Origin of the sequence: Pseudomonas sp. St386, assembly GCF_018325865.1 — a bacterium.
Lineage (GTDB): Bacteria > Pseudomonadota > Gammaproteobacteria > Pseudomonadales > Pseudomonadaceae > Aquipseudomonas > Aquipseudomonas brassicacearum.
In genome coordinates, this window is record NZ_AP021900.1 from 3,208,030 (window position 1) to 3,265,700 (window position 57,671).

The following is a 57,671-nucleotide window of genomic DNA, read 5'->3' on the forward strand; positions in this document are numbered from 1 at the left end:
TGGTCTGGGACCCGGTCACGAAGGCGATCTCGCACTCGCTGGCGCCTCAATCGCTGCTTGCCGAGGTCGAGGCAAGCTTGCGCCGGCTGCAAGTCGAAACCATCGATCTTTATCAGATCCACTGGCCGGCCTTTCCTGCCGACGGCAGCAGTGAAGGAATCGAAAGTGCGCTTTCGGCGTTGGCCACCGCCCGCGAACAGGGAAAAGTTCGCGCTATCGGTGTCTCCAATTTCGATGTCGCGCAACTCAAGCGGGCCCAGGCGGTAACCGAGATCGTCTCACTCCAGCCACCTTATTCCGCCCTGATGCGAGATATCGAGGAAGACGTCCTGCCATTCTGCGAGAAGGCGGGGATGGGTGTCCTGGCCTATTCCACCCTTCAATCGGGCCTGCTTTCGGGGAGCATGACGCGCGAGCGCATCGCCCAATTGCCCGATGACGATTGGCGCAAGGCCCGCAGCGCGGACTTCCAGGAGCCGCGCTTGAGTGCGAACCTGGCGCTGGTCGAGGTTTTGGCCGGTATCGGTGAACGGCACGGGGTGAGCGCGGCGGCAGTCGCCATCGCCTGGGTACTGCGCAAGCCGGTGGTGACCGGCGCCATCGTCGGTGCCCGCCGTTCCGCGCAGGTCGATGGGCTGATTGCCGGCGCACAGCTGCGCCTCAGTGCCGAGGAAATCGATGAGATTCAACCTTTCCTGCCCTTGGGTATGGGCACGAATGTCCCTGGGGCCGCTTGATCTTTAACGTTTGACAGCCCGCTTGACGAGCGGGTTTGACGCCTCGCTGCATAAGCGGCACTATTTGCTCGTTTGTGATCATTAGTGCTCGTTTATGCAGGTTGTACTGTCATGACTTCTCCTCACGAAGCGTTCCCCGGCGAACGCCAGCAATTGATCAGCCAGCGTCTTGCCCGGTATGGCCGGGTGATCGCGGCCGACTTGGCCAGCGAATTCAATGTGTCCGAGCATTCGATACGGCGTGACCTGGGCGCGTTGGCAGCGGCGGGAGTGTGCAAGCGCGTTTATGGCGGCGCGATACTCTTGCCCGCTCCCGAAGGGCCGATGGAGGTACGCGTGCGCAAAGACCCGGCGCGCAAGGGCAGTCTCGGCCAAGCGGCCGCTGCACTGCTGCGCGCGGGCCAGCACGTCTTCATCGACGCCGGGTCGACCAATCTGGCCGTGGCCTGCGCCATCGATCCGCAACTGCAGCTGACCCTCACCACCAATTCGCCGCTGATTGCGGTTCAGTTGATGAAGCTGCCCCGCGCTGAGGTCATCCTGCTGGGTGGCCGCTTGAGTCCTAACGCGGGTGGTGTGATCGGGCTGACGGCTGTCCAGCAATTGCGTCAGTTCAGTTTTGACGTGTGCTTCCTCGGTGCCTGCGCCATCGATCCGGACAATGGCGTCACGGCGTTCGGCCTGGATGACGCGGAGTTCAAGCGCGCGGTGGTCGCGGCAAGCGGGCAGGTGATCGCGGCGGTGACCAATGAGAAACTCTCCAGCGTTGCCCACTATCAGGTGGCCGCCTGCGAAGAGGTCGCCACCCTGGTGGTGGAGCACGATGCGCCGCGTGAGCGACTCGAACCCTTCTTCGGCCGGGTGACCAACGTCGTGACTGCAGCCAGTGAGCTACGGCACAGCTGAGGTCTTTGCGGCACTGCTGTTACCCAATTGCGCAGGACCATCGTATAGATACTGCACGGCCCCCATTGTCCGCCGGGCGATTTGCGTCTAGTTTGCTGGCCGATCACAAGTACAAAAATCAGGAGTCATCGATGCAACCGATTCGTCTCGGGCTGGTGGGCTACGGCAAGATTGCCCAGGATCAACACGTTCCAGCCATCCACGCCAATCCCGCGTTTCAACTGGTGGCTGTCGCCACGCAAGGGCAGCCTTGCGCCGGGGTGGATAACTTCCGGTCCCTGGGCGAACTGCTCGAAAACGGTCCGCAGGTCGATGCCATTGCGTTTTGCACACCGCCACAAGGTCGATTTGCCCTGGTGCAACAGGCGCTGGCGGCTGGCAAACACGTGCTGGTGGAAAAACCGCCGTGCGCCACGCTGGGAGAAGCCATGGCGTTGGTGGAGCAGGTCCGCGAGCAAGGCGTCAGCGGCCTGTTCGCCTGGCATTCGCGTTACGCGCCGGGCATCGCAGCCGCCCGTGACTGGCTGGCGAGTCGCACCTTGCAGAGCGTGCAGATCGACTGGAAGGAAGACGTGCGCAAGTGGCACCCCGGCCAGGCGTGGATCTGGCAACCCGGTGGCCTGGGCGTCTTCGATCCGGGTATCAATGCCTTGTCGATTGTGACCCATCTGCTGGCGTTGCCGCTGTTCGTGGAGTCCGCCGAGTTGCGCGTGCCGGACAACTGCCAGTCGCCGATTGCCGCCAGCATCAAGATGGCCGACGCGCGCCACCTCGATGTTCGTGCGGAGTTCGATTTTGACCATGGGCATGACGAGCTCTGGAGCATCGAGATTCGCTGCGCCGAAGGCGTCCTGCGCCTGGACAATGGCGGTGCGCTGTTGAGCATCGACGGCGTGGGCCAGGCTGTTTCCGAGGAAGGCGAGTACGCGGCGGTGTATCGACATTTTCAACAACTGATTGCCGACAAAACCAGCGACATGGACCTGCAGCCGCTGCGGTTGGTCGCGGACAGCTTTTTTGTCGGCAGTCGGACGGCGGTTGAGCCGTTCTACGATTAATCCAGGGAACTGCAGTTGAACGAACAGACCTTGTCCATGCGCCTGGAGCGCGTGGCGGCGCATATGCCGGCAGGTGCGCGCCTGGCCGACATCGGCTCGGATCACGCTTACCTGCCGGTGGCCTTGCTGCGCCGTGGCGCCATCGCGATGGCGGTGGCTGGCGAGGTGGCGCTGACGCCGTTTCGCGCCGCCGAACGCACCGTTGGGGAGAATGGCCTGGAACAGCAGATCAGCGTGCGCCTGGCCAATGGCCTGGCGGCGATCGAGCCGGAAGACGGGATCACGGCGATCAGCCTCTGTGGCATGGGCGGCGAGACGATCCGCGACATCCTGGACAGCGGCAAAGCGCGGTTGAGCGGCCAGGAGCGCTTGATCCTGCAACCCAACGGCGGCGAGCAACCGCTACGTCAATGGCTGATGGAGAACGACTACCGCATCCTCTGCGAGGAAGTGCTGCGGGAAAACCGTTTCTACTACGAGATCATCGTCGCCGAGCGCGCCGGGCCGGTGACGTACACCGCCGAGGAGCTGTACTTCGGCCCGCTGCAGCTGCAGGCCCGCACCCCGATCTTCCTGGCCAAGTGGCAGCGCCTGCTGCGCCAGAAGCAAAAGACCCTCACCAGCTTCGCCAAGGCGCGGCAAGCCGTGCCGGAAGAGAAGCTGCAAGACATAACCCGGCAGGCCCGTTGGATCACTGAGCTGTTGGCTTGAGTTGCATTGAGGTCATCAGCTAAATGCCACGGTCCCCAGGTGACTGATTATCGACCCACCACCGGGTAGTGCTTGATACGACACGCATAGGAGTTGCCGTCGCCTTTACAAACGCCATCGAGGTAGCGGTAGTCCACCCGTACCGACTGCCCTTTGCCGGGCCATTGTCGGCGGGGCAGCGTGGCTTGGTAGTCTGGGGTTTCCGGGGTGAAGGTGAGCGATGAGCCTTGCGCGGGGCACTCCACCGAGGCGGATTTCGGCCTGGCTTTCACGATCTGCGCCTGAAGCTGTGGGTAGGGTTGTTTCAAGACCTCGACGATACGCAGCTCCAGGTGGCAGATCTGCCACGTCGAGGCCTGGACGGGCCCACTCAGGAAGGCGAGCGTCAAGGCAGACAGTCCGAGGCACGCTGCGTGAGAGTTCATGGTTGCCCTTGTTTGAGGTACTGACGTTTGCGAAATCATAGCGTGGCATTGTAGCCAGCAGGAGGGTGATGGCACTATGCCAAAAATCTTCAGGCCGATACAAGGAAGTGACCCATGCCCGGAATCCCTGACGTCGCATCCGCGTTTCGCGACTTCATGCAATCGTGGAAGGAGGACCGCAAATACCTGCCGTCATCCATCAGTGCCCTGGCCAACGGTTTCGAGGGCTGGCTGAAATTCGAGTTCTATTTCTGGTTGATCCACGCCCGTGGGCTTCGTGGCCCCGACCGCGAGCTGGCCGATGTGGGTGTCGAGTACAAGGTGGCGCTTGATCAGCGTTGGTCGCAGATGGATATCGTCTCCAAGCAATGCGACCTGTGGATCCGCGACCAGGATGAAAAGCGCTTTCACTTCATTGAACTCAAGACCCCCTTCGCCAATGCCAATCAGGGCAAGATGTTCGACAGTGCGGCCAGAGACTATTGGTACATGACCCGCTTGAAAGCCCAGGCGGAAAAGGTGGCCACGGGCAGCGTCATTATCTTTGGCGTGAACTTTGATCAGGCGCGCTGGGAAAAGCATCTCCAGTACGTCGAGGAATATGCCGGCTACGTCGAGCATTCATCCAAGGCCTCCGACACCGTGCCAGGCGTGGAGGGGCTGAGGTGGGCGGTCCTGACCATGCATTACTCACCGCTGGGCGAGCTTCCTCTGCCGCAAGTCGAGGTTCAGGCGCCATAAAGGGCTCTGGCCTGGCACCGCTGGCTTAACCGTAAAGCCCCATCAGCGAGAAAGACTTATCAGTGGTCAGTGCAACCATTTCGGCCAGCGAATGCAGGAGCACCGGAACCAGCAGGCCACCGCTGACCACTCTTGCGATAGCGAATATGCCCCCACAGGCGAAGATCAGCACGACGGTGATCCAGTTCCCGTATTGGATGTGCATGGCGGCGAAGATGGCCGACGTAACGATGACCGTGATCCATGTCCAGGCACGGCTGTTCTCGTAGGGGAACAGTCGGAGCATGTAATGGCGGAAAAACAACTCTTCGGCGATGGGGGGCAGCACGATCAGCGAGGCGATCTTGATCGTGGCCTGCCAGCTGTTGAGCCCGTCCAGAAGCTCGGCCATGAACACTTCTCGTGGCAACCCCAGCACGAGGGTGGCAACCCCGAAAAACAGGTAGGCGCCAACGATGCCAAGCGCACCCCACCGCAGGGGGGTGCCTATGTAATGACCACGCCATTGAGTGCGCGCATCGGCGCGGTACTGCAGGGCGAAGAGAGCGAGGAGAACGAGCGCGGTGATACCCGAGGTGGTCGTGAACGTCAGGTAGGCCTGCATGTCTGCGGGTATGAACAGGACTTCGGGCACTGCTGCCAGGAAGACTACCAGGGTCGCAAGTACAAACATCCCGAGCCGGGGAAAGAGGCGGTAGGGCGGTAAAGTGGCGGCGGGAGCAAACTCAGGGGCGGCACAAAGATTCGTCACAGTCACTCCATGAGTGCAAGGAAAAAGGCATGATGCCAGTGTTTTGGGGGCGTCAGGTACGAGTTCCTGCCGGGTTGATGGCGTCGTGATTCAATCCAGGCGGCGACATGAATAAGCGTGGGTCTGATAAGGGAACTCAATGTGCTTGCGCCCGCGCAGCGCCGGATGGGTCTGAATCAAGGCCCGTAGTTGATCCGCTACCTGTTTTTTCTCTGCCTCAGGCAGCGCTGCGATGAAGCTCACGGACAGAAAGCGATCCAGGATGACCGTCTCGGGGCTGCCTGCGTGGCTGTAACTAAAACAGGTCAGTTCGGGCTCCGAGAAGTAACGTCCGTTGAAGGGGCGTCGCCAGTTTCCGGTATGAAAGCGTGGGGTATCGCCTTCGAAGGGGGTGATGATTTTGGTGATGTCGGCCACCCAGTCCACTGACTCATCACGCACGTTCCAGATCAGACCGAGCCGGCCGCCCGGTTTGAGTACTCGGTGAATCTCTTGGAGCGCGGTTTCATTCGCGAACCAGTGGAAGGCTTGAGCACATACGAGCGCCTGCGCCGCCCCTGCCTCGAGGGGAATGGATTCGGCCGTTCCCTCCAGAATCCTGGTGTTCGGCAGATGCTTGGCAAACTCGATTCGCATCGCCTCGACCGGTTCGATGGCGATGGTATTGATCGTCATTGAGTCCAGCAGGCGAGTGAACTTACCGGTACCGGCTCCTAATTCAATGACTGTCGATCCTGGGCTGATTTCCAGTGCACTGCTGAGCCAGGCCTGTATTTCGCTTGGGTAGTCTGGGCGCCCTTGGGTATAGGTGCGGGCTTCTGCTGAGTATCCTATCTGAGCGGCCTTATGGATAACTGTCATCTTCAGCGACCCTTCGGGTGGATGGGGGTAGATCGATTATGCGGTGTGTTTGGGTCGTCAGCTAGTTGATCCTTTTTGTGCTTGGTCTTGTCTGTTTGTATTGGGGTAAGTCGCTTGTTGGGTTTTTTTGGGGGGAGGGGGTGTATATCCGTTCCTGCGGTAACGGATATACACACCAACCCACCTACTCAAAGCTGCTTGGACCCCCCGCCAATCTGCCAGACATACGGCGGTTCCGTACCATTGATTTCCCAATCACCAATAATGCGCTCCTTGTAGATCAACGGATTGTGCGAAGCGGCGGTGCGGGCATTGCGCCAGTGACGGTCGAGGGCCTTGCTGGTGCTGGTGGCCGAGGCACCAAGGGCATTGAACAGGTCGTTGGTGGCGCGTAGCACCAGGTCGGAGATGACCACCTGGGCCTGGGCCGATTCCAGTTCAGCGGCGATGTTGGCGGTGTGTTCGGTCTCGGTGTTCTGACTGAAGCGGCTTTCGTAGGCGCGTTGGGAGGCGCTCGCGGCTCGCAGGGCAGTGGCTTCGGCGGCATAGACCTGGGCCGAGGCCCTGCCGACCACTTGCTGCACCTGCACGTCCTGGCTCACTTCGCTGGCATTGCCGGTGCTGAAGACCCGCGTGCGTTTGCGCACTTGCTCGGTAATGTCATGAACCGCAGCGCGGCCGGCACCGGTCAGCACGGCCAGCAAGACCAGTTGATAAAACGCGGTCTGGTATTTGAAGCGGGTGGAGAAGTCGATGAGGTTCTGCGCCTCGACCAACGCATTCTCGAACAGCGACGTGCCGCTGCCGGTAGTGCGTTGGCCAAAACCGTCCCAGTCATCGCTTTGCTTGACGCCCGACTGGTGCACGCGCACGGCGGCAATCACGTCGGCGCCGTTGTCGTCGCGTTGGGCATACACGTCGATCCAGTCGGCGAAGATACTGCCGGTGCTGTAGTACTTGGTGCCGTTGACGACCCATTGATCACCCAGGCGGGAAACCCGGGTGCCGACGTCGCCGATTTTCACGGCGCCGACTTCCGTCCAGGCATTGCCCACCAGTTCACCCTCGACGAAGCGCTTGAACCAGATGTCTTGTGGGCTGCTGGCGTGGGCGTTGAGGCGGTCCTCGACAAATGCAAAGTGCCCGCGAAGCGCCTGGGGCAGGTTGGAATCGGCTTCAGCCAGTTCGATCAGCAGTTGCAACAGTTGCGGCAACGACGCCCCGGCGCCGCCATATTCGACCGGTACGCGAATGGCACCAAAGCCTGCTTCCTTCAGCCATTTCACCTGTTCAAAGGGCAAGCTGCGCGTCTGCTCACGCTCCAGGGCGCCGGCCTGGATGCGTGTAAAGATCGGCCGAAAACGTTCGGCCAAGGGCTCATAGTCGGTGCCGGTGGAAAGGATCGGCGGCAGGTGTTGTTGCTGTGCGGTCATGGTGATGTTCCTTCTTATGACGAATAGGTGGGCAGGGGGAGAAACCTGCCGGTGCCAGTGGCTATTGCACAGTCCATGCCCGAGGCCCAACGCCTGTAAATACGGGGCTTGTACAGCGTTCATCAGGGAAAGGGCTGCCCTCGCTGCGAACAATCTGTTGCGCAAGTGTGTGCCCGGCAACAGTTGCTGCCACAAACATCGACGCAGCGAATGTTCGTCAGGCAACAGTGGATCAACAGCTTGTCCGTCAAGCGACAGTGACATGATCCGGCTAAGATCCTAAGTATTTGATTAATAAATGAATATTTAACTGGCACGGTTGCTGCTCTACACCTTGTGCAGACGCTGAGGTGGCGTCTCCAGGCATGGGGTAAGCGATGAGCAAGCAATTCAAAGTGGTGGCGGTGTCAGGCAGCGTGCAGCACCCGTCACGCACGCTGGTCCTGCTCCAGGCATTGGTGGACAGGCTCGGGCAGCAACTGCCGATCGAGCTGCGTTTGATCGAACTGGCCAAGGTCGGTCCACAGTTCGCCGGGGTCTTGCGTCGCGAGGCGTTGCCGGCTGCCGTGCAGGATGACCTGCTGGCCATTGAGTCGGCTGATCTGTTGATCGCCGCCAGCCCGGTGTATCGGGCCTCGTACACCGGTCTGTTCAAGCATCTGTTCGATTTCGTTCATCACGAAGCCCTCAAGAATGTACCGGTACTGCTGGCCGCGACGGGGGGCTCGGATCGCCATGCCTTGATCATCGATCACCAACTGCGACCCCTGTTCGGCTTCTTCCAGGCCCTGAGCCTGCCGGTGGGGGTCTATGCCAGCGAAACCGATTTCACCCAATACCGGATCTCCAGCGCACAGGTATTGGAGCGTATCGAACGCGCCGTCGAGTCGGCGTTGCTGAGCCTGGTACCGAGCGTTCGACGCGACGCCAGTGCCGCTTGATCAATTTCTTCCTTTCAAAACGAGCCGTGGAGTACATGCAATGAGCCAGGACACGATCAAATTTGCCTACTGGGTGCCCAACGTCAGTGGCGGGCTGGTGGTCAGCAAAATCGAGCAACGCACCGACTGGGGCATCGACTACAACCGCAAGCTGGCCCAGATCGCTGAAGCGGCCGGCTTCGACTACGCCCTGTCCCAAGTGCGCTTTACCGCCGGTTACGGCGCCGAATACCAGCATGAGTCCGTGGCGTTCAGTCATGCCTTGCTGGCCGCCACCACGCGCCTGAAAGTCATTGCAGCGGTTCTGCCGGGGCCGTGGACGCCGTCGGTGTTGGCCAAGCAGATCGCAACCATCGATCACCTGACAGGCGGCCGGGTGGCGGTCAACATCGTGTCGGGCTGGTTCAAGGGCGAGTTCACCGCCATTGGCGAGCCATGGTTGGAGCACGATGAGCGCTATCGCCGTTCCGAAGAATTTATCACCGCGCTGAAGGGCATCTGGACCACCGACAGCTTCACCTTGCGCGGTGACTTCTACCGCTTCCACGACTACACCCTCAAGCCAAAACCACTGCAGCAGCACCCGGAGATTTTCCAGGGCGGCAGCTCGCGGGCGGCACGGGACATGGCCGCCCGGGTATCGGACTGGTACTTCACCAATGGCAATACCGTGGAAGGCGTCAAGGCGCAGATCGATGACCTCCAGGCAAAAGCCGCGGCCAACAATCACAAGGTCAAGGTCGGTGTAAACGCCTTCGTCATTGCTCGCGACACCGAAGAAGAGGCGCGGGCGGTCCTTGCCCAGATCATCGACCAGGCCGACCCCGAGGCCGTCAATGCCTTCGGCGATGCGGCGAAACAGGCCGGCAAATCAAGCCCGGAAGGCGAGGGCAACTGGGCCAAGTCCAGCTTCGAGGACCTGGTGCAGTACAACGATGGCTTCAAGACCAACCTGATCGGCACACCGCAGCAGATCGCCGAACGCATCGTCGCGCTCAAGGCCGTGGGTGTGGATCTGGTGCTCGCCGGCTTTCTGCACTTCCAGGAAGAAGTCGAGTATTTCGGCCGCAAGGTGCTGCCGCTGGTGCGTGAGCTGGAGCAACGCAAAGTGGCAGCCAAAACGGCGGCAGTCGCTTAGGCGCGGGAGGCAGTATGGGCACGTTCACCGACACTCTCGACGCGGCACCGGCCAGCTTGCCCCAGTGGTTGCGGCAACAGGCGCATTGGCATGGCGCGGATGTCGCGTTGCGCCATAAGCACCTGGGTGTCTGGCAAGAGCGGAGCTGGGCGCAAGTGGCCGATGAGGTGCGCCGTTTGGCGAGTGCCCTGCAAGCCCGCGGTTTTTCAGCGGGCGCGACCCTGACGATCATCAGCCGACCCAGACCACAGGTGCTGCTTGCAGCCTTGGCCGCGCAGTGGCTGGGGGGCGTGGCGAGTCTGTTCGATCCACTGGAGGTGGCGGCCGAACAGGTGCAACTGCTCGGCACGCTGCAGCCGGATTTCGTCCTGGTGGAAGGGTTGGAAGAGATGCTGCGTCTGCGTGCGGCGCAGGTGGCTGCGCGTGTGCTGGTTTATCTCGACAAGCGTGGCCTGGCGGATTCGACGCCATTTGTTCAAGCGCTGGATTACGCCGCGCTGGTTGCCGAGCAGCCAATCAATGAACGGGCACCGCAAGGGCGAGTGCTGCAAACGGCCTTTGTGTTTTATCGCGGGGCTGGGCAGGCGATTGAAGAGCAACGCGTCAGCCACGCCGAGCTGCTGCAGGAGGGCCAGCGGTTGGTGACGCGCGAAGGTCTGGGACGGCAGGAAGAGGCATTGGCCGCGCGGGCGTTCGCCTCGGGCGGACAAGCCCGCTATCTGCTGGCGCCCTGGTTGATAGCCGGTTTTCGCCTGAATTTTCCGGAGAATCTGGCGACCCGTGATCGCGACCGCCGCGAGCTGGGCCCGACGCTGGTGGCCGGGACGCGGGAAACTTATGAGCGTTTGTACCGTTATGCGCTGGAGCGTTTGCCGGCGCCGGGCAGTTGGTCGCGTGGGCTGGTGGACTGGGCGTTGGCGGCCCATCCCGACGTCCTGCAACGGCATCTGGGGGATTGGCTGGTGCGCCGGCCTTTGCGCGATGTGCTGGGGTTTTCCCGGACCCGCGCACCGCTGCTGGTGGGCGATGCGTTACCGCCCGAAACCCAGGCATTTTTCCAGGCATTGGGTATCCGGGTTCGCCAGTGGAGCGATGCGGCCCACTGGGAAGCGTCGACGCATCTTGTGCAGCAAACCACCGATGACTGGAGCGGGCTCCAGTCGCAACTGGCCTGAGAGGAGACGCCTCATGACCCAGACGGCCGCCACGCATTTGCTGGAGCTGGACCATATTTCACTGTCATTCAAAGGCGTCAAAGCGGTCACGGACATCAGCTTTCGCGTCGCCACCGGAGAGATCTGCGCCTTGATCGGCCCCAACGGCGCCGGCAAGAGTTCGCTGCTGAATGTCATCAGCGGCGTGTATCAGGCCCAGGAGGGGCGTATCCGTTTTGATCGACAGGAGCGGCGCCGGATGCGCCCCCACGACGTGGCGGTACGCGGCATCGCCCGCACGTTCCAGAACATCGCGCTGTTCAAGGGCATGAGCGTGCTCGACAACGTGCTCACCGGACGCAACCTCAAGCGGCGCAGCACTTGGATCGAGCAGGCGCTGCGCATCGGTCGCGCCCGGGCCGAGGATGACCGCCAGCGCGAATCGGCCGAGCGCGTTATCGCGTTCCTGCATTTGCAGCCCTGGCGCGACACCCTGGTGGGCACGTTGCCCTATGGCTTGCAGAAGCGGGTGGAGCTGGCCCGGGCGCTGGCGGCGGAGCCTCGGCTATTGCTGCTGGACGAACCCATGGCCGGGATGAACGCCGACGAGAAGCAGCAGATGAGTCGCTTCATCGTCGACATCAATCGTGAGCTGGGCACCACCGTGGTGTTGATCGAGCACGATATCGGCGTGGTCATGGACATCAGTGATCACGTGGTGGTGCTCGATTACGGTCGCAAGATCGGCGATGGCTCGCCCGAGGAAGTACGGCTAAACCCCGAGGTCATTTCGGCCTACCTGGGCGCTCGCCACTGACACTGGATATTCGACGCCTTCCCACCAGGGAGGGCAAGCAAGTTGCGCCCGCAGAACAGGAACAGCGATGGAATTTTTCTTTGAAGTATTGATTGGCGGGTTGTTGGCGGGGGTGATGTACGCCTTGGTGGCCATCGGTTTTGTGCTGATCTACAAGGCCTCCGGGGTATTCAATTTCGCCCAGGGCGCGATGGTGCTGTTCTCGGCGCTGACCTTCGTCAGCCTGCTGGAACGCGGTGTGCCGTTCTGGCTGGCGTTCCTCATCAGCCTGGCGGCGATGCTGCTGATCGCCGTGGCCGTGGAGCGTGTGGTACTGCGCCCTTTGGTCAACCGTTCGCCGATCACGTTGTTCATGGCCACCCTTGGCCTGTCCTACGTCATCGAAGGCTTCGCCCAGGCGCTGTGGGGCGCCCAGGTGCATGGCCTGGAGCTGGGCATCAGTGACGAACCGCTGGAGCTGGGCGGGATGTTGTTGTCGCAGTTCGACATTTTTGCCGCGTTGACGGCAGCGCTCCTGGTGCTGCTGCTGTCCTGGCTGTTCAACAAGACCCGGCTCGGATTGTCGTTGCGGGCGGTGGCCGATGACCCGCTGGCGGCACTGGCCGTGGGCATCCGCTTGCAGCGAGTGTGGGTGGTGGTGTGGGCGGTGGCGGGGTTTGTCGGGTTGGTCGCCGGGCTGCTCTGGGGCGCTCGCCTCGGTGTGCAGTTCTCGCTCTCGCTGGTGGTACTCAAGGCCTTGCCGGTGCTGATCATCGGCGGCTTCACCTCCATCAGCGGCGCGATTGTCGGCGGCTTGATCATCGGCGCCTCGGAGAAGCTGGCGGAGGTTTACCTCGGGCCCTTCATCGGCAGCGGCATCGAGAACTGGTTTCCCTACGTGCTGGCGCTGCTGTTTCTGCTGGTGCGTCCGGCGGGGTTGTTTGGCGAACGGGCCATTGAACGGGTTTAGGGGAACGCATGATGTTTTATCGAGAAGCAGGCCAGTTCAACACCCACTATGCCCAGGACCGCCGGGTCTTCGCGCTGCGCCAGGACCGTCACGGACTCGTCGCGTTGCTGCTGTTTGCCTTTGTCGTGGTGCCCTGGTTGGGCAATGACTATTGGTTCAGCGCGATCCTGATACCGTTCCTGGTGCTGTCCCTGGCCGGGTTGGGGCTCAATTTGCTCACCGGCTATGCCGGGCAACTGTCCCTTGGTTCAGCGGCGTTCATGGCGGTGGGCGCCTTTGCCACTTACAACCTCGAAGTACGGGTCGCCGGTTTGCCGTTGCTGGTCAGTATCGCCTTGGGCGGATTGGCGGCGGCGTTGGTGGCGGTGCTGTTCGGCCTGCCGAGTTTGCGCATCAAGGGCTTCTATCTGCTGGTCTCGACCCTGGCGGCGCAGTTCTTCGTGACCTGGGCGCTGACCCGGTTCAGTTGGTTTTCCAATAACAGCGCCTCGGGCGTGATCAGCGCGCCGCGCCTGGATGTATTGGGGGTGAACCTCGACGCGCCGGCCGGCCGCTATCTGCTGACCCTGAGCGTGGTGGTAGCGCTGTTCTGGCTGGGCAAGAACCTGGTGCGCAGCGAGTTGGGGCGCAATTGGATGGCGGTGCGCGACATGGACACCGCCGCCGCGGTCATCGGCATTGCGTTGGCAAAAACCAAGTTGCTGGCGTTCGCCATCAGCGGTTTTTTCCTCGGGGTGGCCGGCGCGCTCTGGGCTTTCGCTTACCTGGGCACGGTGGAGCCCCACGGTTTCGACCTCAATCGGTCGTTCCAGATCCTGTTCATCATCATTATCGGCGGCCTCGGCAGCCTGCTGGGCAACTTCCTCGGCGCGGCCTTCATCGTGCTGTTTCCGGTGTTGCTCTCGAACCTGGTGTCGCTGCTGCCCGGCGGGCTGGTTGACGCCGGCCAGGTGGAGAACCTGCAGAAGATGATATTCGGCGCCCTGATCATTCTGTTCCTGATCAAGGAGCCAGAGGGCCTTGCGCGCCTCTGGCAGAGATTTCGCCAGCGCGCACGGCTGTGGCCATTGCGCTACTGAGCGATGCGCACGGCGCGGGTTTGCAGTTCCATTTTGTTGGCTTACCTATGGCTTCATAACAAGGAAAATCCGATGTTCAAACGATCACTCGCCAGCAGCCTGGCACTGTCCCTGAGCCTCACCGCCGCGGCCTTCACCGTCCAGGCGGACAACGAACAATATTTCCCGCTGCAAAGCTATCGCGTCGGCCCTTATGCGGCCGGCGGCACCGGTTTTTTCGGCGGCTTCATCGACTACCTCAAGTACGTCAACGCCAACGGCGGCGTGAACGGCGTCAAGTTGACCTGGAGCGAGTGCGAGACCGAATACGTGGTCGAAAAGGGCGTCGAGTGCTACGAGCGCCTGAAGAAAGGTTTGAATGGCGCGCCGGCGGCGGCCACCAACCCGCTGTCGGTGGGCATCGCCTACGCCACGCTGGAGCGTTCGACGGCCGACAAACTGCCGCTGATCACCATCAACCACGGTCGCACGGACTCCACCGATGGCAGCGTGTTTCCCTACGTCTTCCCGTTGCAGTTGAACCCGTATTCCGAAGTGTCGGCGATCATCAACTACATCGGCCAAAGGGCCGGGGGGCTGGACAAACTCAAGGGCCTGAAGATCGTCACCCTGTATCACGGCTCGCCCTATGGCAAGGAAACCAACGAGGTGCTGCAGACCCTGGCCGACAAGTACGGTTTTGCGCTGACCTTGCTGGAGGTGCCGCACCCGGGCAACGAACAACAATCGCAATGGCTGAATATCCGTCGGGAAAAACCCGACTGGGTGATCCTGCGCGGATGGGGCGTGATGAACCCGGTGGCATTGAAAACCGCGCAGAAAGTCGGTTTCCCGGCCGACCACATCATCGGCAACATCTGGAGCAATTCCGAGGATGACGCCGCGCCGGCCGGTGCCGCGGCCAAGGGCTTCATCGCTATCACCACGCACCCTTCGGGCACCGATTTCCCGGTGTTGCAGGGCATCAAGAAACAAGTGGTCGACGCCGGTCATGGCGACCTGGCCGACCCCAAGCGTTTCGGTACGGTGTATTACAACCTCGGTGTGGTCAACGGCATTCTCAACGTAGAAGCGCTGCGCATTGCCCAGCAGAAATTCGGCAAGCAACCCCTGACGGGTGAGCAGGTGCGTTGGGGCTTTGAGAACCTCAAGCTCGACGACGCCCGGCTCAAGGAACTGGGGGCGTTGGGCCTGGTGCAGCCGTTGCAGTTGTCGTGCTCGGACCATGAAGGCGGTGGTGCGGTGCGCTTCCAGCAATGGGACGGTACGCAGTGGAAGCTGATCAGTGACTGGGTACAGGCCGACCGCGCCCTGCTACGGCCGATCATCGAAGCGTCTTCGCATCAGTACGCCCGGGAAAAAGGCATTACCCCGCGTGATTGCAGCAAGGAATCCTGAGGCATCGCGGCGGCCGGGCGCATGCGTCCGGCCGCTGCCTGAAAAGGCGAAACTAGCATGACGACGAACGTGCCGATCCTGCAGGTCGACGATATTGAAGTCCTCTACGAACAGACCATCCTGGCCGTGCGCAGCGTGTCGCTGGAGGTCGCAAAAGGGCAGGTCGTGGTGCTGCTGGGCGCCAACGGCGCGGGTAAAAGCACCACGTTGAAAGCGGCCTCCAACCTGGTGCGCGCAGAACGGGGCGAAGTGGTGCGGGGGCGGATCGTCTACCAGGGACGGGAGGTGACCCACTGCGCGCCTCACACCTTGGCTGCGACCGGTTTGGTGCAAGTACTCGAAGGTCGGCATTGTTTCGCCCAGTTGACCGTGGAGGAAAATCTTCTGGCCGGCGCCCTGGCGCGCCAGGTGCCGCGGCGCCAGTTGCTGGCTGACCTGGAGTTGGTCTATGGCCATTTTCCGCGGCTGAAACTGCGGCGCAAAAGCCTGGCCGGCTACACCTCGGGCGGTGAGCAACAGATGATCGCGATAGGCCGTGCGCTGATGGCCAAGCCGCAACTGGTCTTGCTTGACGAACCGTCGATGGGCCTGGCGCCGCAAATCGTCGAGGAAATCTTCGAGATCGTGCGCCAACTCAATCAGCGCGATGGCGTCAGTTTCCTGATTGCCGAACAGAATATAAACATCGCCCTGGGCTACGCCCACTATGGTTACGTGTTGGAAAGCGGTCGCGTGGTCAGTGAAGGCAGCGCCGAACAACTGGCGGCTCGCGGTGATCTGCAGGATTTCTACCTGGGAACGCGGAGGAGAGGCCAGGAAGCATGATCATTCCCACGCTCCAGCGTGGGAACGCATCCCGTGACGCTCTGCGTCACCTTCCAGAAGCGGAACGCGGAGCGTCCCTGGAGACATTTCCACGCGGGAGCGTGGGAACGATCAAAGATCCCAGGGCCCTGCAGGAGCCTTGGACTCAGGTCGACAGGTTGACCACCCGGCCATCCTGGGTGTCCAGTGCCGGGCGGCGTCGGTTGACCACCAGTTCGCCGATCCTGATCAGCAACGTGCGGGTGACATTGCGGCTCAGGCCCAGCAGGCTGGCGGTGTGAACCTGATTGCAATTGGCGTAGCGGTAGGCGGCGCGCAACAACTCGGCCTCGACCTTTTCATACAAGTCGCCATGCTCTTGCTCGAGCAGTTTCTCGAAGGCTTTTTGTAAAAGCGCCTCTGCGCTTTGAGGGGGCGCCTGCGGCGGGTTGTCCTGGCGTTCGATACGCAAGTTAGACAGGTGCAGGTCCTGCACGCCGATCACGTTGTTGCGGCAAATCAACAGGGTGTGGTGGATGACATTTTCCAGCTCGCGAATGTTCCCCGGCCAGGAATAGTCGAGCAATTTGCGCTGCGCCTGGGCATCCAGCGTCACCTCGCCGTGACCGAGCCTGCGGCTGTACTCGGCAATGAAGTGGCGGATCAGCGGCAGGATGTCACCGGGGCGTTCGCGCAGCGGTTTGAGCACCAGGCTGACCACGTTCAGACGGTAATAGAGATCTTCGCGAAAGTGCCCGGCATTGATGGCTTTTTCCAACTGTACGTTGGTGGCCGCCAACACGCGCACATCGATCTTGATGCTCTTGCGCGAACCCAGCCGGACCACCTCGCGCTCCTGTAGCACCCGGAGCAACTTGACCTGGATCGGCAACGGCAAATCACCGATTTCATCCAGGAACAACGTCCCGCCGTCAGCTTCCTCGAACCAGCCGGCCTTGGCCGTCAGTGCGCCGGTGAACGCGCCTTTTTCATGGCCGAACAGCTCGGCCTCCACCAGGGTTTCGGAAAACGCCCCGCAGTTGACCGCAACAAACGGTTTGTGGCGACGGGCGCTGAGGTTGTGTACGTGGCGCGCCACCAGTTCCTTGCCGGTCCCGGTCTGGCCGATGATCAGCACGCTGGCGTCACTGGGCGCGACTTGTTGCAGATGCGCCAGCAAAGCGCGGGAGGTGGGGTCTTCGAAGACCTGGGCCGTGGCACGAATCGAGGTGGCCAGGCCGGGGGAGGGAGGAAGCGTTAGAAGCTGCATGACGGTGGCCCGTTAATGAGATTGCCGTGACTGAAAATGGGTAAATGCCAACGTTCTTGAGGCAGTACCGCGAAGCCATTGGGCTTAAGGCTTAATCTAAATGATCTAAAAAACATACAACAAATAACTTTTAGTTATTTGCTTAGGGCTTCACCTGCGCATGCAAGGGGATTTGTCCTGCCGGGTTCTGTAGGAGCTGGCGAAGCCTGCGATCTTTTGATCTTTCGCTCGCGATTCAAATGTCTGGGGAAAGATCGCAGCCTCGTTGCACTCGTCAGCTCCTACAGAACCCAGCTCGTCACAAAAGCCCTGATGGATTTATTCACCAATGCGGATATGCGGCGTGACGGACATCCCCACGCGCAGTTTCGCCGCCCCGGGCTGGTCGGGGTCGATGCGGATGCGTACGGGCAAGCGCTGGACGATCTTGGTGAAATTGCCTGTGGCATTGTGCGGGGCAATGGCGGAGTAGCTGACGCCGCTGGCCGGCCCCAGGCTTTGCACCGTGCCTTCCAGCGCCTGGCCGGGCAAGGCATCCACTTCGATATCCACGGTTTGTCCGGTCTCTACGCGCGCCAGTTGTGTCTCGCGAAAGTTGGCGGTGATGTAGACGGCGTCCAGCGGCACGATCGCCAGCAAGGGTTTTCCGGCATTGACGAAAGCACCGACACGTATCGATTTCTCCCCGACGGTGCCGCTGATCGGTGCGGTGATGCGGGTATAGGAAAGTTGCAGTTGCGCGATGGCTTGCGCCGCCTCGGCATGGGCGAGGGCCGCCTTGGCCTTTTCCAGATCGGCCTTGAGGATATCCACGTATTGCCGGGCAGCCTGCAACCCCGCCTGGCTCTTGTCCCGGCTGGCCAGTTGAACGCTCAACTGCGCTTCGGCCTGCTGCTGGGCCTGTACGGTGCCCGACCCATCGGTGGCCAGGTTGCGATAACGGGCCTGATTGACGCTGGCCAGCTTGAGCGCCGCCGCGTCTGCCGCTACCACTGCTTGTGCCTGGCGTATGGTGGTTTCCTGTTGGATCAAGTGCGCTTGCAGGCTGGCGATGCCGGCCCTGGCGCTGGCGACCTGTGCTTGCGCCGCGTTCACGGCAGCGACGAAATCGCGGTCGTCGATGGTTGCCAAGAGGTCGCCTTTTTTCACCGGTTGGTTGTCTTCGACCAATACTGTCTCAACCGTGCCCGATACCTGCGGTGCTACCGTAGTGAAGTCGGCATGGACGTAGGCATCGTCCGTAGACTGTATCGATGCACTGGATTCAGGACGATTGAAATAGAACACAGCGCCGATGGCCACCGCGAGCAGTGTGGCGCTGATGATCTGGGCTTTCTTCGGTAATGCCATGATGAGTCACCCGTGTGAGGAGGAAGGTGCTGAGGCTGCGTGCATGACAGGGGCGGGGATGTAGGTCAGTCGCAACACCAGAGGAATCAACAGCAGCGCGAGCAGGCCCAACACGCGATAGGCATCAGCAATCGACAGCACCAGCGATTGCTGGCCGATGAGACTCATCAGTTGCGCTGGCTCAGGCACAAACGCCAGGCTGTTACCTGCCAGTGCTCCCTGGTCCAGCAACATTTCTCCATGGAAGCGACCGCGCACGGTGATGAGCTGGGCAACTGCCGCTGCACCGGCCAGCGATCCGAAGGCGCGCAACGTGTTGATCGTGCCGGACACATAAGGCCCTTCAGCAGGCTGCACCACGCTGGTGATCAGGAACAACATCGAGACCACCGCCATCGGTTGTCCGAGGGCCTGCAGGGTTTGCGCCATGACGAACTGGTCGCGGTTCCATTCGCTGGTCAGTTGTGAGCCGGCCAGGCACGCCAGCGCGATCAAGCACAACCCCAGGGCGAACACGACACGGGCATCGACCCACTTCTGATACAGCAGTAGCGCAACCACGGGCCCCAGGACCAGTTGCGGCAGCGCGACAATCAGGCCGACCGACGCCATCTGGAAGGGGCGATAGTCCTGAAGCGCGCCGAGATAGTTGGCCGGTAACAACGCGCTGGACATCAACACCACCAGCAGTGCGAAGAACAGCGTGCAGCCCAGTCCCAGGTTGCGGCGCCCGAGAATCTGCAACTTGATAAACGGTGACGGGTGATACCACTCGGTCAACAGATAGATCGCCAGCAAGGCCAGGCCTACCAGCAGCGAAGACGTGATCAGCGGTGAATTAAACCAGTCCAGCCGCACGCCTTGATCCAGTGCGACAGTGATCAAACCGAACGCCGGCACACCGCAGGCCATGCCAAACCAATTGGCCTGCCGGAAGCGTGGGACCTGGATGGGTTCCTTCGCCAGTCCCCAGGCGATCAGGCCTGCGGCGATGAGGGCGAGGGGAATGATCTGCCAGTACACCCAGCGCCAGTCCTGCAACCCGTCCGTCCAGTGCCCGGCCAACCAGATGGACAGGTTAGGCGCAAAGGTCGCGGTCATGGCATACAGCGCCAGGCCATACAACCGTATGGGGGGCGGCAGGAATTTGAGCGCCGCCATCATCAGCAGCGGGATGGTGGTGCCGCTGGCAATGCCTTGCACAAAGCGCAAGGTCAGCAAAAGGTCCAGGTCGTGGATGAAGGGCAGGATCAAGGCGAGTAGCGTACAACCGCCGAGCATCCACAACTCCAAGCGACGGACCGAGAGTGTGATGGCGAACCACGCCGAAAAGGGCATGGCAATCAGCTCGCCGGCGCTGTACGCAGTGGTGAGCCAGGAGCCATCGTCGAAGCCCAAGCCCATTGCGCCTCGCACATCTGCCAGGGCCAATGCACCGACCCGGGTATTCAACCCCGCCATCATGGCGGCGAGAAAAATGCCGACCAGGCCGACCATCGAGCGTTTCGAGGACGAGGCCTGAGGCCCTGCGCTGGCCACCACGTGCGCTGGCGACAGTGCGACGCTGTTCATTGGGCAACCTCCGGATTCCAGCCGCCACCCAGGGACTTGTAGAGATTGACCACGGTCAGCGTGGCGTCAGTCGCGTTGGCATTGAGGCGGGTTTGGCTGGCCAGCAGGTTGGACTGGGCCGTCAGTACACTCAAATAGTCGGCGGCGCCTTGCTGATAACCTCGCTCGGCGGCATGCAGCGCCTGCTTGTTCTGTTCATAGGACATCAGCAGTTCATCGTGTTGACGCTGTTGGGCCCCCCAGGCATCCAGGGCGTTGTCCACTTCATGCCAGGCTCGCAAGACGGTTTGGCGATAAGCGAGTGCCGCGGTTTTTTGCCGTGATTCGTTCAGGGCCAGGCGTTGCATCAAACGTCCGCCCTGGAAGATCGGCAGATAAACCGTGGGACCGATGGAGAAGAACCGGGAATCCCAACTGGCGAGATCGCCACTGTCGAAGGCTTCCACGCCGATTTGCCCTTTCAGGCCAATGCGCGGATAGAAATCAGCTTTGGCCACGCCGATGGCAGCCGTGGCGGCATGTAGCTGGGCTTCGGCGCGCAGGATGTCGGGGCGCCTATGGGCCAGTTCAGAGGGGACACCAACCGGAACCCCGGAGGGCAGGGCAGGCAAGGGCAGTGCCTTGGCCAGTTGCCCATCGAGGGCACGGGGTTGTTCGCCCATCAGCAACGCCAGCGCGTTCATCTGGGCGTTGCGACGTTGGTCCAGCTCAGGAACCATGGCCTTGATCGTGGCCAACTGCGCCCGGGCAGAGGAGGTTTCGAAGCGCGTCCCGACGCCGTTACGCTCGCGGCTTTCAGCCAGGCCGAGGGTGCGCTCCGCGACCGTCAGGTTTTGCCGGGTGATGTCCAGTTGCGCCTGGGTTCCGCGCAATTGCAGGTAGGTCCGTGCCACTTCGGCGGCCAGGGCCACCTGTGCGGCTTCGCGATCGTAAACCGTGGCTTCCAGCGTCGCGGCAGCGCCTTCGCGGGCCCGTTGTGCGCGGCCCCACAGATCGATCTCCCAACTGGCATCGAAGCCCAGTTGCCAGAAATTGTTAGGGCCGGTCGGAGCCCCCAACGCAGCGAACTTGCCATTTTCACTGAGGGCCTCACGGGTGTAGCTGGCATTGGCGCCTACGCTGGGCAGTAATTGCGAAGCAGCGATGCCCAGCTGGGCGCGGCTTTGCTCGATGCGCTCGGCGGCCATCTGCAGATCAAGGTTGCCCGCCAGTGCACGCGCTTGCAGCCCGGTGAGCACGGCGTCATTGAACAGTGTCCACCATTGGGACGGCACCGCGGCAGCGGACGTCGGGATGACGCTTGCGTGCTCTTGTCGGGGTGACAAGAGCACAGCGTCAAGCCCGCTCTCAGGTTTCACGAAGTCTGGGCCTACCGTGCAAGCGGTCAGGAAGCTCGTGCCGATGAGCGTCAAAATGCGTCGAGGTAACCCGAAGATAGCCGACATAGCCAGTTCCCCGTAAGGTTGCTGCGTGGCCCGACGAGCGCACGCCTGGGGTCAATGAGTCAGCGATTGGCTCGCTGTGAACTCATGGTATCGGGGGGCTCTTCCAGGCGCACTTCTACATCGGGTCAGCGAAACCATACGTCAGTGGCGGGAGATCTATACGAAGGTGTGGGGTCAGTGGCGTGATGGAAGCATCGTGGCGAGGTGCTGCTCCCGTTCGACGGCTGTAGGCGTTGGCGAAGCCTGCGATCTTTTGATCTTTTGATCTTTCGATCTTTAGCTTGAGATTCAGGTGTGTTTGGAAAGATCGCAGCCTCGTTGCACTCGACAGCTCCTACACAGCTCCTACTGGCGCAGGGCAGTGTCGATACAGGACAGAAGTTTGTCGGCATCACAGGGTTTGGGCAGGCAGGCGATCAGCCTCGGTATGTGTGCCCCAAGGTCTGGGTAAGCGGTAATGAAGATGGTCGGGATCTGGAAACCCATGGCACCGAGCTGTTCATGCAGTTCCAGGCCGCTCATCCCCGGCATCTGGATATCGGAAATCAGGCAGCGGGTAGCCGCCGGGGCGTTTGCGTCGAGGAAATCCATGGCGCTGCAATAGGTTCGAACGTCATAACCGCTGGACCGTAACAGGCTTTTGAGGGCGGCCCGAACGGATTCGTCATCATCGACAACGGCAATCGTCGTTGTATTGCGTATCGGGGTGTCATGCATATCGGGTCGCTCGCACAAGCGCCTGTCGTCATTACAAGATACGCGGTCTCCTCGGGTGCAAAAGTATACCTAGGTATAGTGCGCTAAGACCAAAGGGTTGACTTTGGATCCAGCAGTTTGCCCCAGGGCTGCTTTCGCTGTACGCAGGTACAACTGACCGGTGCTGACGTCTCGCTTAGACTGGCACGCATCGTTTGCCTGGGGCTCGACACAAAAAATCCAAGGCGAGTCAATTCGTTGTTCCCAATGAAATCACTTGAAGGGCTTTCATGAGGGGTTAATCTAGATATCGGCAACACGACCCGTTCTGGATCCCGACAGAGCCCCATCCTCATCGGGCGCCCAGCGCAGCCACGGACGTCGCCCCAGCGCGACGGCATCGGCCATGCGACGTGACACCGGATGCCAGCCCGACGGCAACGTGCGGCGGATAACCCACTACAAAATGCTCGCGTGCCGACGGATAACTACATGCAAATTTTATGGGACGATGGTGAACGTATCTTCTGCCGGGAACTGCGTCCGGGTGTCGAGGGCGATTGCAGCGTACTGGTGGCGCGGCCCGCTGCCGAACAACCGCGTCCCGGCTGCCTTGGCCGTCTGGCCCACGAGTTTGGCCTGAAAGACGAGCTCGATGGCACCTGGTCGGTGCGACCGCTGGAGATGGTGCGCGAAGGCGCCCAGACGCAGCTGGTGCTTGAGGATCCAGGCGGCACGCCACTCGTGCAGTTGCTGATTGCGCCCATGGAAACGGCCACGTTCTTGCGTCTGGCGGTGAGCATCGCCGTGGCACTGGGCAAGCTCCACCAGCGTGGCCTCGTCCATAAAGACATCAAGCCCAGTCATATCCTGGTGAACTGCTTCGACGGACAGGCCAGGCTCACCGGGTTCGGCCTCGCCTCACGGCTGCCACGGGAGCGGCAGGCGCCCGAGACCCTCGCAGGGACGCTCGCCTATATGGCACCCGAGCAGACCGGCAAGATGAATCGCTCGATCGATTCACGCAGTGATCTCTATTCCTTCGGCGTCACGCTGTACCAGATGCTGACCGGCTCGCTGCCATTCCTGGCATCGGACCCGATCGAGTGGGTGCACTACCATATCGCCAAGAAACCCTTGCCGCCTCGCGAGCGGGTTGGAACCATTCCCGAGGTGCTGTCCGACATTGTCATGAAGCTGCTCGCCAAGACGGCCGAGGAACGTTATCAGACCGCAACGAGTCTGGAATATGATCTGCGGCGCTGCCTCGCCGAGTGGCAGCAACAGCACCACATCAATGCCTTTGCGCTGGGCGAGCATGGCACATCCGATCGGTTGTTGATTCCCGAGAAACTCTATGGTCGCGAGCATGAAGTCGACACCCTGATCGCGGCGTTCGCGCGTGTCGTTGAAAGCAGCGCGCCGGAGCTTGTCCTGGTCACCGGTTATTCCGGTATCGGCAAATCCTCGGTGGTCAACGAGTTGCACAAGGTGCTGGTTCCGCCGAGGGGATTGTTCGCCAGCGGCAAGTTCGATCAATACCACCGCGACATCCCTTATGCGACGCTGGTGCAGGCCTCCCAGAGCCTGGTGCGCACCCTGCTTGGCAAGAGTGACACGGAACTGGCCAGTTGGCGTGACGCGCTGCAGGAAGCGCTGGATGTCAATGCGCGGCTCATGACCGATCTCATTCCCGAGCTGAAGCTCATCATCGGCGAACCACCACCGGTTTCGGCACTTGATCCGCAACAGGAGCAACGCCGCTTCCTGCTGGTGTTCCGGCGTTTTATCGGCGTGTTCGCCCGCGAAGATCATCCGCTGGCGCTGTTTCTCGATGATTTGCAGTGGCTCGATGCGGCCACGCTCGATTTGCTGGAGGATCTGCTGACCAGCGCTGATGTGCGGCACCTGTTGCTGGTGGGCGCCTACCGCAGCAACGAAGTGGACGTCACCCACCCGCTGACAGGCAAGCTCCAGACTATTCGGAGCGCGGGAGGCAACGTCGTCGAGATCATGCTGGCGCCACTCGCCAAGGTGCATATCGAGCAGTTGATCGTCGAGGCGCTGCATGACGAGCGGGCCCGCATCGAGCCCCTGGCGCAGTTGGTGCTGGAAAAAACCGCCGGCAATCCGTTCTTCGTGATTCAGTTCCTGCAAACGCTCGCCGACGGGCAACTGCTGACCTTCGATCATGACGCCCGGCAGTGGTGGTGGGACCCGGACCGCATTCATGCCGAGGGCTACACCGACAATGTCGTGGACCTGATGGTCGGTAAGCTGGTGCGCCTGCCGGGCGAGACGCAGCAGGCGCTGCAGCAGCTGGCTTGCCTGGGTAACGTCGCCGGGATCGAGGCGCTTTCGACCGTGCTGGGCATTCCCGGGGCGCAGGTCCGCGGGGTGCTCTGGGAGGCGATTCGCCTGGAACTGGTCGAGCGGCTGGACGACGCTTATGGTTTTGTCCACGACCGTATTCATGAAGCCGCTTATTCGCTGATCCCCCAGGATTCGCGCGCCGAGACGCACCTGCGAATCGGACGATTGCTCGCCGCGCAGACATCCGCGCAAGGGCAGGAAGAGGCGATCTTCGAGATCGTCGGCCAGCTCAATCGCGGCGCCGTATTGATCACCGACCCGGCTGAGCGGGAGCAGTTGGCTGCATTCAACCTGATTGCCGGCCAACGCGCCAAGGCGTCGACGGCTTATGCGTCGGCGCTCAACTATTTCACCACCGGGACGCAGTTGTTGGGCGAGGACTGCTGGGCGCGTCGTCATGGGCTGATTTTCGCGCTGGAGTTGAATTGCGCCGAATGCGAGCTCTTGACCGGGCAGCTGTCTGCCGCCGATGAGCGTCTCACGGCGTTGTCGGATCACGCCATGACCGTGATCGAGCGGGCCAATGTCGCGTGCCTGCTAATGGATGTCTACTTGCTCCTGGATCGCAGTGACGGTGCGGTTGCGGTCTGCCTGGCCTACCTGCGGCATGTGGGGATCGAGTGGTCGGCCCATCCGAGCGACGATGACGTGCGCAGCGAGTACGACCGTATCGGAGCGCTACTGGGGGACCGGGCAATCAAGGACCTTATCGACTTGCCGTTGATGGAGGATGCGACGTCCCTGGTGACCGTCAATGCGTTGGGGAAACTCTTCGCGCCAGCCCTGCAGAGTGAAGCGAACCTGGCGGACCTGTTGATCTGCAAAGCGGTCAATCTGAGCCTTGAGCATGGCAACTGCGATGCTTCATGTTTGCTCTACGCCAATTTATTCAGGGTCGCCGGTCGCCGGTTCGGTGATTACCAAGTGGGCTTCCGATTCGGTCAGCTTGGCTGCGAGCTCGTTGAGAAACGTGGTTTGGCTCGATTCGAGGCGAGCACCTATCTTTGCTTCTCGTGCTTTGCCGTACGCTGGATGAAGCCTGTGGGGCAATGCCGCGACCTGTTGCGTCGTTCGTTTACGGCGGCGAATCGAATCGGCGATCTACCGTATGGCGCCTACGCGGGCAACAACCTCACTGCCGATCTGCTCTTCGCCGGCGAGCTGTTGTCCGATATACAAGGCGAAGCCGAGCGGGGTCTTGTTTACGCCAGGAAAGTACGCTTCGGGTTGGTGACTGATTTCATCATCACGCAACTGGCGCTGATCCGGATGCTCCGAGGCTCGACGCTAACCTTTGGTCGCCTGGACGACGGCGAGCTAACCGAGTCAGGCATCGAAACCCACTTGGCCAGCAATCCGGATCTGGTACTGGCTGAGTGTTTGTACTGGGTACGAAAATTACAGGTTCGCTACATGGCCGACGATGCTGAGGCGGCATTGGAGGCCGCTGCAAAGGCGCAGCGTTTACTCTGGGTTTGCCAGTCGTTCTTCGAGGAAGCCGAGTTTCATTTCTATGGCGCCCTGGCCCGGGCCGCCCGCTGCGATAGCCTCCCGGTGGACGAGCATGGGCAGCACTTGCTGGCGATAGTTGCCGATCAGCAGTGGCTCCAGACCTGGGCGCAGCAGTGTCCGGAAAATTTCGCCAGCCGCGCCGCGCTGGTGGGTGCCGAAATCGCCCGCGTTGAAGGGCGCATGATCGACGCCGAGTTGCTTTACGAGCAGGCTATTGATTCCGCGCAAGAGAGTGGCTTCGTGCACATCGAGGCGCTTGCCAATGAACTCGCGTCGCGCTTCTACGCGGCGCGGGGCTTCGGGAAAATCGCTCGGGTCTATTTGCAGGATGCCCGTTACGGTTACCAGCGTTGGGGTGCCGATGGCAAGGTGCGGCAACTGGAGAACAAGTACCCATCGTTGAGGGCCGAAGCGCCTGAACTCGGCCCGACGACAACGATGGCGACACCGGTCGAACATCTTGACCTTGCCACGGTACTCAAGGTCTCCCAAGCCGTATCGGGCGAAATCGTCCTGGAAAAGCTGATCGATATGATCCTGTGCACGGCCATTGAACAGGCCGGCGCCGAACGCGGGCTGTTGATCCTGTCCGATGGCGGCGAGCATCGGGTCGCGGCGCAAGTGACTACTGGCGGCAACGCAACGCAGTTACGCGATGAGCGGGTGAGTGCGACGCTGCTGCCCGAGTCGATTCTCTATCATGTGCTGCGCACCCGAGAGAGCGTTTTCCTTGACGATGCCGTGGCCGAGGCGCCGTTCGCCGCAGACCCCTATATCCGGCAGCAGCGGGCCCGTTCGATTCTCTGCCTGCCGTTGATGAACCAGGCCAGGCTCGTCGGCGCGCTCTATCTCGAAAACAATCTGGCGGCCCGTGTGTTCAGTCCGACCCGGATCGCCGTGTTGAAGCTGGTGGCTTCACAGGCTGCCATTTCGCTGGAAAATGCTCGCTTGTACCGTGAGGTCGCGGAACGCGAAGCGAAGATCCGGCGCCTCGTGGACGCCAACATCATTGGGATCCTCGTCTGGAACGCCGACGGCGAGATCATCGAAGCCAACGATGCCTTTCTGCGTATGTTGGGATACGAACGAGCAGACCTTGCCTCGGGCCATCTGCGCTGGGCAGACCTGACGGTCCCTGAGTTTCGAGAACTCAGCGAACGTAGATTGGCCCACGCTTTGCTGACCGGGCATGCCCGACCCTATGAGAAGGAATATTTGCGCAAGGACGGCAGCCGACTGCCGGTCATCGTCGGCCTGGCGAAGTTCGAAGTCGGTAGCAGGGAAGGGGTCGCCTTTGTGCTGGATCTGACCGAACGCAGGCAGGCGGAAGAAAAAATCCGCGAAAGCGAGCGGCGTTATCGCGAGGTTCAGACCGAGCTGGCCCACGCCAACCGTGTCGCGACCATGGGGCAGTTGGTGGCTTCGATCGCCCATGAAGTCAATCAACCAATTGCCGCGGCCATCCTCAACGCCAATGCCGCATTGCGCTGGTTGAACGTGCAACCGCCGGAAATCGGGGAGGTCCGGCAGGTGCTGGAGCGCCTCATCTTCGATGCCAACCGAGCGGCGGACGTGCTGGGTCGCATCCGTGGGCATATCCGCAAGGCGCCACCGCAAAAGGGACCGGTAGACATCAACGCGGCGATCAGCGAGATGATCGACTTCACCCGTGGCCAGATCGGCAAGAGTGGCGCCTCGATACAGACGCAACTCATGGACGGTTTACCCGCCATCGAAGGCGACCGTGTAGAGCTGCAACAGGTGTTGCTCAACCTGATCATGAATGCGCTCGAGGCCATGAGCGGTGTCAGCGAAGGCGAGCGGCAGTTGCTTATCTGCACGGTGCGCGATGATGCCGGATGCATCGTGGTGAGTGTCAGTGACACCGGGCCGGGGTTCGCCTCGGACAGTACCGACCTGGTCTTCACTTCCTTCTACACCACCAAGCCTACGGGCTTGGGGTTGGGGTTATCGATCTGTCGTTCGATCATTGAATCCCATGGCGGCAGTTTGAGGGCAAGCGTCAACCCACCCCGCGGTGCCACTGTTCAATTCACGCTGCCCATCGCAGCCTTCAGCTCAACGACAATGTCTTGATTAATACTTAGGTTTAAGACCTGTATATCAACCGGTCATTGAAATCAGTCCCATGTACAAATGAAACTCCGCAACCCCGGCGATACAGTGTTTTCAAGGGTTGCGGAGTCTCTTCTCATGAATAATCTAACTGCCCATGCCGTGGATGAGTTTTCATCACTGCGTTCCATTGTGCTTATTTGCCTGGCACTCATGACAACGAATGTTTTCTATCGCTTGAGTGCGCCCACGTCCCAAGGTCAACTGCCGAAAGACATGTCGGATGTTTCATTGGAACCGGTCAACATCGAGCAGGCCCCGGGCAGCGTGCCCATAGGTGCACACCTGGTCAGCCCTCGCCGGTTCTACCTGCATCACGGCATATACCTTGGCGGCGCAGAAGTTGCCCATTACTCGGGGTTCAGCGGTTCCCTCAAGTCGGGGCCTATCGAAGTGACCGATCTTGAACATTTCGCCAAAGGCAAGCCCGTGTGGATAGTTGACGAACACTGTGAATATTGCGCCGAAGAAGTTGCCAATCGGGCGCGTTCGCGACTAGGCGAAGACCAATACAGGGTCTTATCCAATAACTGCGAGCACTTTTGCAGTTGGTGCACCACCGGGGAAAGTTACAGCAGCCAGATCAATGCGTACCTGCATCGACCTCGTCATCTTTTTGCACTGATATCAGCGTTGCACCCCCAGCTCATTGCATAGCGTCTACATCACGGTTCGGGCCATTCCTACCGTACTTTTCGGCCCAAGGCGCTGTGCTACAATTTTTTTCCGCCCACTCCCCAAGAGGATCGTGCATGAACGGCAATTCCCCATCCAATGACCCGAGCAGCAAGGATTCAATTGTGTTCGTGGTGGATGACGATGCCTCAATGCGCGATGCATTAAGCAACCTCTTGCGCTCGGTCGGCATACGCGTCGAGACGTTCGCCTCCACGGCGGACTTTCTCCAACAACCCAAGACCGAAGGTGCCAGTTGCCTGGTGCTCGATGTACGGCTTCAAGGTAGTAGCGGCCTGGACTTTCAACGTCAGTTGGCGGGGTCGAACGTCACTATCCCCATCATTTTCATCACCGGCCATGGCGACATCGAAATGTCGGTCAAGGCAATGAAAGCAGGGGCCGTGGATTTCCTGGCCAAACCCTTTCGTGAACAGGATTTGTTGGACGCGGTGTCAGCCGCACTCCAGGCCGACGTCAAGCGCCGAGCCGTCGAGCGTCAGCTTGCGGACCTGCATGCCCGCTACGAAACGCTGACGGCCCGTGAAAAAGAGGTGATGACGTTCGCTGCCAAGGGCCTGATGAACAAACAGATTGCCGGGCAGATGAACCTGAGCGAAATCACCGTGAAAATCCACCGCGGCCACGCGATGAAAAAAATGCACGCCAAGTCCTTCGCTGACCTGGTTCGAATGGCGGAGTCATTAGGTGCCGGGCAAGACCATTGAACAGAGTGACAGGCCTGCATGAACGCCAGTTCCCGGATTCGCGACACCGCTCAGGCGGCGGTGGATAGCTAATTGCTGGTAAAAAGATTTATTGACTAAAAAATTACATCGGGTAATTATTTCTCTGCATCTGCTTTCACGCAGAGTCATTTTGCAGGGGCAACCCGATGAATCAGAACACCGTGCCTTCACTGGCCAGTCTTTACGTCGAGACTCACGAATCGCCATTTGACGCACGCCTGGCGCCTTCACTCATGCAAGGCTTTCCCGCCGAACCCCAGCGCCGCGTCACCTGGCACAACTGGATGAGCCCACCGTTCAACCAATGGGGTTTCCGCAACCTGGCGCGCTTGCGTCCTTCCATCGATGTGCAGGCCGGCAGCGGTCCGGTCAGCGCGTTCAGGCAGGCGCTCCAGGCGCTGGATGAGCTGCACTTCGACAGCGAGTGTGGCTTGAGCATCAGCGTGATCGATCACCTGGTCGCCAGCCAGACCGATGCTTTCCTGGTCTTGCAGGGCGACACCGTACTGTTTGAGCGCTACTTCAACGGCCAGCGTCCCCAGGACCGACACATCATGTTTTCGGTGACCAAGTCGCTGATCGGTGCCTTGGGCGAGCAACTGGTCTGCGAAGGCTTGCTGGACCCTACGTTGACGGCCACCCATTACGTACCGGAACTGGCGGGCAGCGCGTTTGCCGATGCCACCGTGCGCCAGTTGTTCGACATGGCGGTGGCCGTCGATTACAGCGAGGTCTATGAGGACCCGGATTCAGAGAGTTCCCAATACGGTTACGCCTGCGGTTTCCAGCCGGCGCCAGCGCAGTACGCGACCTTCGAATCCCTGTATCAGTACTTGCCCTCACTGAGGAAACGCGGCAGTCACGGCGGCTTTTTCCATTACGTGACGGCCACCACCGAGGCGTTGGCCTGGGTCATGGAGCGGGCATCAGGCAAGGCCTGCCATCAGTTGCTCCAAGAGATCTGGAGCCAGTTGGGCTGTGAACGTGACGGCTACTTCCTGGCGGACCCCTGGGGCCGCAGCGTCGCCGGTGCCGGTTTCAGTGCGACCTTGCGTGACATGGCGCGCTTCGGCCGTCTGCTGGCCAACGATGGCCGCCAGGGTGGGTCACAACTGCTCTCGGCCGAGGCGCTGGCCGGTATCGCCGCCGGAGCCGACCCCGCGATCTACGCTGCATCCCCTGACTTTTCGAGCTGGACCCCAGGCGCGTCCTACCGCAGCCAATGGTATGTCTTCAACGACCACAGCCAGGCGCTCATGGCCGGTGGCATCCATGGTCAATACCTGTTCATCGACAAACCGTCCGGCGTGGTGATCGTCAAGCAGTCGTCCCTGGGCGAGGCCGTCAGCCCATTCGACGGCGACAGCGTGCGCATGCTGCGTGCCATCGCGGCGCACCTGACGCCCTGACTTCATCCGATAAACACAAGAATTTTGCGTTCCGCTCACCTGGCCCCACCAGGTGTTGGCGCGGTTTTGCGCCGCCATTTACTGCCCTGTAACAACAATAATCACACAGGAGCTCCATATGGTTTCCATGATGCGTTTGTCCCGAACGTTCCTCGTGCTCGGGTTACCCTTGACCGCCCAGGTTGCCTGGGCGGGCTACACCTTCGAGGAGGGCAACCTCAAGGGCGAGGTCAACTTCAGTGCCGGTGGCGCAGTCCTTTCTACCCGCAACGTCAACTTTGGCGGCGGCGTGGTGGACATGCGCAGCGGCAAGAATCGCGGCACGAAAATCGACTGGCAGGAGTTCTACGTCAAGCCGGGCGTCAAGTTGGAGTACACCGTGCAGCCGGATTTCAGCCTGTTGGCTGGCGGCTCCCTGGTGGGCGCGACCACCTTCGGTGATGGTGATGCCGGTGGCTTCACCCGTAGCTCCGACGGCAAGCTGTCGACCGAAGAGTTTTATGGCGGTTTCCGGGCCGGGGAGTGGACGGTCACCGGCGGTCGCCAGAACTACATGATCGGCAACGGTTTCATCGTGATGGATGGCAACCTCGACCAGTTGAACGACGGCGCCTACTGGCTCGCCCCACGCACTGCCTTCAAGGATTCGGCGGTGGTCGCCTGGGATCATGGCGCGTTGAAGGTCCAGGGCTTCAGCCTGGGCACCGACAGCGACCTGGGTGACTTTCGCATGAGCGGCGCGAACCTGGACTACAACCTCGACGACCAGGTGACGCTGGGCGCCACCGCGTTGAAGGTCAAGGCCATGGGCCCCAAGGGCAGCACGTTGCCGCGTCGCCGCGATGGCATGCTGGTGTACAACGTAAGGGCGTTGAACGCCAGGCTCCCGGGCATCGCGGACCTGACCCTCAATGCCGAATATGCCCTTGAGCGAGGCAGCGGCGAAGGCGTGGATTACGACGCCAAGGCCTGGTATGGCCAGGCGGATTACACTTTCAGCACGCTGCCGTTGACCCCGGTGATTGGCTACCGCTACGCGAGCTTTTCCGGCGACGACAACCTCACGGACAACCGACAGAAAGCCTGGGATCCGTTGAGCAAGGGCTTCGTCGACTGGAGCACCTGGCTGATCGGCGATGTCGTCGGCAACTACCTGCTGTTCAACAGCAACGAAAACGTCCAGCAGTTCTCACTCAAGACCCACCTCAACGAAACCCTTACGCTCGGTGCGATCCACTACCAGTTCTGGCTCGACGAAAAAAACTACATGGGCACCGCCGTCAGCGACAAACGGTTTGCCGACGAGAGTGTAGTCTTCCTGGATTGGGCGCCTTCGAAGTCGCTGTCCACCTCGCTGTCCTATAACTGGGTCAAGCCCATGGCAGCGGCCAAGCAAGTATTCGGCGACGACCGGAAATTCAGCGCGCTGGAACTCTACTTCACCTACCGCTATTAAGTGCCGCGAGCCTTCGCGGCCGCGCTGGAGTGTTTGATCATGAGCATGTTTTTGCGCAACACCTTGCTGGGCGCTGTCGTTTCGATGCTGGTCAGTGGCGCAAGCCTGGCCGAAGAGCGGACGGTGCGAATCTATAATTGGATCGAATACCTGCCGCCTGAAATCCTCAAGAGTTTCGAGGAGGAAACCGGCATCCGTCCCATCTACGACGTCTTCGACAGCGTCGAGACCTTGGAGTCCAAACTCCTGACCGGCAACTCCGGGTATGACGTGGTCTACCCGAGCAGTTCCAACGTCAGCCACCTGATTGCCGCCGGTGCCGTCCAACCCCTGGACCGCAGCCAATTACCGAACTGGCAGCATCTGGACCCCGAGTTCATGAAGTCCCTGGAGGCGGTGGGTGATCCGGGTAACCGCTATGCGGCGCCGTACCTGTGGGGCACGACGCTGATCGGTTACAACGTCGACAAGGTGCGCCAGGTGCTGGGCGCCGATGTGCAAATGAACACCTGGGACATCCTTTTCAAGGAAGAGAACATGGCCAAGCTGGCCAGTTGCGGCGTGGGATTGCTCGACGCCGCCAACGAGATCGTGCCCATCGCCTTGCACTACGAAGGGCTCGACCCCAACAGCCAGAAACGTGAGGACTACGCAAAGGCGCAGGCGGCCATGCTCAAGGTTCGTCCCTACATCACCTACTTCAATTCGTCACGCTATGGCATGGACCTGGCCAACGGCGAGATCTGCGTAGGGGTAGGTTGGTCCGGTGGGGTGGCCCTGGCCAAACGACTGGCCCAGGACGCAGGGAAGGGGGTCAAGGTGGAAATGGCGCTGCCCAAGGAGGGCGCACCGATGTGGTCGGACGTCATGATGGTGCCCACCAACGCCCCTCATACCCAAGAGGCCTACGCGTTCATCAACTACATCTTGCGTCCCGATGTCATTGCCCGGATCAGCAACAAGATCGGTTACCCCAACCCGAACAAGGACTCCACGACGCTGGTCAACGCCGATATCCGCAACAACCCCGCCATGTATGTGCCGGACGAGGCGCGCAAGACTCTGTTCGCGTTGGAGCCGGTGCCGGCGGCGGTGGAGCGGATCCGCACTCGCACCTGGACCAGCATCAAGACGCATCGCTGATCAGCGTGACCCGGTGTTGCGGCGCCGGGTCCGTATCGGTGGGGTGTTCGCTCAGGCGCGCATGCCCAGGAAGAGCAATTCGGTGATACGCCGGACCTGGGTGGAGTGTGCCTCGATGTCCGGCTGTTCCTGGTTGACCAACCGGAACAGCTGCAAGTGCGAATAGTCGTTCAACAGGAAGGCGGCGAGGTCGACGTCGAGGTCGGCGCGCAGCTTTCCGGCCTGTTGCAATTCCCTGATCAGCCCACTGATTTCGGCCCTGAGCGCATCGTTCATGGCGCGATAACCCTCCGGCAGCCCGTTGTCGCCACCAAACAGAATCAGCGGCAGCAACTCGCGCCAAAGGCTCGGATGCATGACCTCCAGCGCGTAACCGGTCAACAGCCGTTCCAGATAACACAGTGCTTCGACCGGGTCTTCGATTTCAGGGATCTGGTTGCGGGTGTCCGTGAGTGCGCGCTGGTCGGCGTCGTGCAGGATCTCCAGGATGATCTCCTGCTTGTTGCCGAAGTACTTGAAGACGGTAGGCGCCGATACGCCGGCCTGGCTGGCGATCTGTTCGATGGTGGTGTTCTGGAAACCCTGGCGCTCGAACAGTTCGACCGCCGCCTTGCTGATGGCTTGGCGGCGTTCGGCTTTTTGACGTTCACGCAGTCCGCTCACGGGAGGTCCTTGTTGGAAAGAAAGCAGCGGTTAAAGGCCTTGGCGCACCAGCCCTGTGGGAGCGAGCTTGCTCGCGATAGCGTTGGATCAGCTGCATTGAAGTCGACTGAAATACCGCCATCGCGAGCAAGCTCGCTCCCACAGGGTTCCTGGTTAACAACAGGCCGGGTATAGGCATGCAAAATACTTAACCCAGTAAAGTTTTTAAAGGGTTTATTTCATGGCTCCCCTCAAGGACGCGGCTGAATACCGCGATCCAGACACCTGGCAAGCGGCAAAACGCCATGCCCCACTTGGCGAAATCAGGCACGGGGATGGCGCGTTCAGGTAACTAACTCGGGAGGGAAGGCAGGTAACGTGGCGCGACTTTTCACCGCAAGTGCGCACGTTCGCCCAGGGTGGATCAACCCGACCAAGAGGTACCGCTTCCAGGAGGGGCGGGAATACCAGAAGCACCGACTGTCCCTGCGCGCGTCTCAATGTTCGATCACAAGAGAATAAAAAAATGACCAGCCCCAGCTTCAAGGATTCGAACGGCCATTTGGCACAGGGCTTCAAGCCTCGTCACGTCACCATGCTGTCCATCGCCGGAATCATCGGTGCGGGTCTGTTCGTGGGATCGGGCCATGCCATTGCCGCCGCCGGCCCGGCCGTCATGCTGGCCTACCTGTTTTCCGGGCTGTTGGTGGTCCTGGTCATGCGCATGCTGGGCGAGATGGCGGTCTCCAATCCGGACACCGGCTCCTTCTCCACCTATGCCGACCAGGCCATCGGACGCTGGGCAGGCTTCACCATCGGTTGGCTCTACTGGTGGTTCTGGGTGTTGGTGATTCCCATCGAAGCGTTGGCCGCCGGTCATGTGTTGAACCAGTGGTTTCCCGCCGTCGATGCCTGGTTGTTCGCCTCGGTGTCGATCGTGCTGCTGGCGGTGACGAATCTGTTCAGTGTGTCCAAATACGGCGAGTTCGAGTTCTGGTTTGCCATGGCCAAGGTGGTGGCGATCATCGGTTTCATCTCCCTGGGTTTCGCGGTGCTGATGGGGTGGATTCCCGAGCGCGAAGCCAGCGGCCTGAGTCGCTTGATGGAGGAGCATGGCGGGTTCGCCCCCAACGGTCTGTCGGCGGTGGTGGGCGCGTTCATTACCATCATGTTCAGTTTCATCGGTACGGAGGCGGTGACCATCGCAGCCGCCGAATCCGACAACCCTGCGCAGAACATTGCCAAGGCCACCCGTTCGGTGATCTGGCGCATCGGTGTGTTTTACCTGCTGTCGATCTTCGTGGTCATTTCCGTCGTGCCTTGGAACGATCCACTCCTGGCTTCAGTGGGTTCCTACCAGCGAGCGCTGGAGCTGATGAACATTCCCCACGCCAAATTCCTGGTGGATGTGGTGGTGCTGATCGCCGTGGCCAGTTGCATGAACTCCTCGATCTATATCGCCTCGCGAATGTTGTACTCCCTGGGGCGTCGCGGCGATGCGCCAAAGGCCTTGAAGGTCACGTCTTCGGCCGGTGTCCCAAGGTCTGCGGTGATTGCCAGTACCGTGCTCGGCGCGGGCGTCACCTTGTTCAGTTACTTCATGCCCGCCGGCCTGTTCCAGTTCCTGCTCGCCAGCTCCGGCGCCATCGCGTTGCTGGTGTATCTGGTGATCGCCATCTCGCAGCTGCGCATGCGCCGGATGTTGCAACGGCAGAATATCGAGCTGCCTTTTCGCATGTGGCTGTTCCCCTGGCTGACCTGGTTGGTCATCGTGTTCATCTCGGCGGCGCTGGCAGTCATGATGATCACGCCCGAGCACCGCAGCGAGGTCAGTACCACCCTGGGCCTGGCGCTGGTCATTTCCTTTGTCGGCCTGGTGACGTCGCGGCATTCGCCCCAGCCTGAACGGGTCGTTTCCCTCGGCTAGCCGTGCTGTTTTCACCCTGTTGACGCCACGTTACTGGCGTCAACAAAACCGCTTTTTTGGCCCATTCGAGAGGCAATAAGCTTCGTCTCGAAGCGCGGCCCGTCCGCCTGTCACCCACTTGCAAGCACACCCCTGCAAACCGGCACTAACCCGCGGCTGCGTTGTCAGTAATTGGCGCCTGTAGGGATGAGGATCGCCCCTGATAACAGCGCGCCAGCTGGATAGTTTTTTCTCGATCACTCTCGGGAAAAAGAGCCTTGCGATGGATTGCGTCCTGGACCGACCATTTCTCTTGCAGGCGATTTCCCATGGGGTTTCTACTCGATCCGCGTCATGACATTGATGCTGCCTTATTGAGCTACCGCCGGGTGTTCTGGGCGCTGGCATTGTTCAGTGGCGTGATCAATCTGTTGGTGCTGGTGCCGTCGCTCTACATGATGCAGGTCTACGACCGGGTCCTGACCAGCCGCAACGAAACCACCTTGTTCATGCTCACCTTGATGGCCCTGGGACTGTTCATGTTCAGTGCCCTGATCGAGTGGGTCCGTGGCGAGGTGATGATTCGCATGAGCGCAGGGCTGGACGAAGCCCTGGGCGAGCGGATTTTCGACGCCGCTTTTGCCCGCAGCCTGCGCGAGCACAACGCCAACCCGGCGCAGGTGCTCACCGACCTGGCGACGCTACGCCAGTTGATTACCGGGCAGGGCCTGATCGCCTTGCTCGATGCACCCTGGCTGCCGATCTTCCTGCTGGTGGCGTTCATCTTTCACCCCTGGTTCGGCGTGCTGACACTGGTGTTGGCCTTGGTGCTGATCGGCCTGGCGTTGTGGGGAGAACTGGCGACGCGAGCGCGCCTGGGGGAGGCCAATCGGCTGGGGGTGCAGTCGTCGATCTATGTGAACAGCACACTGCACAATGCCGAAGTCATCCAGGCCCTGGGCATGCTCGGGCCGCTGCGTCAGCGCTGGAGCCTGTTGCAGCAACGGATCATTGCCGCCCAGGCCCATGCCAGCGACCGCAGCGCGCGTATCACCTCGACGACCCGTTTCGTGCGTATCTCCGGGCAGTCCCTGGCGTTGGGGCTGGGCGCTTTGCTGGTGCTTGAAGGCCAACTGTCGGCGGGCATGATGATTGCGATGTCGCTGTTGCTGGGGCGAGCCCTGGCGCCCGTGGAAATCGCCATCGGCTCGTGGAAGCAATTCAACGCCGGACGCCAGAGCTACCAGCGCCTGAGCCAATTGCTGGCCCAACATCCGCGCGAGCGTCTGCGCATGCCGTTGCCGCCACCCACCGGCGCGGTGCGCCTGGAACAGCTGTATGTCGGTCCGCCAGGTGCTTCGCAGCCGATCCTGCGCGGGATCAATTTCAGCCTCGCCAAGGGCGATGTGCTTGCCGTGGTCGGGCCCAGCGCCAGTGGTAAGTCGACACTGGCGCGCGCCTTGGTTGGGGTCTGGCCGGCCATGGGCGGGTCGGTGCGCCTGGACGATGCCGAGATCAGCCAATGGTCCCACGACGCCTTGGGGCCGTACCTTGGATACCTGCCACAGGACATCGAGTTGTTCGATGGCACGGTTGCCGACAACATCGCCCGCTTCGGTGAGCAGGACGCCGACAAGATCATCGCCGCCGGGCGTCATGCCGGGATCCACGAAATGATCCTGCGCTTTCCCAAGGGCTACGACACGCCGTTGGGCCCTGGTGGGCTTGGCTTGTCCGGTGGGCAAAAACAACGCCTGGGCCTGGCTCGCGCGCTCTACGGACGGCCATCGCTGATCGTGCTCGATGAGCCCAACTCCAATCTCGATGACGCCGGTGAGCTGGCGCTGGTGCAGGCTATCAGTGCGCTCAAGGCGGCCGGCAGCACCGTGGTGTTGATTACTCACCGCCCCAGTGTGCTGGCGGTGGTCGATCACATCCTGGTGCTCAAGGACGGTACTCAACAAGCGTTCGGCCCACGGGACCGGGTGCTCAAGGCATTGATGCCGGGGCCCAGGCCGGCCGCGGTCAGGGAGGCGGGCGGCGATGCGTGATCTGACTCCAGGGGCACAAGCGTACAGCGAGCAAGGGTTGAGCGTGCGCAGCACCACGACGCTGCCCAGCGCCAGTACCGACGCCGGAAGCGCGGCTCGTTATGGCGTGGGATTCCTGGTCCTGACGCTGGGCGGTTTCCTGCTCTGGGCCTGCCTGGCGCCGCTCGACCAAGGGGTGGTAGGCAGCGGCACCGTGGTGGTGGCAGGGGAGCGCAAGGCCGTGCAGTCGCTGGTCGGCGGGGTGGTGGAAAAGCTGCTGGTCAGCGATGGCGACCGCGTCACCCAAGGGCAATTGCTCGTGCAGCTCAATACGGTGCAGGCGCAATCGCAACTGGACGTGACCCTGGGCAAGCTCCTCAATGATCGCAGCATCGAGGCGCGCTTGATTGCCGAGCGTCTGGGCAATGCCGAGATCCAATGGCCCGCGGAACTGCTGGCCCACGCCGACGAACCGCGAGTCAAGGCGGCCATGGCCTTGCAGAGCCAGTTGTTCATCACCCGCCGCGCGGAGCTGGGCAGCCGCTTGCAGATCATCGAGCACGAAGCCGCGGCCTTGCAGCAGCAATTGCTTGGCTACGAAGGCGTCAAGCGCAACTACGATGCGCAGATGCGCTTCCAGCAGCAGGAGCTTGAAGGCCTGCGCGATTTGGCCCGGGAAGGCTACGTTCCGCGCAACAAACTCTTCGAGGCCGAGCGCAACGCGGCCCAGTTGGCGGGGCAGATCGCCTCTGGGGTGGGTGATGTCGGCAGGACTCGCCAGGCGATCAATGAAAGCCGGCTCAAGGCCTTGCAGGCGCAGCAGGAGTTCCGCCGTGATGCCGAAACCCAGCTCAGCGAAGTCTCGGCCGAGGCCGCCGGTTATGCCGACCAGATTCGCGCCTTGCAGTTTGAAGTCGACAACGGTGCGATCCGTGCGCCAGTGGCCGGGCAGGTCATGGACGTGAGCATTCATACCGTCGGCGGCGTTGCGCAGGCCGGCCAGACCCTGATGCAGGTCGTGCCGCTGGATGCACCGATGGCGATCACCGCGCGTTTCGAGCCGCTGATGGCCAACAAGCTGCGTCCGGGCCTGCCGGTGCATGTGCATTTCACGGCGCTGCAACGGGTGGATACGCCGACGGTCACCGGCACGGTGACGACGGTGTCGGCGGACCAGTTGATCAATGAGCAGACACATCAACCGTACTTCTCCGCCAAGGTCGAGATTCCCGCCGACACCGTGGTTGCGTTGCAGAGCGCCGGCCTGCTGGTGCGCCCGGGCATGCTCGCCGATGTCACGGTGGTGACGGGCGAGCGCACCTTGATGAATTACCTGATGAAGCCTTTGCGTGAACGCTTGCTTGCAGCCTTCAAGGAGGAATGAGCATGGTCGATCGTTGCCGCTACCGTTTGCGTGTATTGCTGAGCCTGTGTGCGGGTTGGGCGGCGCTCAATCCGGTGTGGGCCGCCGAGGGGGGCCTGAGCCTGACCGCCGCTTATGATGCCTCGCGCCTCAACGATCCGACCGTTCAGTCGGCTGCCCACGCTTTTGAAGCTTCGCGGCATGAAGAGGACATCGGGCGTGGCGGCCTTTACCCGCAAGTGTCGCTGACCTCGCGCTACGGCTACGGCGGGCGGACCGACGGCGGTGACGACAGCACCTACGTCAACAGCAATGATTACCAGGCGAACAACGTGACCCTGGCGGCGCAACAGCCGCTCTACGACAAGGCACGCTGGGCGGCCTATCAGGAGGGCAAGGCGCGCGGTCAACTGGGCACCCAGGTGTTCGATGTGGCCGGCCAGACCCTGTATGACCGGGTGGCGAAGGGGTATTTCGACGTCGCCCGGGCCGAGAACGAGATCAAGTTGATCGTCCAGCAGAAGAGCGCGATCCAAGGCTTGGTCGTTCAAAGTAAAAAGCTTTATGAAGGCGGCCAAGGTGCGATCACCGATATCGACGAAGCCCAGGCACGGCTCGATCTGGTGCAAGCCCAAGAGGCTGAAGCCCAGGCGCGCCGCGTGGCGGCGTTGCGGGCCTTGTCCGGGCGCGCCAGCGTGCCCATCGATGACATTCAGCCGATGCGCGAAGAATTGGCCGCCGGTAGCCCGATCCCGCCTGAGCAGGACTTGCCTTACTGGACGGCGATTGCCCGTGAAGCCAGCCCCGAGCTGGCCGCTCGGCTGGCGGCGGTGAAAGTGGCCGAGGCCCAGGCCGACAGCCAGCGTGCCGGGCATTATCCAACCTTGTCGCTGACCACCCAGTTGACCCGCCGGGAAACCCGTCAATACCAGGAACTCGACCCGCGCCAGGACACCTATTACGTGGGGGTGCAATTGGATATTCCGTTGTATCGCGGCGGGGCGGTACGGGCCTCGGTGGCCAAGGCCGAAGCGCAACTGGCCGGCGCCCAGTCCGACTACGACGTGCAACGCCAGCAACTGGCCGAAGATATCGAGACCGATTACCTGGGCGTCGTGGCCGGGTTTGCCAAGAGCAAGGCGATGCAGCGGGCGGTGGAGTCCAATCAGCGTGCGCTGACCTCGACGGAAAAAGGCTTCCAGGGCGGCGTGCGTTCCACGGTGGATATTCTTGACGCCCAGCAGCGGCTGTTCCAGGCCCGCCGAGACCTGCTTAATACCAAGCTCGACATGCTGCAAAGCTATGTGAGCCTGCACACCCACACCGGCCAGATGAACCGCGCGGTACTGGAGCAGGTGCAGAGTTTGTTCTAGACAATCCAGGGTTCAAGTTTGCAACTTATCCCTGTGTGCGGGCTTGCTCGCGATAGCGGTGTGTCAGTCTGCCTTGATGTTGGATGTGCCGCCGTCATCGCGAGCAAGCTTTGCTCCCACGGTTTGGATCGGTGCCAGCCTGCGATTTCCTTGCCAACATAAATCCCAGTGGGAGCAAAGCTTGCTCGCGATAGCGGTGTGTCAGTCTGCCTTGATGTTGGATGTCCGCCGTCATCGCAAGCAAGCTTTGCTCCCACAGTTTGGATCGGTGCCAGCCTGCGATTTCCCTGCCAACAAAAATCCCCTGTGGGAGCAAAGCTTGCTCGCGATAGCGGTGGGTCAGTCTGCCTTGATGTTGGATGTCCGCCGTCATCGCGAGCAAGCTTTGCTCCCACGGTTTGGATCGGTGCCAGCCTGCGATTTCCCTGCCAACAAAAATCCCCTGTGGGAGCAAAGCTTGCTCGCGATAGCGGTGGGTCAGTCTGCCTTGATGTTGGATGTCCGCCGTCATCGCAAGCAAGCTTTGCTCCCACAGTTTGGATCGGTGCCAGCCTGCGATTTCCCTGCCAACAAAAATCCCCTGTGGGAGCAAAGCTTGCTCGCGATAGCGGTGTGTCAGTCTGCCTTGATGTTGGATGTCCGCCGTCATCGCAAGCAAGCTTTGCTCCCACAGTTTGGATCGGTGCCAGCCTGCGATTTCCCTGCCAACAAAAATCCCCAGTGGGAGCAAAGCTTGCTCGCGATAGCAGCGTGTCAGTCTGCCTTGATGTTGGATGTCCGCCGTCATCGCAAGCAAGCTTTGGTCCCACGGTTTGGATCGGTGCCAGCCTGCGATTTCCCTGCTAACAAAAATCCCCTGTGGGAGCAAAGCTTGCTCGCGATAGCAGCGTGTCAGTCTGCCTTGATGTTGGATGTGCCGCCGTCATCGCGAGCAAGCTTTGCTCCCACGGTTTGGATCGGTGCCAGCCTGCGATTTCCTTGCCAACATAAATCCCAGTGGGAGCAAAGCTTGCTCGCGATAGCGGTGTGTCAGTCTGCCTTGATGTTGGACGTGCCGCCGTCATCGCGAGCAAGCTTTGCTCCCACGGTTTGGATCGGTGCCAGCCTGCGATTTCCCTGCCAACAAAAATCCCCAGTGGGAGCAAAGCTTGCTCGCGATAGCAGCGTGTCAGTCTGCCTTGATGTTGGATGTGCCGCCGTCATCGCGAGCAAGCTTTGCTCCCACGGTTTGGATCGGTGCCAGCCAGCGATTTCCCTGCCAACAAAAGTCCCCAGTGGGAGCAAAGCTTGCTCGCGATAGCGGTGGGTCAGTCTGCCTTGATGTTGGATGTGCCGCCGTCATCGCGAGCAAGCTTTGCTCCCACAGTTTGGATCGGTGCCAGCCTGCGATTTCCCTGCCAACAAAAATCCCCTGTGGGAGCAAAGCTTGCTCGCGATAGCAGCGTGTCAGTCTGCCTTGATGTTGGATGTCCGCCGTCATCGCAAGCAAGCTTTGGTCCCACGGTTTGGATCGGTGCCAGCCTGCGATTTCCCTGCTAACAAAAATCCCCTGTGGGAGCAAAGCTTGCTCGCGATAGCAGCGTGTCAGTCTGCCTTGATGTTGGATGTGCCGCCGTCATCGCAAGCAAGCTTTGCTCCCACAGTTTGGATCGGTGCCAGCCTGCGATTTCACTGCCAACAAAAATCCCCAGTGAGAGCAAAGCTTGCTCGCGATAGCAGCGTGTCAGTCTGCCTTGATGTTGGATGTCCGCCGTCATCGCAAGCAAGCTTTGGTCCCACGGTTTGGATCGGTGCCAGCCTGCGATTTCCCTGCTAACAAAAATCCCCTGTGGGAGCAAAGCTTGCTCGCGATAGCAGCGTGTCAGTCTGCCTTGATGTTGGATGTGCCGCCGTCATCGCAAGCAAGCTTTGCTCCCACAGTTTGGATCGGTGCCAGCCTGCGATTTCACTGCCAACAAAAATCCCCAGTGAGAGCAAAGCTTGCTCGCGATAGCGGTGGGTCGGTCAGCATCCATGCTGTATTGCGGCAAGCCTGCTCAGGGGGCAATCAGGCGGTGAAGTCGCTGGCGTGCAGCTCCTTGACGCCGACCAGTTCGAATTCGAACTCGGGGTGGTGTCGGCGTTGGTGCTGCCGGAGAGGATGCCATCGACGAAGCGCAGTTGGCCGGTGGCGTTGGTGGGGTCGAAGGCGTTGCTGCCGATGAACGTGAAGGCATCGACTGTGGCGGTCAGCGGGTTGGCGTCCAGGCCGGTGAGGTCCAACTTGTCGAACTCCGCGCTCTTGAAACCGTTGATCACATCGCGCAGGGCTCCCACGCCCATGTCCGACAGCGCACCAAATGCGTAGGTGTCCGCACCCGTGCCTCCGGTGAGGTTGTCGGTGCCTGCGCCGCCGATCAACCGGTCATCGCCCGAACCACCCACCAGAGTATCGTTGCCGGCCCCTCCGTCGAGGACGTTCGCCGCGCTGTTGCCCGACAGCGTGTCGGCGTAGGCGCTTCCCTTCAGGTTCTCGATGAATTTCAAAGTGTCGAGCCCAGACCCCACGGTGTTCTGTTGCGCCGACGTCGAGAGGTTGACGGTCACGCTGGACAGCGCGCGTTCAAAGCTCGCCGTGTCAATGCCATCGCGTCCATCCAGTACATTGTTGCCGGCCCCGGCGAACAGCGTATTGTCCAGCGCGTTGCCGGTGCCATTGGCGGCGCCGGTGCTATCGACATACAGGTTCTCGACGTTGTTGCCCAAGGTATAGGCCGCGAGGCTGCTGTGCACGCTGTCGATCCCACCGCTCACGGTATTGCTGTTGGTCTCGATCACGCTGTCATCGGCGTTGTCGACAAAGTAGCTGTCGTTGCCATCGCCACCGCTCATGCTGTCGGCCCCTGCGGCGCCGTCCAGCACGTTATTGGCGGCGTTGCCGGTGATGAAATTGCGCCGTTCATTGCCGGTGCCGTCGATGTCCGACACACCGGTGAGCACCAGGTTTTCCAGATTGGCGCCCAGGGTCCAACTGACCGAGGCTTGCACTGTGTCGATCTGCGAGAGCGAGGTGTTGGTTTCCACCACGCTGTCGAAGGCATTGTCGACCACGTAGATGTCGTTGCCGTCGCCGCCGGTGAGGGTGTCGGCGCCCAGGTCGCCGTTCAGCGTGTCGTTGCCCGAACTGCCCACCAGAGTGTCGTCCTGGTCGGTACCGGAGATCATCCCACCCTGGTTCTGGGCGTTGTCGAAGATGTCCTGCACGCTGTTGTTGTCGTTGGGATCGCCTTGGAAGCCCAGGTCATCGGCAATGTAGTCCGCCAGGCGTTGGCCGACGATTTCCGCCGACTCCTCGTGCAGGTGCCAGACGTCATCGGGGTACACCAGCGGGTCGACTTCGTAGCGCAAGGGCAGGTCGGTGTAGTCCACCGCCAGCTTGACGTCGGCGCGCTCGGCGGCGATGGCCTCCTGGGCGGCGCGCACATAACCGACGCCCTCGACGATGGAAGCGATCTTCTCTTCCGAATAACCCCGGGCTCGGGCCGCATCCTCCTCGTAGTGACCGGTTTCCATCAGGTACACGCTGAAGTTGCCGAATTGGGCGTGCAAGTAGTCGAACACCTTCAGGGTCGCGGCCTTGTAGGCCGCTGCTGCCGCTGCCTTGTCGGTGGCGCGGGCGATTTCCTGGGCGGCTTCCTCGCCCTGGCCCCATATGATGCCCATGGTGACGTTATCGATCGCCTGCAGTTCGGTGCGTTGGTCGCGCAGCAACGTCACCGCCCGCAACAGTGCTGGCCCGGGTTGGTTGGTGTCGGTCAGCCACCAGCACAACTGGAGCTCCTCGGGGCTGAGTGTGGACAGGCCGTTGACCGTGCTGCCGCCCACCGCGATGTCGATGCCATTGCCGTCGGCATCGGTGAACTGGCTGCGCACGTCATAGGTGGTGTAGCGGTTCAGGTCATTGACCAGCATCGAGGTGCCGGACTGGTTGTCGTCCTCGGTCATGCGCAGCAGGCGGGCATTGGATTGGCCGAGGGTCGGCAGGTAGAGAATGTCCTGCTGGGCGCGCTCGCCGAAGACGAAGTCGCTGGCGGTGAGGGTGTTGAGGTAGTTGCCGTTGAGGGCGATCTCGAAGCGATTGCCGTCGGCATCGGCTTCGGCGGACTTGATGTAGGTCTTGTCGCCAGCCGCGTTCAGGGTCATGTACAGCGTGCCGTTGCTGCCATCGCCGAGGCCGAGAAAGCCCAGCCCCGAGACATCGATCTTGTCGACGCCGACGGTGAAGTCATAAATCGTATCAGTGGCCGTGACGCCCCCGGTGTCGTAGTCGCGGTAGCTGTCGGAGAGGTTGCTGTAGCGGAAGGTGTCGGCACCGTCACCGCCGTACAGCGAATCGCGTCCGGCACCACCGTCGACGATGTCCGCGCCGGTGCCGGCCTTGATCGTGTCGTTGCCGCCCAGGCCAAGGATCAGGTCCGCGCCGGTCGTGCCGTTGAGGGTTTCGGCATTGTTGGTACCAGTGATGGTGTTGGCGGGCGCATCGGCCACCACCAGGGCGAAGTTGTCACTGACCGAGGCGCCCGAGGGGTCGGTGGCCTTGACCAGCACGTCGTAGTTGCCTGCCGCAGTGCTGGTCGGGGTACCGCTGAAGGTCAGGCTGGTGGCATTGAAACTCAGCCAGGCGGGCAGGGCGTTGCCGTTGGCGAGGGTCGCGGTGTAGGTCAGCACATCCTGGTTGGCGTCGGTGAAACTGTTGCTGGCCACGGTGTAACTGAACGGCGTGCTTTCACTGGCGTTCTGGTCCAGCAGTGGGGTAGCGACGACCGGCGCCACGTTGGTTGGGTTGGTCTGGTCGGCGAAGACAAAGTGACTGGCCGTCAGGCTGCTGAGGAAGTTGCCTGCCATCGAGACCTCAAACCGGTTGCCGTTGGCATCGACCGTCAGGTCCTTGAGGTAGGTGCGGTTGGTCGACGAACTGTAAGTGACTTGCAGGGTGCCGTTGAGCCCGTTGCCCAGGCCGGTATAGCCAAGCGCCGAGACATCGATCTTGTCCGCAGTCAGGTCGAAGTCGAGAATCTGGTCACTGGCGCTGGTGGAACTGGTGCGGTAGCTGTCGAGTTTCGAGGTGTAGCGGAATACATCGGCCCCCGTGCCGCCGGTGAGCTTGTCGACCCCGGTGCCGCCGACCAGGATGTCGTTGCCGGCGCCGCCATTGAGGGTGTCGTTGCCCGCGCCACCGAACAATTGCTCATTGGCTGCGGTGCCGGTCAGCGTGTCGTTGTTCGGCGTGCCATTGATCACAATGGCGGTGGGAACGTCCTGCACGGCGAGGGTAAAGCTGTCGCTGACGGTGGCGTTGCTGCCGTCGCTCGCGGTGACCTGGATGGCGTAGGTGCCCGACGCAGTGTCGGGTGGCGTGCCGCTGAAGGTGCGGGTGGCGGCATCGAAGACCAGCCAGCTGGGCAGGGCGCTGCCATTGGCGAGTTTGGCGGTGTAGCTCAGGCTGTCGTTGTCCGGATCGGTGAAACTGGTGGCCGGCACCACGTAGCTGAACGGGGTGTTTTCGGTCGCGTTCTGGTCCAGCAGCGGCGTCGCCAGTACCGGCGCCTGGTTGGTCGGCGAGGTGGTGGCAAAGACAAAGTTGGCGCTGGTCAGGGTGTTGAGGTAATTGCCATCCAGCGCCACTTCGAAGCGGTTGCCATTGGCATCGGCCTCCAGGGACTTGATGTAGGTCTTGGTGCCGGCACTGTTGAGCACCAGGTACACGGTGTTGTTCTTGCCGTCCCCCAGGCCGGTGAAGCCCATGGCGGAGAGGTCGATCTTGTCGGCGCTGATGTCGAAGTCGGTGATCAGGTCGCCGAGGTTGGCGCCGCCGGTGTTGTAGTTGCGGTAGCTGTCCAGGCGGTTGGAGAACACGAAGGTGTCCGCCCCGGCGCCACCAGTGAGGGTGTCCATGCCAGCACCGCCGTCGAGCTTGTCGTCGCCGGCGCCACCACTGAGGCTGTCGTTGCCCGCGAGGCCGAGCAGGGTATCGGCCGCATCGCTACCCAGCAGTGAGTCGCTACCGCTGGTGCCGGTGATCACCCGGTTGAAGATAAAGTTGCTGGCGGTCAGGGTACTGGCCAGGTTGCCCGAGAGGATCAGCTCGAAGCGATTGCCGCTGGCATCGGCGTCGAAGTCCTTGATGTAGGTGCGGTTGTTGCTGGCGCTGTAGCTGACCTGCAGGGTGCCGCCACGGCCATTGCCCAGGCCGGTGAAACCGAGGCCGGCGAGGTCGATCTTGTCCTGGGTGACGTCGAAGTCGGTGATGGTGTCATCGAAGCTGGTGGTCGCGTTGCGGTAACTGTCCGACTGAGCGACGAACCGGAACGTATCGGCACCGGTACCCCCGGTGAGTTTGTCGATGCCGGCGCCACCGACGAGGATGTCGCTACCGGCCGCGCCATTGATCGTATCGTTGCCTGCGCCGCCGTAGAAAATCTCGTTGGCGGCGCTGCCGAGCAGGGTGTCGTTGCCCGCCGTACCTTGCACGGTGGTCATGGGCACCGTGGCACTGACGTAGCTGCCGTCGCCATAGACCAGCGTGGCGCCCTTGCTGGTATGGCTGATGGTGTTGGCGATGATGGCGTTGCGGTCGGTGCCGTCTTCGTTGCGCTCTGCCACGCCATAGGTCGACAGGTCGCTGCCGCTGATGATGTTGCCCTGGATGGTGTTATCGCTGCCGTTGAAGTACTTGCCGGACACGCCCAGGGTGTCGTCATAGGACTGGATGATGATTTCCGGTACGGCGCCGCCCAGGGAATTGTTGTTGAGGGTGTTGTCGATGATTTCGACGTGGTTGCTGCCGTAGATGCGGATCCCGGCGCTGCTGTTGTCGTGGATGTCGACGCCGGTGACGGTCACTTCGCTGGAGAGCTTGATCAGCACCCCTTCGGCGCCGTTGCCATACACCTCGCCGCCGGTGATGGTGATGTTGTTGGGCGAGGGGATGTCCTCGCTGCCGCGCTGGATCACGATGCCATTGCCGCCGTTGTCGTAGGCGACGTTATTGGTCATGGTGAAATCGTGGGTGCTGGTGACGACGTTGAAACCGTGGCGGTCGTTGTCGTAGGCGACGTTGTTTTCGAAGGTGCTGTCGCTGAGGAAGTCGGCGACAAAACCGTCCAGGCCGTTGCCGTGGGACACGCTGTTCTTGATGACCATGTTGACGGTTTGCTCGTGGGGGTCGAAACCGTACCCGGAGCAATCCTTGATCTCGACGCTGTCGAGGGTGACGTTGGAGTCGTAGCCTTCTTCGCCGGGAATGTAGCCGTTGAACCAGCCGTCGACCTTGCCGGTGGTGCTGTCGCGGTTGCCGTCGATGGTGAGGTTGCTGACGCCGAAGTCGTGGGTTTCCTCGCCGTAGGCCGAGCGGATGATGCCGGTGATCTTGGTGTCGGAGCCATCGACCAGCTTGACCGTGGTCTCGCCCATGCCGTCGCCGTACAGGTAGACATTGCTCTTGAGCATCAGGCAGCCATCGGAAGGTTCCTCTCCCCCCGAAACGATGTAGGTGCCGGTCGGCATGTACACCTGCCCACCGCCGGCCGCGGCCGCCGCATCAATCGCACTTTGGATGGCTGCCGTGTCGTCGGTGATGCCATCTCCTTTGGCGCCAAAATTTTGTACGTTGAAAATCATGAGCTTATCTCCGTATCAGGCTTAAACCTCGGTAGACGTCAACATTCCATCGACGACCTTCGTGTTATGACCCAGCGGAGCGCAAAAGTTGTGACCGCATATCGGGGAAAGTGTCAAAAAGCCGGACTAACTGATCAGCGGTTGTGTGGAGATTGCGCAGGAGTAACGTTCTGTTGACGCTTTCTCAACGCCGACGATGCCCTTTCTTGTGGGAGCGAGCTTGCTCGCGATAGCGGTGCGCCAGTCAACCTCGATGCAACTGATCCGACGCTTTCGCGAGCAAGCTCGCTTGTATGTTTAGACTTGAAGGGGTGGGCGGGACTAAAAGCTCGATTCCGACTCTAGCCAGTACGGACCGTGGGAGACTTCTCGTCCCGCCCTTTCTACCCAAAGCGCCAATAAGGAATTCATCGGTAAACCGACGATAGAGACAAGCCAGCGCAAAGGTAGACCCCGACAAGCACCTAAACCCTAGCTCCGAGGATTCGTCATGACAATCCTTACCTCGCAGACGGTTGTTGGTATCGATATAGCCAAGGCCGAAATTGTTGTTTATCGCTCTGATCTGCAAGCCATCGACACTATCAAGAATGATCGAACAGCCCTCAAGCGCTGGCTAAAAACGTTGCCCACCCAAAGCGCTCTTGCCGTTGAAGCCACCAATATCTATCACCTGGATACCGTCGAGCTGGCTCACGCGATGGGTCATCAGGTCTATGTCGTGGATGCTTACCGGGTGAGCAACTATCGTCGCGGCATCGGCCAAAGAGCTAAGAACGATCCTTGTGATGCCCGTCTTCTGGCGCGGTATTTGACCAATGAACAGCACGAGCTGCGGCTCTGGAACCCGCCACCGAAGGCTTACACGACATTAAAAAGCCTGCTTCATCGGCGCGCGACGCTGGTCAAGAATCACGCCGGTCTTATGTTGAGCTGGGCCGACGAACCCTTGTTAAAAAAAGCGCTGATTGCTCAGCAAAAAGCGTTCAAAGAGGCGATTCAGGCCATCCAGAAGTTGCTACAAAAAGTTAGCAAAGAGTCGGGAATTGAGGCGAATATCGGCCGCTGCAAAGCCATCGAAGGCGTTGGTGAACTGGTCGCAACTGGGTTGGCGACGAGTTTTATGCGAGGTGATTTTGCGGACAGCGATGCATTTATCGCGTTTTTAGGGATGGACCTGCGGGTCGATGATTCTGGAAAAAAGAATGGTCCCCGATACCTGAGCAAAAAGGGGGATCCAGAAATACGCCGATTAGCTCATATCGCTGCAATGACGGCATGTCGCTCGCCTAGATGGAAACCGTTTTATGAGTCGTACCTGGTCAGAGGCTTCTCAAAAACCCAGGCATTGGTGGTGCTTGCTCGCAAGCTCTGCCGGGTGGCATTTGCCTTGATGAAAAATCAGAGCGAATACCAGCCGAAGCCTATGTTGCAGGGTTGCCCTGCAACATAGAATCTCCCACAGGGTTTGGTGGTGTGGCAGGCAGTGCGGTTTCCTTGATTGGCATCAACCCCACTTTCGGGATGGCGCGATAACCTCGAATAAACCATCGCCCCGCTGAAGAGGGCGACCGAGGAAGCTCATGATTTATCCGCTGTTTCTGACCTTGCACCTGTTTGCCGCGCTGGTTTTCATCGGCACGGTTTTCTTCGAAGTCCTGTTCCTGGAGAGCATTCGCAAGCAACTGCCCACCAAGGTCATGGTGCTGCTGGAGCAAGGCATCAGCCAACGCGCCCGGCAGTTGATGCCGTGGGTGCTGCTGGTGCTGTTCGGCGCGGGCATTGGCATGGTCTGGCTGCGCTATTGGCCGGTGCTGTCGTCGCCGTTGCAGTCATCCTTCGGTTTGCTGCTGGGGCTCAAGATCCTGTTGGCGGGCAGTGTGCTGGGGCATTTCCTCTGGGCCATGTGGCTGTTCAGGAGCGGACGCATGAACGCCCGCTACGTGCACATCATCCATACCAGCGTGTTCCTGCACATGGTCGCGATCGTGCTGCTGGCCAAGGCCATGTTCTACTTCACCTGGTAAGCGCTGGCGCGTGGTTCCAAGGCGCTTGATACAGGTCAAGGTGGCCCGGCGGGTTACCCCGCAAACTGCTTGCGCACAGCCACTCGGAGATTGTCATGTTCGACCCGTTCCATACCCTCGGTGAGCGACCTTCGGGCCGTGCGCCTGTGGTGGCTGATTTCGATTGTTCGGTCGGTACACGTAGATTCCACACAGGCATCGGTTCGCTCGACCTGCTTCGAGGGTTGCGCAGCAGCCGTCAGAAACGACGGCCCTTGTCCCTGGCGGTGCACCTGCCTTCGCGCCTGCGGCTGGCGTCGTGTTCGCCCCTGGCCAGCGACTGCCGCTGCGGTGAGATCGAGGGCTACCTGCAACGCCTGACCTATGAGTTGGGGTTGGTCGGTTGCCACCTGGGCGCAGGGCGGCGCGTCGAGCAGTTTTGCCTGACCGGTGGCACACCGGTGATCGCTCATCTGCAGAAGCTGATGAGTGACCTGCGCAAGCGCTTTGACTTCAGTGAATACGACGGTGGCGACCACAGCATCGAGGTGGACTTGCACCACACCGACTGGTCGACCATGGGCCTGATCCGCGACCAGGGTTTCACTCATGTCAGCATCGGCGTCCCCGACATTGGCGTCGACAGCGACCTGTCGGTCGATTGTTACCAGAATCCGGCTCCGATCCATTCGTTGATCGATGCGGCGCGCACGTTTGGTTTTCGCTCCATCAACATTGACTTGGGTTACGGCCATGCCTGGCAGACGCCCAGCAGTTTCGCCCTGAAGCTGGCGACGCTGATCGAACTGGAACCGGACCGGTTGCACGCTTTCGACTATGCTCGCGCGCCTTATCGTTACCGCTCGAAGAACGCCGGGTTGGCCGGCGACTTTTGCAGCCCGGCCGACAAGGACGCCATGCGGCGGATCTGTTGCGAGCAACTGATTGGCGCCGGTTATCACTACATCGGCCTGGGCCAGTTCGTCAGGGCCGACGATGACCTGGCGGTGGCCCAGGAGCACGGACGCCTGCATCGCAATTGCCAGGGTTTTACCCGTCACGGTTGCTGTGATCACGTGGGCTTCGGTCTATCGGCCATCACTCAGATCGAGCACCTGTACGTACAGAACACCGACGACCTGCATCAGTATTGCCAACAGCTGGATGCCGGGCAGTTGCCGGTCCATCGCGGTTGGCGCTGTGAAGCGCAGGATCAGGTCAAGGCATGTGTGACCGAGCAGCTTTCCTGTGACCTTGAACTCGATATCCCGGCCATCGAGGCACGCTTCGGCCTGGTGTTTCGCGAGTATTTCGCGTCTCTCTGGCCGTCGCTGGAAGCTTTGCATGACCAGGGATTGATCGAACTGTCGAGCCGGTTTATCGGCATCCTGCCTGCCGGGCGCTTGAGCGTCGATGCGATCTGCAATCTGTTCGACCCAGGACTGGATGACGCAGGCCCACACCTTTTTGAAAAGTTGAATCCATCATGAATGCTGTATCCGGTTTCAATCGTGCCCTGGTGGAGAAATACGACCGCCCGGGGCCGCGCTACACCTCCTATCCGACGGCGCCGCAGTTCCACCAGGCCTTTGCCATGGATGAATACCAGCAGGCTGCCCAACGCAGTAACCAGGCACCGCTGCCCAAGTCGTTATCGGTGTACATCCACATCCCGTTCTGCCAGAGCCTCTGCTATTACTGCGCGTGCAACAAGATCATCACGCGCAAGACCCATCGAGCCGTCGAATACCTGACCTACCTCAAGCGCGAAATTGCCCTGCAGGCGACCTTGTTCGACCGCTCGCGCAAACTGACCCAGCTGCACCTGGGCGGGGGAACGCCGACTTACCTGACCCATGAGCAACTGGCCGACCTGATGGACTGCCTGCACCAGTCCTTCGACATGGACGACAGCGACGCCCATGAGTTTTCCATCGAGGTCGACCCGCGGACCATCGATGCGCAACAGATCCAGGGCCTGCGCCAGTTGGGGTTCAACCGCCTGAGCTTTGGCGTCCAGGATTTCGATGCCCAGGTGCAGATTGCCGTCAACCGAGTGCAAAGCGAAGCCCAGGTCGTCGAGCTGGTGGAAGCCGCGCGCCTGGCGCGCTTCAAGTCGGTCAGTGTCGATCTGATCTATGGCCTGCCCTTGCAGACCATCGCCAGTTTTGATGTCACCTTGAGCAAGATCATCGCCCTGCGTCCGGACCGGATCGCGGCCTACAGCTACGCCCACCTGCCGCAACGGGTGCGGGCGCAGCGGATGATCCGGCCAGAAGACATGCCGCCGCCAGAGCGCAAGCTGGAGTTGCTGGAACTGACCATCAATCGCCTGACTGAAGCCGGCTACGTCTACATCGGCATGGACCACTTTGCCTTGCCGGATGACGAACTGGTACGCGCCCGCGCCCAGGGCAGCCTGCAGCGCAATTTCCAGGGCTATTCCACCCACGCCGATTGCGACCTGATTGGCCTGGGGGTGTCCTCGATCGGCAAGGTGGGCGACAGCTACAACCAGAACGTCAAGGAGCTTTCCCAGTATTACGCGCGGCTGGATCAAGGCCTGCTGGCGGTACAGCGTGGTTATCGGCTGAGCGACGATGACCGGCTGCGGCGCGAGGTCATCAGCGAACTGATGTGTCACGCACGCATCGATTTCGGCCAGATCGAGAGCGCCCACGGCATTCGGTTTAGCGAGTACTTCGCCGATGCCCTGGACCGGCTCCAGGAGCTGGTGCGCGACGGGTTGCTGGACCTTCGCGACGACGAGCTGGTGTTGTTGCCCCAGGGACAATTGATGATGCGCAACGTGGCCATGGCCTTCGACGCGTACCTGGGGGCGGACCAGACGGTTCAGTATTCGCGTACGGTCTGAAAACTCAAGCTCGCGCTGGGTCTGTAGGAGCTGGCGAAGCCTGCGATCTTTTGATCGTTCCCACGCTCTGCGTGGGAATGCATCCCGTGACGCTCTGCGTCACCTTCCAGAAACGGAACGCGGAGCGTCCCTGGCGACATTCCCACGCAGGAGCGTGGGAACGATCGACGGGGGGCGTGGGGGGGATTTGGGCCAGGTTTTATCTTCCAGGTTGCAAAGCCCTTTTCAGAAACTCCGCCGTCCGGCTTTCCCGGCAGGCCGCGACTTCTTCCGGAGCCCCGCAGGCCACGACGTTCCCACCTTGGGAACCTGCGCCCGGACCGATGTCGATGACCCAGTCGCTCTGCGCCACAACGCGCATGTCATGTTCCACCACAACCACCGTGTGACCTTCCTCCACCAGGCGATTCAGTTGCACCAGCAAGCGGTCGACGTCCTGGGGGTGCAGCCCGTTGGTGGGCTCATCCAACACATACAATGTCGCCCCCCGGGCCTTGCGCTGCAGTTCTGTCGCCAGTTTGATCCGCTGGGCTTCACCGCCGGACAGTTCCGTGGCCGGTTGGCCCAGGCGCAGGTAGCCCAACCCGATATCCTGCAGCACCTGCAATGAGCGCCTGGCCGCCGCTTGCTCGGCAAACACCTCAAGAGCCTGGTTCACGGTCAGTTGCAGCACCTGGGAAATGTCCAGGCCTTGCCAGCTCACCGCCAGGGTCTGCGGGTTGTAGCGCGCACCATGGCAGGTGGGGCAGGGCGCGTACACGCTAGGCATGAACAACAACTCCACGCTGACAAAACCTTCACCTTCGCAGGTCTCGCAACGGCCCTTGGCGACGTTGAAGGAAAACCGTCCGGCATCGAATCCCAGTGCTTGCGCCTGCGCTGTCGCGGCGAACAGTTTGCGCACGTGATCGAACAGCCCGGTGTAGGTGGCGAGGTTGGAGCGCGGGGTGCGGCCGATGGGTTTCTGGTCCACCTGGACCAGCCGCTTGACCGCTTCAAGCCCAGTGGTAACGCGCCCGCCGCTGGTTTGCACGGGTTCGTCTTCCAGGCTTTGCTCATCGGGTTCGGCGTTGGGGCTGGCCTGGCCCAGGTGGGCGCCGACCAGATCCAGCAGGGCCTGGCTGACGAGGCTGGATTTGCCTGAGCCGGAGATGCCGGTCACGGCGGTGAAGCAACCCAAGGGAAAGGCCGCGCTCAAGTTGTCGAGGTTGTTGCGGGTAATGCCTTCCAGGCGCAGCCAATCCTTGGGCGCTCGGGGGCTGCGTGCCGTGACGTGTTCTTCGGCAAAGAGGTAGGCGCGGGTGCGTGATTCCGACACCTGGCCAAGGCCTGCCGGCGGACCGCTGTAGAGGACTTTCCCGCCTTGTTCGCCGGCGTCCGGGCCGACGTCGATGAGCCAGTCGGCGCGGCGCATGGTATCGAGGTCGTGTTCGACCACAAACACCGAGTTGCCGGCAGCCTTGAGGCGTTGCAAGGCGCCAAACAACGCCTCGCTGTCGGCCGGATGCAGGCCGGCGGAGGGTTCGTCCAGCACGTAGATCACCCCGAACAACTGGGAATTGAGCTGGGTCGCCAGACGCAGGCGTTGCAGTTCGCCGGACGAAAGCGTCGGTGTGCTGCGTTCCAGGGCAAGGTAGCCCAGGCCGAGGTCGATCAGGGTGACGATCCGTTCCAGCAGCTCGGCGGCGATGCGTTGGGCGGCCAGGCGTTTCTCCAGGGAGAGGTTGGGGGTGTGGCGCGCGTCCGGCCCACCCGCGTGCGGGTTGTCGCCCCTGGCGGCGCGTTGCTCGCGGGCTTCTCGGGTTTGCTGGTGGCTGAGGACGTCTCCGGTTTCTTCGGCCTGTTCCAGGTAGTCGGGCGCCAGGACGCCCTTGAGCACGTCGGCCAGTTCAAGCAACGGCAGGTGCGACAGCTCGGCAATGTCCAGGCCGGCAAAGCTCACGGTCAGCGCCTGGCGTTTGAGGCGCTTGCCCTCGCACACGGGACAGGGGCTGGCGCGCATGTATTGCGCCACGCGTTTGCGCATCTGCGCGCTTTGGGAGTGCATGAAGGTGTGCAGCAGGTAGCGTCGGGCGCCGCTGAACGTGCCCTGGTAACTCGGTTCGAGCTTGCGTTTGAGGGCGGCGCGGGTCTGGGCCGGGGTGAGCCCGGCGTATACGGGAACGGTAGGGGTTTGTTCGGTGAAGAGAATCCAGTCCCGCTGCTTCTTCGGCAGGTCGCGCCAGGGGATGTCGACGTCATAGCCCAGGGTCACCAGGATGTCCCGCAAGTTCTGGCCCTGCCAGGCCATGGGCCAGGCGGCCACGGCGCGCTCGCGGATGGTCAGCGACGGGTCCGGCACCATGGACGCTTCGGTGACCTCATAGACTCGGCCCAGGCCATGGCATTGCTGGCAGGCACCCTGTGGCGTGTTGGGCGAGAAGTCTTCGGCATAGAGCATCGGTTGGTCGGCCGGGTAGCTGCCGGCGCGGGAGTAGAGCATGCGAATCAGGCTCGACAGGGTGGTGACGCTGCCCACCGAAGAGCGTGCGCTGGGGGTGCCGCGCTGTTGCTGCAAGGCGACTGCCGGCGGCAGTCCCTCGATGCTGTCCACGTCCGGCACGCCCACCTGGTCGATCAGGCGCCGCGCATAGGGTGCGACGGACTCGAAGTAGCGACGCTGGGCTTCGGCGTAGAGCGTGGAGAAGGCCAGCGACGACTTGCCGGACCCCGACACGCCGGTAAACACCACCAGGGCATCGCGGGGGATGTCCACGTCGACGTTCTTGAGGTTGTGTTCGCGGGCGCCACGCACCCGGACGAAACCGGTGCCTTGCGGCAAGTCAGCGGTTGAAGCGGGGGCGGAGCGTGGGGGCATCGGGCATTCCTTGTGGACGTTGCTGCAACGCTTCAGGGCGTTATGGCGTTGCATTATGGCGATGGCAGAGTGGACTGGATCACAGCGCTGACAATTATGCGACCGGGTTCAACCGTTCGCGTGCGATAAAAATTTACTCCGGGCGCAAGAGATGAGAAAAGCTCTGCAGATTTTTCCCATGGATACGGACGCCTCATGCCTCGATCGAAGTTGTTCTCCACGCTGTTTGTCGCGCTGCTGGTCGGTGCCGCGCTCTGGTACATCTGGATGATTGCCAGCGCCAAGCTGGAGTTGGGCGGCGACAGTCCTGACGAGCAACAAGTCGGCGCGGTGAAGGATACCCGGTTGCGAGCGATGTCCTCGTATTGCACAGGCGTGACGGTGACGCCACAGGGAACCTGGCTGGTAGCGCGCCTGGAGAGGGAGGCCCGAGAGCTTGAACCGTCCGCTGGCGTGTTGGACCTGGATGCGCTGGTCTATGGCCAGCCGAAACAGCCCAATGAAGCGGAAGAGTCTGGAACCTTTGCCGGTTTGTTTTCTCGTGCTGACAAGGAAACCACCTTCATTTCCCACCTGGACGCCCAAGGGCAATTTCAGCTCGTGGCACATGTCAGCGGCAGCGCTTGTATGGTAGCCAGCCCCGACGGGACCAGTGTGTTTCTGCTCACGGGCCTTCGTCGGCCTGAAACGGCGAATACCCATGATCCCGATCAGACCGTGGTCTTTCGCACTGATGATCAAGGCCAGCGCTGGACCTGGTTGACCAAGGGTTGGTTTCCCGAGGCCGAATCGTTGGCCTGGAGCCTGGCTCCCTATTTCCACGGCTCGAATGAAGTCTGGGCCGCAGGCACGCCGGACGCGGTGGATGAAGACAGCGATGAAGAGAAGCCGACTGCCGTTTCCACCGGCGTCTTCTACTCGGCTGATCGGGGGGCGAACAGCGCGTCGATAATGGCGCCCGAGTCGCTGCTGGTGTCCGCCAAATACGCCCACGGCAAACGCCCTGACGTCACTGACTGGGGCACGAATACAGATGAGCATGGGGAAATCCAGACCAACGTCCTGCAACTGGATGCGCAGACGGCCCATATCTGGGTGTCCCAACGCTTCTGGGGCGCCCATCCGGATGGCGTCAGCGACAATATCGCGATCAACGTCACGACACGGGCCCGGCTGCAAGCCAAGGCCGGGCAGTGGCAGGTGGTCGAGGTACAGCGTGACGACAAGCTGTTTGTGAGCAAGCTGATACAGAATGACGCCGGGCGGGTGAT

Annotated in this window: 41 protein-coding genes and 1 pseudogene (2 of these 42 only partly in view); 29 read left to right on the plus strand and 13 right to left on the minus strand. The window is 61.2% G+C overall.

The genetic code is table 11. The annotated features are described in order from the left end of the window. From KI235_RS14110 to KI235_RS14125, 4 genes are all read left to right on the plus strand, one after another. Positions 1-737: the 3' portion of an aldo/keto reductase gene (locus tag KI235_RS14110; RefSeq protein WP_114730948.1), read on the plus strand. The gene continues 271 nt to the left of window position 1, outside the view; only the last 737 of its 1,008 coding nucleotides appear in the window; the start codon falls outside the window, past its left edge; the stop codon is at positions 735-737. 111 nt (positions 738-848) lie between these two features. Continuing rightward, on the plus strand, positions 849-1,643 hold the full coding sequence (locus tag KI235_RS14115) for a DeoR/GlpR family DNA-binding transcription regulator (RefSeq protein ID WP_003201338.1): 795 nt from the start codon (positions 849-851) through the stop codon (positions 1,641-1,643). A 131-nt stretch (positions 1,644-1,774) separates the two neighbouring features. Next, complete coding sequence (locus KI235_RS14120) at positions 1,775-2,701, plus strand: Gfo/Idh/MocA family oxidoreductase (RefSeq protein WP_114730947.1); 927 nt, start codon at positions 1,775-1,777, stop codon at positions 2,699-2,701. A gap of 15 nt (positions 2,702-2,716) precedes the next feature. Next, positions 2,717-3,412, plus strand: coding sequence for a tRNA (adenine(22)-N(1))-methyltransferase TrmK (locus KI235_RS14125; RefSeq protein WP_114730946.1), 696 nt, complete (start codon positions 2,717-2,719; stop codon positions 3,410-3,412). Positions 3,413-3,459: 47 nt separating this feature from the next. Here the strand turns inward: KI235_RS14125 and KI235_RS14130 are convergent, their stop codons facing one another. Beyond that, positions 3,460-3,837 carry a hypothetical protein gene (locus tag KI235_RS14130; RefSeq protein ID WP_003201346.1) on the minus strand — a complete coding sequence of 126 codons (378 nt, stop codon included), beginning with the start codon at positions 3,835-3,837 and terminating at the stop codon, positions 3,460-3,462. 114 nt (positions 3,838-3,951) lie between these two features. On the opposite strand from KI235_RS14130, the gene KI235_RS14135 reads away from it, so the two are divergent. After that, entirely contained in the window at positions 3,952-4,578 is a 627-nt protein-coding gene (locus tag KI235_RS14135; RefSeq protein WP_003201348.1) for a hypothetical protein, read from the plus strand. Positions 4,579-4,603: 25 nt separating this feature from the next. Here KI235_RS14135 and KI235_RS30425 read toward each other — a convergent pair whose 3' ends face one another. Further along, complete coding sequence (locus KI235_RS30425; RefSeq protein ID WP_223524345.1) at positions 4,604-4,969, minus strand: CPBP family intramembrane glutamic endopeptidase; 366 nt, start codon at positions 4,967-4,969, stop codon at positions 4,604-4,606. Between the two features lie 102 nt (positions 4,970-5,071). Between KI235_RS30425 and KI235_RS30430 the strand changes: the two genes are divergently transcribed. Beyond that, positions 5,072-5,284 carry a hypothetical protein gene (locus KI235_RS30430; RefSeq protein ID WP_223524342.1) on the plus strand — a complete coding sequence of 71 codons (213 nt, stop codon included), beginning with the start codon at positions 5,072-5,074 and terminating at the stop codon, positions 5,282-5,284. Between the two features lie 135 nt (positions 5,285-5,419). On the opposite strand, the gene KI235_RS14145 is transcribed toward KI235_RS30430, so the two are convergent. Both KI235_RS14145 and KI235_RS14150 read right to left on the minus strand, forming a co-directional pair. After that, positions 5,420-6,190, minus strand: a complete 771-nt coding sequence (locus KI235_RS14145; protein ID WP_038855864.1) for a class I SAM-dependent methyltransferase — start codon at positions 6,188-6,190, stop codon at positions 5,420-5,422. Between the two features lie 188 nt (positions 6,191-6,378). After that, positions 6,379-7,623: an acyl-CoA dehydrogenase family protein gene (locus KI235_RS14150; RefSeq protein WP_114730945.1), complete on the minus strand. Its 1,245-nt coding sequence runs from the start codon at positions 7,621-7,623 to the stop codon at positions 6,379-6,381. Positions 7,624-8,000: 377 nt separating this feature from the next. Between KI235_RS14150 and msuE the strand changes: the two genes are divergently transcribed. The 8 genes from msuE (at position 8,001) to KI235_RS14190 (ending at position 15,924) form a co-directional block, all read left to right on the plus strand. Next, complete coding sequence (msuE, locus tag KI235_RS14155; RefSeq protein ID WP_013693227.1) at positions 8,001-8,564, plus strand: FMN reductase; 564 nt, start codon at positions 8,001-8,003, stop codon at positions 8,562-8,564. 40 nt (positions 8,565-8,604) lie between these two features. Then, complete coding sequence (gene sfnG, locus KI235_RS14160; RefSeq protein ID WP_212795827.1) at positions 8,605-9,702, plus strand: dimethylsulfone monooxygenase SfnG; 1,098 nt, start codon at positions 8,605-8,607, stop codon at positions 9,700-9,702. Between the two features lie 14 nt (positions 9,703-9,716). Continuing rightward, the gene (locus KI235_RS14165) at positions 9,717-10,877 is read left to right on the plus strand and encodes an AMP-binding protein (RefSeq protein ID WP_060613829.1); all 1,161 of its coding nucleotides are present in this window, start codon (positions 9,717-9,719) and stop codon (positions 10,875-10,877) included. Between the two features lie 13 nt (positions 10,878-10,890). Then, on the plus strand, positions 10,891-11,673 hold the full coding sequence (locus KI235_RS14170; RefSeq protein WP_027911751.1) for an ABC transporter ATP-binding protein: 783 nt from the start codon (positions 10,891-10,893) through the stop codon (positions 11,671-11,673). A 67-nt stretch (positions 11,674-11,740) separates the two neighbouring features. After that, on the plus strand, positions 11,741-12,622 hold the full coding sequence (locus tag KI235_RS14175; RefSeq protein ID WP_003201363.1) for a branched-chain amino acid ABC transporter permease: 882 nt from the start codon (positions 11,741-11,743) through the stop codon (positions 12,620-12,622). A gap of 11 nt (positions 12,623-12,633) precedes the next feature. Then, complete coding sequence (locus KI235_RS14180; protein ID WP_212795868.1) at positions 12,634-13,701, plus strand: branched-chain amino acid ABC transporter permease; 1,068 nt, start codon at positions 12,634-12,636, stop codon at positions 13,699-13,701. 72 nt (positions 13,702-13,773) lie between these two features. Continuing rightward, the gene (locus KI235_RS14185; RefSeq protein ID WP_003201366.1) at positions 13,774-15,099 is read left to right on the plus strand and encodes an ABC transporter substrate-binding protein; all 1,326 of its coding nucleotides are present in this window, start codon (positions 13,774-13,776) and stop codon (positions 15,097-15,099) included. Positions 15,100-15,156: 57 nt separating this feature from the next. Next, positions 15,157-15,924, plus strand: a complete 768-nt coding sequence (locus KI235_RS14190; RefSeq protein ID WP_212795828.1) for an ABC transporter ATP-binding protein — start codon at positions 15,157-15,159, stop codon at positions 15,922-15,924. A 145-nt stretch (positions 15,925-16,069) separates the two neighbouring features. On the opposite strand, the gene KI235_RS14195 is transcribed toward KI235_RS14190, so the two are convergent. The 5 genes from KI235_RS14195 to KI235_RS14215 all read right to left on the minus strand — a co-directional run bounded on the left by KI235_RS14195 (position 16,070) and on the right by KI235_RS14215 (position 22,257). Then, complete coding sequence (locus KI235_RS14195; protein WP_060613830.1) at positions 16,070-17,173, minus strand: sigma-54 dependent transcriptional regulator; 1,104 nt, start codon at positions 17,171-17,173, stop codon at positions 16,070-16,072. A gap of 318 nt (positions 17,174-17,491) precedes the next feature. Further along, a complete protein-coding gene (locus KI235_RS14200; RefSeq protein WP_003201371.1) occupies positions 17,492-18,523 on the minus strand; it encodes an HlyD family secretion protein in 1,032 nt (343 codons plus the stop codon). 6 nt (positions 18,524-18,529) lie between these two features. Beyond that, positions 18,530-20,095: an MFS transporter gene (locus KI235_RS14205; RefSeq protein WP_027911747.1), complete on the minus strand. Its 1,566-nt coding sequence runs from the start codon at positions 20,093-20,095 to the stop codon at positions 18,530-18,532. Beyond that, entirely contained in the window at positions 20,092-21,540 is a 1,449-nt protein-coding gene (locus tag KI235_RS14210) for an efflux transporter outer membrane subunit (protein ID WP_212795829.1), read from the minus strand. Before KI235_RS14210 ends, KI235_RS14205 begins: the two co-directional genes overlap by 4 nt. Before the next feature lie 345 nt (positions 21,541-21,885). Further along, the gene (locus KI235_RS14215) at positions 21,886-22,257 is read right to left on the minus strand and encodes a response regulator (RefSeq protein ID WP_003201377.1); all 372 of its coding nucleotides are present in this window, start codon (positions 22,255-22,257) and stop codon (positions 21,886-21,888) included. A 471-nt stretch (positions 22,258-22,728) separates the two neighbouring features. Between KI235_RS14215 and KI235_RS14220 the strand changes: the two genes are divergently transcribed. From KI235_RS14220 to KI235_RS14245, 6 genes are all read left to right on the plus strand, one after another. Continuing rightward, positions 22,729-28,218, plus strand: a complete 5,490-nt coding sequence (locus KI235_RS14220) for an ATP-binding sensor histidine kinase (RefSeq protein WP_212795830.1) — start codon at positions 22,729-22,731, stop codon at positions 28,216-28,218. A 117-nt stretch (positions 28,219-28,335) separates the two neighbouring features. Then, positions 28,336-28,914 carry a lecithin retinol acyltransferase family protein gene (locus tag KI235_RS14225; protein ID WP_028237219.1) on the plus strand — a complete coding sequence of 193 codons (579 nt, stop codon included), beginning with the start codon at positions 28,336-28,338 and terminating at the stop codon, positions 28,912-28,914. A 95-nt stretch (positions 28,915-29,009) separates the two neighbouring features. Further along, on the plus strand, positions 29,010-29,660 hold the full coding sequence (locus KI235_RS14230) for a response regulator transcription factor (RefSeq protein WP_039011838.1): 651 nt from the start codon (positions 29,010-29,012) through the stop codon (positions 29,658-29,660). A 167-nt stretch (positions 29,661-29,827) separates the two neighbouring features. Further along, the gene (locus KI235_RS14235; RefSeq protein WP_027911744.1) at positions 29,828-31,090 is read left to right on the plus strand and encodes a serine hydrolase; all 1,263 of its coding nucleotides are present in this window, start codon (positions 29,828-29,830) and stop codon (positions 31,088-31,090) included. Between the two features lie 118 nt (positions 31,091-31,208). Further along, on the plus strand, positions 31,209-32,546 hold the full coding sequence (locus tag KI235_RS14240; protein WP_003201385.1) for an alginate export family protein: 1,338 nt from the start codon (positions 31,209-31,211) through the stop codon (positions 32,544-32,546). A gap of 39 nt (positions 32,547-32,585) precedes the next feature. Then, positions 32,586-33,689, plus strand: coding sequence for a polyamine ABC transporter substrate-binding protein (locus tag KI235_RS14245; protein WP_003201387.1), 1,104 nt, complete (start codon positions 32,586-32,588; stop codon positions 33,687-33,689). Between the two features lie 51 nt (positions 33,690-33,740). Here KI235_RS14245 and KI235_RS14250 read toward each other — a convergent pair whose 3' ends face one another. Beyond that, positions 33,741-34,352 carry a TetR/AcrR family transcriptional regulator gene (locus KI235_RS14250; protein WP_003201389.1) on the minus strand — a complete coding sequence of 204 codons (612 nt, stop codon included), beginning with the start codon at positions 34,350-34,352 and terminating at the stop codon, positions 33,741-33,743. 505 nt (positions 34,353-34,857) lie between these two features. Here KI235_RS14250 and gabP point away from each other — a divergent pair. The 4 genes from gabP to KI235_RS14270 all read left to right on the plus strand — a co-directional run bounded on the left by gabP (position 34,858) and on the right by KI235_RS14270 (position 41,003). Then, positions 34,858-36,258 (plus strand): GABA permease, encoded by a 1,401-nt coding sequence (gene gabP / locus KI235_RS14255; RefSeq protein ID WP_003201391.1) that lies wholly within the window; start codon positions 34,858-34,860, stop codon positions 36,256-36,258. A 308-nt stretch (positions 36,259-36,566) separates the two neighbouring features. After that, positions 36,567-38,288 (plus strand): type I secretion system permease/ATPase, encoded by a 1,722-nt coding sequence (locus KI235_RS14260; protein WP_003201392.1) that lies wholly within the window; start codon positions 36,567-36,569, stop codon positions 38,286-38,288. Then, positions 38,281-39,651 (plus strand): HlyD family type I secretion periplasmic adaptor subunit, encoded by a 1,371-nt coding sequence (locus KI235_RS14265; protein WP_003201394.1) that lies wholly within the window; start codon positions 38,281-38,283, stop codon positions 39,649-39,651. The genes KI235_RS14260 and KI235_RS14265 overlap by 8 nt, the downstream gene beginning before the upstream one ends. A gap of 2 nt (positions 39,652-39,653) precedes the next feature. Further along, positions 39,654-41,003, plus strand: coding sequence for a TolC family outer membrane protein (locus tag KI235_RS14270; RefSeq protein WP_013693241.1), 1,350 nt, complete (start codon positions 39,654-39,656; stop codon positions 41,001-41,003). 94 nt (positions 41,004-41,097) lie between these two features. On the opposite strand, the gene KI235_RS14275 is transcribed toward KI235_RS14270, so the two are convergent. Then, a complete protein-coding gene (locus KI235_RS14275) occupies positions 41,098-41,799 on the minus strand; it encodes a hypothetical protein (RefSeq protein ID WP_212795831.1) in 702 nt (233 codons plus the stop codon). A 1,251-nt stretch (positions 41,800-43,050) separates the two neighbouring features. Next, a pseudogene (locus KI235_RS14280) lies at positions 43,051-48,662 on the minus strand (putative Ig domain-containing protein). Positions 48,663-49,152: 490 nt separating this feature from the next. On the opposite strand from KI235_RS14280, the gene KI235_RS14285 reads away from it, so the two are divergent. The 4 genes from KI235_RS14285 (at position 49,153) to hemN (ending at position 53,543) form a co-directional block, all read left to right on the plus strand. Then, positions 49,153-50,115: an IS110 family transposase gene (locus tag KI235_RS14285; RefSeq protein ID WP_013692479.1), complete on the plus strand. Its 963-nt coding sequence runs from the start codon at positions 49,153-49,155 to the stop codon at positions 50,113-50,115. Positions 50,116-50,245: 130 nt separating this feature from the next. Continuing rightward, positions 50,246-50,689, plus strand: coding sequence for a hypothetical protein (locus tag KI235_RS14290; protein WP_212795832.1), 444 nt, complete (start codon positions 50,246-50,248; stop codon positions 50,687-50,689). 95 nt (positions 50,690-50,784) lie between these two features. Next, entirely contained in the window at positions 50,785-52,158 is a 1,374-nt protein-coding gene (locus tag KI235_RS14295) for a coproporphyrinogen III oxidase (protein WP_212795833.1), read from the plus strand. Next, positions 52,155-53,543 (plus strand): oxygen-independent coproporphyrinogen III oxidase, encoded by a 1,389-nt coding sequence (gene hemN / locus KI235_RS14300; protein WP_003201404.1) that lies wholly within the window; start codon positions 52,155-52,157, stop codon positions 53,541-53,543. Before KI235_RS14295 ends, hemN begins: the two co-directional genes overlap by 4 nt. A gap of 199 nt (positions 53,544-53,742) precedes the next feature. Here hemN and KI235_RS14305 read toward each other — a convergent pair whose 3' ends face one another. Then, complete coding sequence (locus tag KI235_RS14305) at positions 53,743-56,400, minus strand: excinuclease ABC subunit UvrA (protein ID WP_212795834.1); 2,658 nt, start codon at positions 56,398-56,400, stop codon at positions 53,743-53,745. A 195-nt stretch (positions 56,401-56,595) separates the two neighbouring features. Here KI235_RS14305 and KI235_RS14310 point away from each other — a divergent pair, with 195 nt between their 5' ends. Then, on the plus strand, positions 56,596-57,671 hold the 5' portion of the coding sequence (locus KI235_RS14310; RefSeq protein ID WP_003201408.1) for a hypothetical protein. The gene runs 403 nt beyond the window's last position; the window shows 1,076 of its 1,479 coding nt (coding positions 1-1,076); its start codon is at positions 56,596-56,598; the stop codon falls past the right edge of the window.

Excerpts from the sequence above, each read along its gene's own strand:
- sfnG (WP_212795827.1), top strand. The coding sequence starts at position 8,605 with ATGAGCCAGGACACGATCAAATTTGCCTACTGGGTGCCCAACGTCAGT.
- KI235_RS14270 (WP_013693241.1), top strand. The coding sequence starts at position 39,654 with ATGGTCGATCGTTGCCGCTACCGTTTGCGTGTATTGCTGAGCCTGTGT.
- KI235_RS14260 (WP_003201392.1), top strand. The coding sequence starts at position 36,567 with ATGGGGTTTCTACTCGATCCGCGTCATGACATTGATGCTGCCTTATTG.
- KI235_RS14305 (WP_212795834.1), bottom strand. The coding sequence starts at position 56,400 with ATGCCCCCACGCTCCGCCCCCGCTTCAACCGCTGACTTGCCGCAAGGC.
- KI235_RS14285 (WP_013692479.1), top strand. The coding sequence starts at position 49,153 with ATGACAATCCTTACCTCGCAGACGGTTGTTGGTATCGATATAGCCAAG.
- KI235_RS14120 (WP_114730947.1), top strand. The coding sequence starts at position 1,775 with ATGCAACCGATTCGTCTCGGGCTGGTGGGCTACGGCAAGATTGCCCAG.
- KI235_RS14205 (WP_027911747.1), bottom strand. The coding sequence starts at position 20,095 with ATGAACAGCGTCGCACTGTCGCCAGCGCACGTGGTGGCCAGCGCAGGG.
- KI235_RS14245 (WP_003201387.1), top strand. The coding sequence starts at position 32,586 with ATGAGCATGTTTTTGCGCAACACCTTGCTGGGCGCTGTCGTTTCGATG.
- KI235_RS14200 (WP_003201371.1), bottom strand. The coding sequence starts at position 18,523 with ATGGCATTACCGAAGAAAGCCCAGATCATCAGCGCCACACTGCTCGCG.
- hemN (WP_003201404.1), top strand. The coding sequence starts at position 52,155 with ATGAATGCTGTATCCGGTTTCAATCGTGCCCTGGTGGAGAAATACGAC.
- KI235_RS14130 (WP_003201346.1), bottom strand. The coding sequence starts at position 3,837 with ATGAACTCTCACGCAGCGTGCCTCGGACTGTCTGCCTTGACGCTCGCC.
- KI235_RS14220 (WP_212795830.1), top strand. The coding sequence starts at position 22,729 with ATGCAAATTTTATGGGACGATGGTGAACGTATCTTCTGCCGGGAACTG.
- KI235_RS14240 (WP_003201385.1), top strand. The coding sequence starts at position 31,209 with ATGGTTTCCATGATGCGTTTGTCCCGAACGTTCCTCGTGCTCGGGTTA.
- KI235_RS14135 (WP_003201348.1), top strand. The coding sequence starts at position 3,952 with ATGCCCGGAATCCCTGACGTCGCATCCGCGTTTCGCGACTTCATGCAA.
- KI235_RS14225 (WP_028237219.1), top strand. The coding sequence starts at position 28,336 with ATGAATAATCTAACTGCCCATGCCGTGGATGAGTTTTCATCACTGCGT.
- KI235_RS14175 (WP_003201363.1), top strand. The coding sequence starts at position 11,741 with ATGGAATTTTTCTTTGAAGTATTGATTGGCGGGTTGTTGGCGGGGGTG.
- KI235_RS14115 (WP_003201338.1), top strand. The coding sequence starts at position 849 with ATGACTTCTCCTCACGAAGCGTTCCCCGGCGAACGCCAGCAATTGATC.
- KI235_RS14215 (WP_003201377.1), bottom strand. The coding sequence starts at position 22,257 with ATGCATGACACCCCGATACGCAATACAACGACGATTGCCGTTGTCGAT.
- KI235_RS14180 (WP_212795868.1), top strand. The coding sequence starts at position 12,634 with ATGTTTTATCGAGAAGCAGGCCAGTTCAACACCCACTATGCCCAGGAC.
- KI235_RS14145 (WP_038855864.1), bottom strand. The coding sequence starts at position 6,190 with ATGACAGTTATCCATAAGGCCGCTCAGATAGGATACTCAGCAGAAGCC.
- KI235_RS30430 (WP_223524342.1), top strand. The coding sequence starts at position 5,072 with ATGACCACGCCATTGAGTGCGCGCATCGGCGCGGTACTGCAGGGCGAA.
- KI235_RS14265 (WP_003201394.1), top strand. The coding sequence starts at position 38,281 with ATGCGTGATCTGACTCCAGGGGCACAAGCGTACAGCGAGCAAGGGTTG.
- KI235_RS30425 (WP_223524345.1), bottom strand. The coding sequence starts at position 4,969 with ATGGCCGAGCTTCTGGACGGGCTCAACAGCTGGCAGGCCACGATCAAG.
- KI235_RS14190 (WP_212795828.1), top strand. The coding sequence starts at position 15,157 with ATGACGACGAACGTGCCGATCCTGCAGGTCGACGATATTGAAGTCCTC.
- KI235_RS14235 (WP_027911744.1), top strand. The coding sequence starts at position 29,828 with ATGAATCAGAACACCGTGCCTTCACTGGCCAGTCTTTACGTCGAGACT.
- KI235_RS14150 (WP_114730945.1), bottom strand. The coding sequence starts at position 7,623 with ATGACCGCACAGCAACAACACCTGCCGCCGATCCTTTCCACCGGCACC.
- KI235_RS14230 (WP_039011838.1), top strand. The coding sequence starts at position 29,010 with ATGAACGGCAATTCCCCATCCAATGACCCGAGCAGCAAGGATTCAATT.
- msuE (WP_013693227.1), top strand. The coding sequence starts at position 8,001 with ATGAGCAAGCAATTCAAAGTGGTGGCGGTGTCAGGCAGCGTGCAGCAC.
- KI235_RS14210 (WP_212795829.1), bottom strand. The coding sequence starts at position 21,540 with ATGTCGGCTATCTTCGGGTTACCTCGACGCATTTTGACGCTCATCGGC.
- gabP (WP_003201391.1), top strand. The coding sequence starts at position 34,858 with ATGACCAGCCCCAGCTTCAAGGATTCGAACGGCCATTTGGCACAGGGC.
- KI235_RS14295 (WP_212795833.1), top strand. The coding sequence starts at position 50,785 with ATGTTCGACCCGTTCCATACCCTCGGTGAGCGACCTTCGGGCCGTGCG.
- KI235_RS14165 (WP_060613829.1), top strand. The coding sequence starts at position 9,717 with ATGGGCACGTTCACCGACACTCTCGACGCGGCACCGGCCAGCTTGCCC.
- KI235_RS14185 (WP_003201366.1), top strand. The coding sequence starts at position 13,774 with ATGTTCAAACGATCACTCGCCAGCAGCCTGGCACTGTCCCTGAGCCTC.
- KI235_RS14170 (WP_027911751.1), top strand. The coding sequence starts at position 10,891 with ATGACCCAGACGGCCGCCACGCATTTGCTGGAGCTGGACCATATTTCA.
- KI235_RS14195 (WP_060613830.1), bottom strand. The coding sequence starts at position 17,173 with ATGCAGCTTCTAACGCTTCCTCCCTCCCCCGGCCTGGCCACCTCGATT.
- KI235_RS14290 (WP_212795832.1), top strand. The coding sequence starts at position 50,246 with ATGATTTATCCGCTGTTTCTGACCTTGCACCTGTTTGCCGCGCTGGTT.